Origin of the sequence: Burkholderia pyrrocinia (assembly GCF_003330765.1) — a bacterium.
In the GTDB taxonomy this organism is placed as follows: Bacteria; Pseudomonadota; Gammaproteobacteria; order Burkholderiales; family Burkholderiaceae; genus Burkholderia; species Burkholderia pyrrocinia_B.
In genome coordinates this window covers 2,339,106-2,394,361 of the sequence record NZ_CP024903.1, presented here as the reverse complement: position 1 = coordinate 2,394,361, position 55,256 = coordinate 2,339,106, and the positions used below count along the sequence as shown (strand labels likewise).

Here is a 55,256-nt window from a genome sequence, read left to right as displayed (position 1 = left end):
CTTATTGAATCGATCGACGGCGCGGCGTCGATCGGGGAAAGGGGTTAGCGTTCCGGCAGGTTGTGCGTGATCCGGAACAACTCGTCTCTGAGTCGGGCGGCCTGTTGCGACCCGAACCGCTGCTCGAACGCTTGCTGTGCGGCGAGCCAGTGTGCGTGCGCGTCGGCGATCTTCGTTTCGCCATGCGCGGTCAGCGCGAACGTCTGGCGGCGGTGCGGTGGCTCGATCCGGCCCGCCACCAGCGCCGCACCGACGAGCGGTTTGAGCGCGCGCAGCAGCGCGGTGCGTTCGATCACGAGCACGGCCGACAGCGTCGCCATCGTCAGGCCCGGCCGATCGCGCAGCAGCGCGAGGATGCTGTACTGCGACGCCGTCACGCCCGCCCGCGACAGGTAACGCTCGTAGAACTGCGAGATCCGGCGGGCGGCTTGCCGGACCGCGAAGCAATCGTCGTCGGTGAGCGTGGTCTTGTGCATGTACACATATTAAGTGGCACGACGGCGCGAAGCGATGGCCGGTGCCGGATCAGATTGGTGTCACGGCTGTACCAATCGAATTCAGGCCGCCGCCGGCACGATCCAGCCTTCGCGGTCGCAATAGGCGGCCGTGTAGTCGATGAACGCCTTGACCTTCGCGGGCAGCAGCGCGCGGTTCGCGTACGCGAGCTTGATCTCGACGAATGCGTCGACGAGATCGGCGCCTTCGAGCAACTGCACGAGCGCGCCCGATGCGAGTTCGGCTTCGACGAGCGTTTTCGGCACGACGCCGATGCCGAAGTCGTGCATCACCATTTCGCGGTTGAAGACGGGGCTGTTCGACGAGATGTCGAAACGGAACGGCACGGTCAGCAGGTCGCCGTCGACGCGGAACGACAGTGCGGGCCGGCGCAGCGACGGCGATATCGGCACGAACGCATGGTCGGCGAGGTCGGCCGGCGCGACGGGGCGCTGATGTGCGCGCAGATACGCGGGCGTCGCGACGATCACGACCGGAATGCGCTCGACCAGCCGCACGACAGTCGATTCGCTCGTCAGCATGTACGGCACGACGATGCCGAGGTCGTAGCCTTCGCCGACGAGATCGACCGGGCGCTCGGTCAGCGTGACGTCGAGGCGCACCTTCGGGTGCGCGGCCTTGAAGCCGGCGATCAGCGGCACGAGCCGGTTCAGCGCGGCCGTCGTATGCGCGACGAGGCGCAGCAGGCCTTCGGGCTCGCGCGTCTGCGTTTGCGCTTCCACTTCGAGCGCGTCGAGTTCGTCCAGCACGGCCGCGCAGCGCTCGTAAATGCGCTCGGCCGTCTCGGTCAGCGACACCTGGCGCGTGGTCCGATGCAGCAGCCGGCTGCCGAAGCGCGCCTCGAGATCCGCCACCGCGCGCGACACGACAGGGCGGGCGAGCCCGTGCATGTCGGCGGCGCGCGTGAAGCTGCGCATTTCCACCACCGACCGGAAAATCCGCAGCTTGTCGATGTAGTCCATGTCGGTCTCCTTGGCGCGATGGCGGGGTGCCGGACGCGCTCGGCCGGCCACCGGCCTCGTTACGGCGGAGTGTACATTGACTTTATGCATATGCACATATAAATTGCGGAGCATGGACGACACTCACATTGCCAATGCATGCAATTGCCTCGCGCTTCGACAGGCGACGCGATTCGTCACGCAACTTTACGAACGCCATCTGGCCCCGGTCGGCGTCACGCCCGCGCAGTTCTCGATCATGGCGATGCTGACGCGCCGGCCCGGCACGCTGATGAGCGAACTCGCCGATTGCCTCGTGATGGACCGCACGACGCTGCTGCGCGCGCTGAAGCCGCTGCAGCGGGACGGTTTCGTCGCGACGGCCGCGTCCGAGCACGATACGCGCGCGCATGCGCTGAGCCTCACGAAACTCGGCGAGCGCACGTTCGCGCAGGCGAAAGTCGCGTGGCAGGCCGCACAGGACGAATTCGAGACGCAGTTCGGCCAGGGGCGCGCGAAGGCGTTGCGCGATGAACTGTTCAGCCTCACCGCGCAACGTTAGGCGGGCGGGCGACCGCATCCGGGGTCACGCGTTGCGACGAACTGGAGCGGAATCCGATCCATCGGGCGCTTTGGCGGCTTCGAAGTGCGGATTCTCGATATTCACGAACGAAAATTGGTTTTTAAATTATCCGGATTGACAGTGATCTGGACAGTTTTTATTTCCAGTTGTAGAGTCCTCTGACGGATTTCACGGGCCGGCGCCGCCGGCACGCGTCACGAGGAGCAACCGATGCTGCAGTTGAGTGACCGCGACGACGCCATGTTGCGCGGGGATTTCGGCGACGGCGTCGCGCGCGCGATGCGGATCGTCGCGCGCACGGCGGAAGTGATGTCCGCGCCGCACCTGATCGACATTACGTCGGCGCATATCGACGGCTGTCTTTACCACGGCCAGACCAGTCTCGATTTCGTCGAGTATTTCGTCGACACGGGTGCGAAGGTCGCGGTGCCGACCACGTTGAACGTCGGGTCGCTCGACCTGATCCATCCCGAGCTGTACCACGGCGACCGCACGATCCAGCGCGATGCGCAGCGCCTGATGGACGCGCATCTGCAACTCGGCTGCGAATCGAGTTTTACCTGCGCGCCGTATCAGTTGAAAAACCGTCCGGCAAGGGGCGAGCAGATCGCGTGGGCCGAATCCAATGCGATCGTGTTCGCGAACTCGGTGCTCGGCGCGCGCACGAGCCGGTATGGCGATTTTCTCGATCTGGCCGCCGCGATCACCGGGCGCGCGCCGTATGCGGGGCTGCATGTCGAAGCGAACCGCGTCGCGCGGATCGTGTTCAACGCGCCGGACTTCAGCCGCCTGCCGTCGCGCGATATCTATTTCGCCGCGCTCGGGTTGCTGATCGGCAAGATCGCGGGCGCGGTCGTGCCGGCGATCGTCGGGCTGCCGGCGGACACCACTGAAGACGAACTCAAGGCGCTGGGCGCGGCCGCCGCATCGAGCGGGGCCGTCGCGCTGTTCCATGCGGTCGGCGTGACGCCCGAGGCGCCGACGCTCGACGCTGCATTGCACGGGCACGCGGCGCAACGGACGGTCGACGTCGCGATGGCCGATCTCGACGAGATTCGCCGCACGCTGAACCACGGCGCGGACGGCGACGCGCTCGTCGCGGTGGCGCTCGGCACGCCGCATTTCTCGCTGGCTGAATTCCGCACGCTCGACGCGTTGCTCGACGCATTCGACGGCAAGCCGGCGTGCGATTTCTACGTGAACACGAGCCGGTTCATTTTGTGGGAGCTGGAAGAATGCGGCCTGGCGAGCAAGTTCGCCGCGCGCGGCATCCAGATCGTGGTCGACACCTGCACGTACATCACGCCCGTGATGAAGCAACTGTCGGGGCTGGTGATGACCAACTCGGGGAAATGGGCGTCGTATGCGCCGGCGAACATTGGCGTCACGGTGGCGTACGGCAGCATGCGCGAATGCGTGCGGTCGGCATACGAAGGAAAGGTGCGATTCGATGGCTGAAACGGCGGGCAAGGGTTTGACGGGCGACACGCTTGTGCCGGGCAGCGCGTGCGCGCCCCCGTTCGTGCTCGACAAGCCGCTCAGTTTCTGGGGCGGCTACGACTCGGGCGCGGGCAAGATCGTCGATCGCGGGCATCCGCAAGCCGGCGCGAGTCTCGCCGGCAAGGTGATGGTGATGCCGCATGCGAAGGGCTCGAGTTCGAGCAGCAGCGTGCTCGCGGAAGCCGTACGCAACGGCACGGGGCCCGTCGGGATCGTGCTGAAGGAGCGCGACCTGATCATCTCGATCGGCGCGATCGTGGCCGCCGAGCTGTATGCGATCGCGGTGCCGGTGGTGTGCGTGACGGATGACGTCTACGACGCGATCGTCGCCGCAACCGGAGAGGTGCGGATCGAAGCGGGCGACGGGGACGGCGGCGCGCGGATTTATCTGGGCGACGATGCGCGTTCGGGCGGATCCGGTTTGACCTGAACGAACGGCGCGCGCTGACGGCGAGTCGAGCGGTGACCGCGGCGATGCGATCGGGGGCGTGCAGCCTCGTTCGCCGGCGCAGTGGCCGCGCGTGGCCCGGTCAGATGAAGCGCACGTGCCGGGTTTCTTCCTGCGTGAACGAGAGCGCTTTCGTTGCCGCGTTCATTTCGCGTTTGCCGCCCGGCTGCGCCAGTCTTCTGATTTCGGGCCACACGATCACGCCGAACAGGATGCGCAGGATCGCACTGAGCACGCACAAACCGATTGCACTCGCGCTGATCAGCGCAAACACGTCGAACATCGACTCCGTGCTGAGCGTCACCACGGATACGATCCCGCTGATCACGGCGGCGGCGACCACGCAGCTGAACATGACAACGAGGTCGGCCCGGGCGCTGGCGACTTTGGCGGGGCGCAGCAGATAAGCCGAACCGTCGGTCATGTTGCGGATGCCATAGACGATCGGGTGATCCTGGCCGTCTGCATAGGCGACATTCAATCGATCGCCGTCGGCGATGAACAGGCGCGTCGTCCGGTTGGTCCTGAACACGAGGGGGGACGCGAGCGAATCGAGCTGGAGCGTGATTTCCTCGATACTTTGCGTGGTCGCGCCCAGGTTGTTGCTCCAGACCTTCGTCTCGATCGATTGCTGGCCGATTGCCGTCACGCGGCCGGATGCGGTCTGCATGGCCTGGTTCGTCATGGGCTGCTCCGCTCCATGTCGAGGCCGGACGGTTCGCATGACCAGCTATCCTGGGCTTCGCGTCGCTGCGGCTGGAAGATCAGGTCGGACAAGCCGCCGATGGCGAGCAGGTTGCCCACCAGACTGATGATGGCCGCGACAGTGGACAGTGCCGAGACGAACGCCCAACCGGAATGAAGTGCCGCGGCAGCGATACCCAGGCTCAGCACGAGCAGGCACGACGCCCAGGCAAGAAGCGACAGGTTCCGCCGCTTTTGCGCGACCGCATCGTACGGCGCGACGGCAAGGTTGCCGCTCCTGATCCAGGCGATCCGGCGACGGCCGCGGTGCTCGAATATGCAGGCACGCGCCGACATGCCGGGCCTCAGTTGCCCGATCTGCTTGAACGCTTCCGCGTCGACGTCGCTGGCCGTGACGAAGTAGCAGACGTTCTGCATCGTCAAACGGTATGGCGGGGTGTTCCTGACATCGGCCTTGACTCGGATGAGGTTGGTATCGACGCGGTCGATCGTGGCCTCGATCAGGTTGGTGCGATTGGGCATGGGTCGGAGAGGGCGCCGGTTCGCGCGGCGTGGTTTTGATGTGGCACCGATCATACGCCAACGGTTTCGGCCGATCGTCCGGTATTGCCGGGTGACGGGTTGCCCGGCGCGCGACGCTGAAATCCGCGTGTAGCCGCAGCCGCACCCTGCCGCCGACGGCTCGGCGTTATTCGCGCACCGGTCCTCTGGTCGCCGCCGACACGATCACTCCGGCCGCCGCTTCCCGATACGCGCTCGGCGTCTGCCCGGCCCAGCGCCGGAACGCGCGCGTGAAATTCGCCGGGTCGGTGAATTGCAGCCGCTCGGCGATCGTTTTCAGGTCGAGATCCGACGCGGCGAGCAACTGCTTCGCATCGCGAAACCGCGCTTCGTCGAGCAATTGCCGATAGCTCGAACCGGCTTCCTCCAGCCGGCGCCGCAGCGTGCGCGTCGACACGAGCAGCGCGTCGGCGAGCGTGTCCGGCCCGGGGTAGTCGCCGGCCCGGCGCGCCAGCTCCGCGCGCACGCGTTCGACCAGATCGCCTTCTTCCTGACGCACCTGCGCATATTCGCGCTCGACCTGCACGAGCGCCTGCCGGTGCGCGACTTCGTCGGCGAGCGGCAGCGGCCAGTCGAGCGCGTCGCGCGCGATCCACAGCGCATTCGCCGCGCAGCCGAATTCGACGGGCGGCAACTGGTCGCGATACCGCGCGAAATAAGCAGGCTCCGGCCACGCGAACCGCAACGCGATCGGCGGCGCGTTGCGCCCGGACCACTGCGAGATGTTCTGCGCGAGCCCCGTCAGCACGAATTCGAACATCACGTGATGCTGCAGGATCGGGCTCGCCTGCACGCCATGCAGTTCGAGCGTCGCGCCGTGTTCGTCCTCCGCATACGTCAAGTGGTACTGGCGATTGCGCATCCGGAAGTAGCGATGGGTGACCTGCAGCGCTTCGCGGGTGTCCCGCGCGGTCAGCGTCGCGTAGCCGAGAAAGCCGTGCACGGTCGGCTTCAGCAGCAGCCCGAATGCGAGCCCGATGCCCGGATCGCCGCCGATCTCGATCGCATTGAGCACGAGCCGCCCCCATTGCGATGGCGCGACGCGTGCGTCCGGTTCGGCCAGCACCGCGTCGCGCAGGCCCGTGCCGGCGCGCACGGCGGCCAGGTCGACGCCGCGCGCGGCCAGCGCCTGCAGCAGCAGGCGCGTATAGGCGACCGGAATCGTCGGCCGGCGCAGCCCGAGGCGGTCCTTGGCGGGTGGAGAAGTCATGTCGTTTTGGCCGGAAATGACAAGCATTATGGCTGTTTGCCCCCTCACGTTCAAGGCGGCGTGCGGCCTACGATTCATGCATTGCTTATTGGCAGGCTCATCATGACGACCCCCTTTCCCCATCTGCTCGCGCCGCTCGATCTCGGCTTCACGACGCTGAAGAACCGCGTGCTGATGGGCTCGATGCACACGGGCCTCGAGGACAGCCGCAAGACGCTGCCGCGGCTCGCCGAATATTTCGCCGAACGCGCGCGCGGCGGCGTCGGCCTGATCGTGACGGGCGGCTTCGCGCCGAACGTGGCCGGCTGGACCAAGCCGTTCGGCGGCACGCTGATGACGTCGGCCGCCGCGCTGCGGCATCGCGAGATCACCGGCGCCGTGCATGCCGAGGACGGCAAGATCGCGCTGCAGATTCTGCACACCGGCCGCTATGGCTATCACCCGTTCGCGGTCGCGCCGTCGAAGATCAAGTCGCCGATCTCGCCGTTCGCGCCGCACGAACTGAGCGCGCGTGGCGTCGAGCGGCAGATCCGCGCGTTCGTCCGCTGCGCGCAGCTCGCGCGCGAAGCCGGCTACGACGGCGTCGAGATCATGGGCTCCGAGGGCTACCTGATCAATCAGTTCATCTCGATGCATACGAACAAGCGCGCCGACCAGTGGGGCGGCTCGTACGAGAACCGCATCCGGCTGCCGATCGAGATCATCGAGCGCACGCGCGAGGCGGTCGGCCGCGACTTCATCCTGATCTACCGGCTGTCGATGCTCGACCTGATTCCGGACGGCAGCGACTGGAGCGAGACCGTGCAGCTCGCGAAGGCCGTCGAGCGCGCGGGCGCGACGATCATCAACACGGGGATCGGCTGGCACGAGGCGCGCGTGCCGACGATCGCGACGTCGGTGCCGCGCGGCGCGTTCGCATGGGTGACGAAGAAGATGAAGGGCGAGGTCGGCATCCCGCTCGTGACGACCAACCGGATCAACCGGCCCGAGGTGGCCGAGCAGATTCTCGCGGATGGCTGCGCGGACATGGTGTCGATGGCGCGCCCGCTGCTCGCGGATGCCGAGTTCGTGGTCAAGGCCGCGCAGGGCCGCGCCGACGAGATCAACACCTGCATCGGCTGCAACCAGGCGTGTCTCGATCACGCGTTCAAGAACAAGATCGCGTCGTGCCTGCTGAATCCGCGCGCGTGCCACGAGACGGAACTGAAGTACGCGCCCGCGCAGCAGCCGAAGCGCATTGCGGTGGTCGGCGCCGGGCCGGCCGGGCTTGCGTGCTCGACCGTGCTCGCGCAGCGCGGCCATCACGTCGACCTGTTCGACGGGGCGTCGGAGATCGGCGGCCAGTTCAACATGGCGAAGCAGATTCCCGGCAAGGAAGAGTTTCATGAAGCGCTGCGCTACTTCGGCCGCCAGGTCGAGCTGACCGGCGTGAACCTGCACCTGAACCGGCGCGTCGACGCGAGCGACCTGATCGCGGGCGGCTACGACGAGATCGTGCTCGCGACCGGCGTGTCGCCGCGCAACCCGAAGATTCCCGGGCAGGACGGGCCGAACGTGCTCAGCTATATCGACGTGCTGGCGGGCAAGCGGCCGGTCGGCCAGCGTGTCGCGGTGGTGGGCGCGGGCGGGATCGGCTTCGACGTCGCGGAGTTTCTCGTGCAGGACGGCGTGTCGCCGGCGCTCGATCTGGACGAGTGGAAGGCCGAATGGGGCGTGACCGATCCGGCGGCGACGCGTGGCGGCGTGACGCGCGCGAAGGCCGCGCCGGCCGCGCGCGACGTGACGCTGCTGCAGCGCAAGGCCGCGCCGCTCGGCAAGGGGCTCGGCAAGACGACGGGCTGGATTCACCGCGCGACGCTGAAGATGAAGCAGGTGAAGATGGTCGGCGGCGTGAACTACGAGCTGATCGATGCGCGCGGGCTGCATGTGTCGTACGGCGAGCAGCGCACCGATCATGAGCTGATCGAAGCCGACACGATCGTGCTCTGCGCCGGGCAGGAGCCGCAGCGCGCGCTGGTCGAACCGCTGCAGGCGGCCGGCCGCTCCGTGCACCTGATCGGCGGCGCGGAACTGGCCGCCGAACTCGATGCGAAGCGCGCGATCGACCAGGGCGCGAGGCTCGCGGCGCGGCTTTGACGGGCGGATGCCTGGTGGTGCGATGGCGCGGCGGCGCGTGGCCGCGATGGCATGTGCGGCCCCCGGGAATCGGCGTTTGCACCGGCGCGGCCTGACCGGAAGGGAAGGCCGCGCCGGCCGGCATCACTCCATCTCGACGCGTTGCGTCTCGGTTTCTTCCGCTTCGAGCATCGCCTTGACGATCAGATAGACGGCGGGCAGATCGTCGTCGTCGCGTTTCCAGTCGACGGCTTCGTCGATGTCCGCCGCGACCATCCGGCTGTCGCGCAGCCGGATGAACGCATCGACGACGGTCGGGTCGTTGCGGTTCAGGAAACCGGCGTTCGAGAACGCCAGCTCCTCGACATTCAGCAGCGCCTGCCAGCTCATCGTGCGAACCGCCGCCGGATGGCTGCGCCGCCGCAGGCCGAGCGCCCGCTGCGCGGGGGCGCCGACGACGCGCTGAAGATCGACGACCGCCTGCCGCGCGGCGCGCTCGAAGTGGCTCGGGTTGAAGCCGGGTTGCTCGGGATCGAATGCGGATGACTGGAACATGGTCGCCTCACAAAAATCCGTCCGTCGATGGGTGACGGAATTCGGGTCAAATGGTGCAAAAGCACTGTAAATATATACAGTGTTCGAGGCGGTTTCAAGTCCTGAATGAAGAATCCTGCGGGAGGGCGGGGCAGCCATGGCGAAGCCGATCGAAGCCGGCACCCGGGCGCCGTCCGACACGCCCGTTTCTTGCCGCGCCAAATCCGGCCGCCAGATTCAGCCTACACCGCTGCCGCGATGGTCTCGCGCAGCCACCGGTGCGCCGGGTCGCGATGCACGCGCTCGTGCCACAGCATCGACATCTCGTAGCCGGGCACATCGACGGGCGCCTCGACGACCCGCAGCGCCGGCGTGTCGCGCACCAGCCGCTCGGGCAGCATCGCGACGAGATCCGTGCTGGCGACGGCCGACATCACGAACAGGAAATGCGGGACCGACAGCACGACGCGTCGCGTCGCGCCCGCTTGCGCGAGCGCCGCGTCCGTCACGCCGAAGAAGCCGCCGCCGTCGGGCGACACGATCACGTGTTCGAGCGCGCCGAACTGCGCGAGCGTGGGCTTTCGTTTCAGCTTCGGGTGCCCCGCGCGGCCGACGAGCACATAGCGTTCGACGAACAGCGGCAGGCGCCGCATCCCTTCCGGTGAGCCCTCCGTCGTGTGGAACGCCAGATCGATGCCGCTGCTTGCCGCATCGTGTTCGATGCGTGGCGGCACGAGTTCGACCACCGCGAGCCGCGTGCCGGGCGAGGCTGAGCGCAACGTGTGCAGCGCGGGCAGCACGATCGTCGTTTCGCCGTAGTCGGTCGCGGCCACGCGCCAGGTGTTCGTCGCGGTCGCGGGATCGAACGGCGTGGCCGGGAGCACCGCGCGCTCGACCGCGTCGAGCGCTTCCCGCAACGGCTCGCGCAGCGCTTCCGCGCGCGCCGTCGGACGCATGCCGCGCGGCCCGGGCAGCAGCAGCGGATCGCCGAACACGTCGCGCAGCTTCTGCAACTGCACGCTGACCGACGGCTGCGACATGTTCAGCTTCTCGGCCGCCCGCGTGACGTTGTGCTCGGCGAGCAGCACATCGAGCGTCACGAGCAGGTTCAGATCCAGTCGCCTGAGATTGTTCATCGATATACCTGGAATATCGGAAATTCATTTCCAATATACCTGCGGCAACGGCATCCTGCAGTCATTCAATTCAATCCACGGAGTACCGAACATGAATGTGCTGATCGTTTATGCCCATCCGGAACCGCGTTCGCTGAACGGCGCGCTGCGCGACTTCGCCGTCGAGCATCTCGAAGCGGCCGGCCATGCGGTGCAGGTCACCGATCTGTACGCGATGAACTGGAAGGCCGCGTTCGATGCGAACGATGTGACGGACCGCTCGCCCGACGCACGCTTCGATCCGGCGCTCGACTCGAAGCGCGCGTTCGCGGCGGGTACGCAAAGCGAAGATATCGCGCGCGAACAGGCCAAGCTGAAGTGGGCCGACGCAGTGATCCTGCAGTTTCCGCTGTGGTGGTTCTCGATGCCGGCGATCATGAAGGGCTGGGTCGAGCGCGTGTACGCATACGGTTTCGCCTACGGGGTCGGCGAGCATTCCGATACGCACTGGGGCGATCGCTATGGCGAAGGTTCGCTGGCGGGCAAGCGGGCGATGGTGATCGTCACGGCGGGCGGGTGGGCGTCGCACTACAGCGCGCGCGGCATCAACGGGCCGATCGACGACGTGCTGTTCCCGATTCAGCACGGGATCCTGTATTACCCGGGCTTCGACGTGCTGCCGCCGTTCGTGATCTACCGGACGGGAAAGATGAACGAAACGCGCTTCGAGGAAACGCGCGCGGCGCTCGGCCAGCGTCTCGACGATTTGTGGACGACGCAGCCGATTCCGTTCCGGCGGCAGAACACCGGCGATTACGAAATCCCGGCGTTGACGCTGAAGGCGGAGATCGCGCCGGAGCAGGCGGGGTTTGCGGCGCATCTGGCGGCGTGACGATTGCCCCGCATCCTGATGGCGGGCGACACCGTCAATCGCCGAATGCAAAACGACACGGGCGGCCTGCAAGAACTCGCCGGCCGCCCGCGTCATCCATCTCGCGGCCGCTGGTCACGGCCGCACTCGCCTTTGCTTACCGGTCGTCTTCCCGCACCGACGAAGGATGCCGGCACAGCGCCCGCACTTCGAGCTCCATATACGGAAACAGCGGCAGCTGACTCAGCAAGTCATGCAGTTGCTGCACGCTCTCGACATCGAAAATACTGACGTTCGCATACCGCCCGGCGATGCGCCACAGATGCCGCCAGATTCCTTCGTTCATCAGGCGCTGGCACATCGCCTTCTCGTCCGCCTTCAGCGTCGCCGCCTTGACCGGATCCATGTCCGTCGGCAGACGGACGGTCATTTCCACATGAAACAGCATCCTGCACTCCTTGCGTTGTCGGTTCGTCGAATGAGAGGCCCGCTCAGGCCTGCGCGCGCAGACGCTCGACTTCGCTCGCCGGCACGTCCTGCTTTTCCTTGAGCAGCGAGAAATCGAAATCGATCAGCGCGAACTGCCCGTCGACGCCATACGGCTTGCCTTCCGCGCCTTCGGCCTGCTTGACCGCCGGGATCAGCCCTTCGCGCGTCGCGAATGCGAAGTCGTCCCACAGATGCGGATCGCCTTCGATGTTGATCTGCGTCGTCAGCTTACGATAACCGTCCGCCGAAACGAAGAAGTGAATGTGCGCCGGACGATGGCCGTGGCGGCCGAGCTGGTCGAGCAGCTGTTCGGTCTTGCTGCCCGGCGGCACGCTGTAGCCGACCGGCAGCACGCTACGGAAGCTGTAGCGGCCTTCGGCGTCGGTGCGGATCGAGCGACGCAGGTTGAACGCGGGCTGCGATTGATCGAAGTACGAATAGTTGCCGAGATGGTTCGCATGCCACACCTCGACCAGCGCGTTCGCGATCGGCGCGCCGTCGTTGCCGAGCACCTGGCCGCGCATGATGAGCGTCTGGCCCGGATCGGTGCCGTCGTCGAGACGCGCATGGCCGGCCGATTCCGGTGCGCCGGCGACGTACAGCGGCCCTTCGATCGTGCGTGGCGTGCCGCCCTGGACGCCGGCCTTTTCCTCGGCCTCGTCCATCCGCACGTCGAGGAAGCGCTCGAGGCCGAGGCCCGCGGCGATCAGCCCGAATTCCCGGCCGGCTTCGTTCAGGTAGTTGAGCGCAGTCCAGAATTCGCTCGGCTGCACGTCGAAATCCTCGATCGTGTAGCAGATGTCCTTCACGATCCGGTTGACGATCGCGCGCACGCGCGGGTCGCCGGGTTTCTCGGCGGCGTCGTCGAAGGTTTTCAGCAGTGCGTCGATGGCTTGCTTGTTCATCTGTGTCTCCGGTTTCGGTTGTCGTGTGGGGATCAGCGGGCGTCGCGTCGCATCCGTTCGATGCGGGCCCAGTCGAAGGTGATGCCGAGGCCGGGCGTCGCCGGCAGGTGCAGCTTGAAATCCTGGTAACGCAGCGGCTCGACGAGGATTTCCTCGGTGAGTAGCAGCGGGCCAAACAGCTCGGTGCCCCATTTCAGCGAGTCGAACGTGCTGAACAGTTGCGCGGACGCCATCGTGCCGGCCGCGCCCTCGAGCATCGTGCCGCCGTACAGTTCGATGCCGGCCGCCGACGCGATCGACGCGACGCTCGCCGCGCCCTGCAGGCCGCCCGATTGCGCGATCTTCACCGCGAACACGTCGGCCGCGCGATCCTGCGCGAGCGCGAACGCATCGACGGGGCCGTGCAGCGCCTCGTCGGCCATGATCGGAACCTGCGCGAGCTGCGTGAGGCGTTTCAGTCCCGCGCGGTTGGTCGCGGCGATCGGCTGCTCGACGAGGCTCACGCCGGCGTCCGCAAGCCGCGCGCCGGCCCGGATCGCGTCGGTTTCGGTCCACGCCTGGTTGACGTCGACGCGCACGTCGCCGCGATCGCCGAGCGCGCGCTTGATCGCGATCACGTGCGCGACGTCGTCGTCGACCGCGTTCGAGCCGATCTTCAGCTTGAACGCGCGATGGCGACGCGCGTCGAGCATCGCCTCGGCTTCCGCGATGTCGCGCTGCGTGTCGCCGCTCGCGAGCGTCCATGCGACATCGACGGCATCGGTCCTGCGGCCGCCGAACAACTCGGACAACGGCACGCCGAGACGGCGCGCCTGCGCGTCGAACAGCGCGGTCTCGATCGCGCACTTCGCGAAGCGGTTGCCCTGGAACAGCTTGCGCGCGCGCGCCATCGCGGCGCCCGGGCGTGTCGCGTCCATGCCCTGCAGCAGCGGGGCGAAGTACGTGTCGATGTTGACCTTGATGCTTTCCGGGCTCTCCTCGCCGTACGCGAGGCCGCCGATGGTCGTCGCCTCGCCGACGCCTTCGATACCGTCCGTGCATCGAACACGGACCAGCACGAGGGTCTGGCAATTCATCGTGGCGACCGACAATTTGTGGGGCCTGATCGTCGGCACGTCGACCAGCAGCGTCTCGATGCGTTCGATGGTGGCGGCAGTTGCTATCATGCGATTCCTCCTGTTGGTGCACATGGTAGGAATTCCCGCCCCGCGTCGTCCAACACTCTTTCCGACTACTTCCATACCTTTGAGGCATGAAATGGAATTGCGTCAGCTCCGCTACTTCATCGCCGTCGCCGAGGAAATGAACATCACGCGGGCTGCCGAGCGGCTGCACATGACGCAGCCGCCGCTGAGCCGCCAGCTCCAGGCGATCGAGGACGAGATCGGGCTGCCGCTGTTCGAGCGCGGCGCGCGGCCGCTGAAGCTGACGGATGCGGGGCGCGTGTTCTATGCGCAGGCGAAGCGCCTCGTCGACCAGGCCGACGAGCTCGGCCCGCTGACGCGGCGGCTCGCGCAGTTGTCGGAGCGGATCGTGATCGGCTTCGTGCCGTCGACGCTGTACGGCGCGCTGCCGGATGTGATCCGTGCATTCCGCGAGCAGCAGCCGGCCGTCGAGCTGTCGTTGATCGAAATGTTCACGCTCGAACAGCTCGGTGCGCTGAAGGGCGGACGGATCGACGTGGGGTTCGGCCGCCTGCGTTTCGACGACGACCAGCTCGTGCGCGAGGCGCTGATCGAGGAAAAGCTGATCGCGGCACTGCCGGTCGGGCATCCGCTCGCCGATCCGGCCCGGCCGCTGACGCTCGCGGATATCGCGAACGAGACGTTGATCGTCTATCCAAGCACGCCGCGACCGAGCTTCGCGGACCAGCAGCTATCCGCACTGCGCGACGGCGCGCTCGTGCCGGCGGCCGTTCATGAGGTGCGCGAGCTGCAGACGGCGCTCGGGCTGGTCGCCGCCAAGGTTGGCGTATCGCTGGTGCCGGAGAGCGTGGAGGGCGTGCGCGTGAAGGGCGTCGTGTACCGGCCGTTGCCAGAGCCGGCCGCGACGTCGCCGATCATCATGAGCCGCCGGCTGCACGGCGAAAGCGCGGCCACGGCCGCGTTCTGCGCGATTGCGCGGGAGATGATCACGCCGCTGGCGTAACGGTTGGCGTTGATGCTCGAATCGCAACTAACGGTCTATTTCGGCGTGCCCGGGCGAATTCGGAGCGGGCGGCGCGATGCGATGCCGGTCCGACTCATGTCGCGGCCGGCCGGCACGCTGCGCGGTGCGCCGGCGTAGTCCGGCTAACGCTTCCCGTCGAGCGTCTCCGACGGCGACTCGCCAAACTTTTCCCGGTACGCCATCGCGAAGCGGCCGAGGTGCGCAAACCCGCAATCGAGCGCGACATCGGCGATCCGCCGGGCGGACGCCGTGCCGCGCAGCAGTTCGCGCGCATGGTCGAGCCGCGTCGCGCGCAGGTATTGCATCGGGCTCATCCCGCGGAACTGCAGGAATGCGTCGCGCAGCGTCCGTTCCGGCACGTTGGCAGCCTGGACGATATCGGCGAGCTGCAGCGGCTGCGCGTAGTACGCGTTCACGAACTCCTGCGCGCGCCGCACGAAGCCGGGTGCCGGGTCGTGGCGCGACGCGCTCAGCACGGACGGCGGATGGCCTTCGATCAGCAGATCGATCAGCAGGTGCTCGAGCTGCGACCCGACGCGCGGGTTCGCATACGCGCGTTCGAGCAGTTCGGGCGAGCGCGCAACGAGCATCAACTGCTGGCGCCACGCGGCGAGCGCGGCGTCGCTGATGTGCAGTACCGGGTCGAGCGTCGCGCGCGGATCGCCGGTCAGCGAGCCGACGGTCGCTGCGTCGATGCGCAGCACGAACTGCTCGCAGTCGGCGGACAGCACCGCGTCGAAGGGCTCGCCGGGCGCGCACAGCACGCCGGTCTGGCCGTCGACGCCGAGTCGCTGGCCCATCGCGCGCACCTCGGCCTGGCCGGACAGGCAGAACATCAGCAGGTAATAGCCGTCGACCGCGTCGACCTGCACGCGCATCGCGTCGCCGAACGCGATCGTGCCGATCCCGAGCCCGCCGAGCTTGACGAAATCCATGTGCGACGCACCGTGCACGCGCCCGTTCGGCAGCAGCGCATGGGGCTGCATCACGCGCGAGATCCGCTCGCGCGTCTCGTCGAGATCGCGGGATTCGAACAGCCGGTGCGCGCGCAGCGCGAGCGGCTCGAACGACGTTGGGGACATGGGCATCAGCCTTGTTGGGGGCGCGCGCTTCGATCCGACGAATGGGTCGCGATCAGGTGCGGCGTCGCATGTGCCGCCATGCTAGCGCAGAAATCCGCCGAAAGTGGATATTGCGCCGCCGCAATCGCACTTTCCGGATAGACGGCGAATTGTAGCGACTCAAAAATCCGCTCAAGCAGTCAATGAAACCGGATCGACCAGGAGTCCGACATGGAGCAGACAGAATCGCCCGTCGTATTCGCCGCGCGCGGCGACGCATCCGACGTGACCTTCCCGCACGACGACGGCTCGCGCGTGCCATACAAAGTGTTCAGCTCGCAAGCGGTCTACGATCGCGAGCAGGAACGCATCTTCCGCGGGCCGACGTGGAACTTCGTCGCGCTGGAAGCGGAAATCCCGAACGCCGGCGACTTCAAGAGCACGTTCGTCGGCGACACGCCGGTGGTCGTCACGCGCGCCGAGGACGGCACGCTTGCGGCCTGGGTGAACCGCTGCGCGCACCGCGGCGCGCAGGTGTGCCGCAAGTCGCGCGGCAACGCGAGCTCGCATACGTGCGTGTATCACCAGTGGAGTTTCGACAACACGGGCAACCTGCTCGGCGTGCCGTTCCGGCGCGGCCAGAAGGGGATGAGCGGGATGCCGGCCGATTTCGACCCGAAGCAGCACGGGCTGCGCAAGCTGCGCGTCGACAGCTATCACGGGCTCGTGTTCGCGACCTTCAGCGACGACGTGATGCCGCTGCCCGACTATCTCGGCGAGCAGATGCGCCCGTGGATCGACCGGATCTTCCACAAGCCGATCGAGTATCTCGGCTGCACGCGCCAGTATTCGAAGTCGAACTGGAAGCTGTACATGGAGAACGTGAAGGATCCGTATCACGCGAGCATGCTGCACCTGTTCCATACGACCTTCAACATCTTCCGCGTGGGGATGAAGGCGCGCTCGATTCCGGACGCGAACCACGGGCTGCACAGCATCATCACGGTCACGAAGACGAACGACGACACGTCGGCCGCCTACAAGCAGCAGAACATCCGTTCGTTCGACGAGGGTTTCCATCTGGAAGACGAATCGATCCTCGATCTCGTGTCGGAATACGACGAGGACTGCACGAACCATATCCAGCCGATCTTCCCGCAGCTCGTGATCCAGCAGATCCACAACACGCTGGTCGCGCGACAGATCCTGCCGAAGGGCCCCGACAACTTCGAGCTGATCTTCCATTTCTTCGGCTACGCGGACGACACACCCGAGCTGCGCTCACTGCGCATCAAGCAGGCGAACCTCGTCGGGCCGGCCGGCTATATCTCGATGGAGGATACGGAGGCGACCGAGCTGGTGCAGCGCGGCACGGTGCGCGACGGCGACGCGACGTCGGTGATCGAGATGTCGCGCGGCAATCCGGACCAGCAGGACACGGTGATCACCGAAAGCCTGATCCGCAAGTTCTGGGTCGGCTACCAGAAGCTGATGGGCTATTGAAGCGGGAGCGCGAAATGACGGAAGACATGAAGACGTGGTTCGAGATTTACATGCTGCAGAACCGCTATATCAGCCATCTCGACAACGACCGGATCGAGCAGTGGCCCGGGATGTTCACCGAGGACTGCCTGTACGAGATCGTACCGAAGGAAAACGCCGATCTCGGGCTGCCGGTCGGGATCGTGCACTGCACGAACCAGCGGATGCTGCGCGATCGCGTGGTGTCGCTGCGGCACGCGAACATCTTTGAAGAGCACACGTACCGGCACATGACGTCGGGTCTGACGATCGTCGGCGAACGCGACGGCGAGATCGACACCGAGAGCAACTACGTCGTGGTGCAGACGCGCAGCAACGGCGAGTCGAACGTGTACCAGGCCGGCAAGTACTACGACACGGTCGTGCGCACGCCCGACGGGTTGCGCTACAAGACCAAGCGGGTGATCTACGACACGTCGCGCGTGCAGACGCTGCTCGCGACCCCGATCTGACGAAGCAAGGAACCGACATGACCGAAGCAACGCTCGCCGAGTGGCATCCGCTCGGCGCTTACGACGAGTTCTCCGAAGACGAACCGGCGGCGCGCGTCGCCGGCCAGAAGCCGATCGCCGTGTTCCGGATCGGCGACGAACTGTTCGCGATGCACGACCTCTGCACGCACGGCCATGCGCGGCTGTCCGAAGGCTATGTTGAGGATGGCTGCGTCGAATGTCCGCTGCACCAGGGGCTGATCGACATTCGCACCGGCGCGCCGAAATGCGCGCCGATCACCGAGCCGGTGCGGACCTATCCGGTGCGGATCGTCGACGGGCAGGTGGAAGTCAATGTCGACTGACCCGTTCGTGATCGTCGGCGCCGGCCACGCGGCGCGGCGCACGGCCGAAGCGCTGCGCGAACGCGACGCCGCGGCGCGCATCGTGATGATCGGCGCGGAGCGCGAGCTGCCGTACGACCGGCCCGCGCTGTCGAAGGATGCGCTGCTGAGCGACGGCGGCGAGCAGCGTGCGTTCGTGCGCGATGCGGCGTGGTACGACACGCAGCGCATCGAACTGCGGCTCGGCACGCGCGTCGATGCGATCGAGCGCGATGCGCAGCGCGTGCGGCTCGATGACGGTACGACGCTGCCTTACGCGCGACTCGTGCTCGCGACCGGCTCGCGGGTGCGCACGTTCGGCGGGGCGGTCGACGAAGCCGTCGCGCCACACTACGTTCGCACGGTTGACGATGCGCGCAAGTTGCGCGCGCAACTTGTGCCGGGCTGTCGCGTGGCGGTGCTCGGTGGCGGTTTTATCGGCCTCGAGGTCGCGGCCGCGGCGCGCCAGCTCGGTTGCGACGTGACGGTGATCGATCCGGCTGCCCGATTGCTGCAGCGTGCGTTGCCGGCAGTCGTCGGCGCGTATGCGCGTCAGTTGCATGACGCGCGCGGCGTGGCCTTTCAGATGGCGACGCTGCCGCGCGCGATCCGTCGTGCGCCGGCCGGCGGAGCGATCGTCGAGACCGATCGTGGCGACGTGCAGGCCGACATCGTCGTGGTCGGTATCGGGGTGGTGCCCAACATCGAGCTTGCGCAGGCGGCCGGGCTCGACGTCGACAACGGAATACGCGTCGACGCGGGCTGCCGCACGGCCGATGCCGCGATCTTCGCGGCGGGCGAGGTGACGATGCACTTCAACCCGTTGCTCGGGCGTCATGTGCGGATCGAATCGTGGCAGGTTGCCGAAAACCAGCCGGCCGTCGCGGCGGCGAACGTGCTCGGCGCCGACGAGACCTATGCCGAGCTGCCCTGGTTGTGGTCCGATCAGTACGACTGCAACCTGCAGATGCTCGGGCTGTTCGGCAGCGAACGCACGATCGTCGTGCGGGGCGATCCGGCGAGCGGACCGTTCACGGTGTTCGGGTTGGGCGACGACGGCAAGATCGTCGCGGTAGCCGCGGCGAACCTGGGGCGCGACATCGGCGCATCGCGCCGGCTGATCGCGGCGGGGGCGGTGCCCGATCCGGTGAAACTTGGCGATCCGGCGGTGAACCTGAAGACGTTCCTCTGACGGCGCGACGCTGACGGCCGGTGGACGTCACGGCCGGCGGCGATGCGTGCCACACGGGCGGCGGCGGTATCCGGCTGACTCGTGCACGGGTTTGTCGCCGACTGGCGATCAGGGCATATTATCGGCATCGTTTGCCCGATCGCTTGCCCATGACACCAGACAAAGCCCTCGAACTGAAACGAAGCAAGCGCCGCGCGCTGTGGCTGCTGCTGGCCGCGGTCGCGGTGTTCGTCGCGACGATCCTGCTGCCGCGCGGCCCGTGGGTCGACGGCGTCAAGGCCGTGGCCGAGGCCGCGATGGTCGGTGCGCTCGCCGACTGGTTCGCGGTCGTCGCGCTGTTTCGCCGCGTGCCGATCCCGTTCGTGTCGCGCCATACCGAGATCATTCCGAAGAACAAGGACAAGATCGCCGACAACCTCGCGGTGTTCGTGCGCGAGAAGTTCCTCGGCCCCGACGCCCTCGCCGCGCAGATCCGCCAGCACGATCCCGCGCAGAAGCTCGGCGCGTGGCTCGGCGAGCCGGCGAATACCGACGCGCTCGGCGGCTATGTGACGAAGCTGATGAGCTTCGCGCTCGACATGACCGACGACGCGCGGATCCAGTCGTTCGTCCGCGACGCGTTCCGCGCGGTGATCGACCGGGTCGACCTGTCGCAATCGGCCGGCGCGATACTCGACACGCTGACCAAGGACGGCCGTCATCAGGTGCTGCTCGACGACGCGATCGAACAGGTGGTCGACGTGCTCGACCAGGAGGAGAACCGCGAGGTGATCGCGGGCTTCATCGTCGAATGGCTGAAGACGCAGTACCCGAAGGTCGAGAAGATCATGCCGACGCAGTGGTTCGGCGAGAACGGCGCGCGGATGCTCGCGAGCGCGGTGAGCCGCGTGCTGGAGGGCGTGGCGGCCGACCCCGAGCACGAATTGCGGCAGCGCTTCGACCGGACGGTCGTGCGGCTGACCGAGCGGCTGAAGCACGATCCCGTGTTTATCGGGAAGGGCGAGGAGATCAAGCGCTATATTCGCGACGGCGATGCGTTCAACGAGTATGTGCGCGACTTGTGGGACCAGTTGCGCGCGTGGCTGAAGGCCGATCTCGCGCGCCCCGATTCGGCGCTGCACCGGCAGGCCGCGACGCTCGGCGGCTGGCTCGGCGCGCGGCTCGCGGAGAGCCCGGCGCTGCGCGCGTCGCTGAACGAGCACGTCGAGAAAGCCGTGCACGAAATGGCGCCGGATTTCGCCGATTTCCTGATGCGTCATATTCGCGACACGGTGCGCAACTGGGATGCGCGCGAGATGTCGCGGCAGATCGAGCTGAACATCGGCAAGGATCTGCAGTACATCCGCATCAATGGCACGCTGGTCGGCGGGCTGATCGGGCTCGGCTTGTATCTGGTGTCGCTGGTGCCGCGCTGGGCGGCCGGGTGGCTGCATTGACGCGGCCACGGGCATCGCGCAGCGGGCACGATGGCGCGCGCCCGCACATTACGCGTGCGCTTTCGAGCCGTGCAGTTGCAGGCCGAGTGCCTTGATGACCTTCAGGATCGTGCCGAAGCTCGGGTTGCCGTCGTGCGACAGCGCCTTGTACAGCCCTTCGCGCGACAGTCCCGCATCGCGCGCGACCTGCGACATGCCGTGTGCGCGCGCGATCACGCCGAGCGCGTGCGCAATGAAGGCCGGATCGTCGCCGGCTTCCTGAAGGCACGCTTCGAAGTAGTCGGCCATGTCGTCTGCGGTTTTCAGGTGTTCGGCCGAATCCCACGGCCGGGTTTTGATCTTGTCCATCGGTTACTCCATGTCGAGATGCGCGAGCATCGCGTGCGCGGCGCGTATGTCGGCCTGTTGCGTCGATTTATCGCCGCCGCAGAGCAGGATGACCCAGATCGTTCCACGCCGGACGTAGTACACGCGATAGCCGGGGCCATGGTCGATACGCATTTCGACGACCGGTGAGCCAGCGGATTTCCAGTCGCCCGGATTGCCCATCGAGAGACGGTCGATGCGTGCCTGGATACGGCGCTTTGCGACGCGATCCGGCAGCGCGCCGAACCAGGCGTCGAACACGTCGGTGGTTCGGATGCTGAATGCTGGAGCACTGTATGTCATCGATAGCAGCTTGTCAACCATGGTTCACAGTCGTCGGTCGGTTTCCATGACGCTCACCATAAGGCCGCGCGCGCCATTTGTCGGCTCAATGGCCGTCAGGCCGATGTACGTGCGGCACGCGAGCCTGGGGGGCGATGAAAGTCGGCATTTCCCGAATCCGTCTACAATCAAAAACGTCTTTGCCGCCCGTGCGTGCTTACTGCGCGCGGGCGAGTCCGTTCGTCCTTCGGTATCCGGAGGCGCCGCCGCGCAGCGAGCATCGCGCGGCGGGTAGTGCCGTGGTTTGTGTCCAGTAGGTAAAGCGTCCGCGTGCCGTAGGCCGGCGCGCGTTCTGAACGCCGCGCGTCCGTAGGCCGGGCAGGCGGCATCAACCGAGAGTCCCCCATGAAAGCATCGGATCTGTTCGTGAAGGCGCTGGAAGCCGAAGGTGTCGAGTACGTGTTCGGCATTCCCGGCGAGGAAAACCTCGATCTGCTCGAATCGCTGCGGCGATCGAAGATCAAGCTCGTGCTGACCCGGCACGAGCAGGCGGCCGGGTTCATGGCCGCCACCTACGGCCGCCTGACGGGCCGCACCGGCGTGTGTCTCGCGACGCTCGGGCCCGGCGCCACGAACTTCGTGACGGCCGCCGCGTATGCGCAGCTCGGCGGGATGCCGATGCTGATGATCACCGGGCAGAAGCCGATCAAGTCCAGCAAGCAGGGCCACTTCCAGATCGTCGACGTGGTCGACATGATGCAGCCGCTCACGAAGTTCACGCGGCAGATCGTGTCGATCGGTAATATCCCGTCGGCCGTGCGCGAGGCGTTTCGCCGTGCGGAGGAAGAGCGCCCGGGCGCCGCGCACCTCGAACTGCCGGAAGATATCGCGCACGAGGAAGGCGACGGCAAGCCGATCCCGCGCAGCTTCAGCCGGCGGCCGGTGGCCGAGGAGAAGGCGGTTGCGCATGCGGTCGACGCGATCCAGGCCGCGCGCCATCCGCTCCTGATGATCGGCGCGGGCGGCAACCGCAAGACGACCCGCAAGATCCTCGTCGAATTCGTCGACAAGACGGGCATCCCGTTCTTCACGACGCAGATGGGCAAGGGCGTGATCGACGAGTCGCACCCGCTGTGGCTCGGCAACGCGACGCTGTCCGACGGCGACTTCGTGCACCGCGCGATCGAGCATGCGGACTGCATCATCAACGTCGGCCACGACGTGATCGAGAAGCCGCCGTTCTTCATGCGCGCGGACGACAAGACCGTGATCCACGTGAACTTCCTCGGCGCGCAGGTCGATCCCGTCTATTTTCCGCAGATCGAGGTAGTCGGCGACATCGCGAACGCGGTGTGGCAGATGAAGGAGGCGATCGCGCCGCAGCCGCACTGGGATTTCGTGCGTTTCGCGATGATCAAGGAGCATTTCGACGCCCATCTGGAGAAGGGCCAGCACGATCCGCGCTTCCCGATGTACCCGGTGCGGATCGTCAACGACCTGTACACCGCGCTGCCGACCGACGGGATCGTGTGTCTCGACAACGGGATGTACAAGATCTGGTTCGCGCGCTACTGGCGCGCGCACGAGCCGAACTCGCTGCTGCTCGACAACGCGCTCGCGTCGATGGGCGCGGGCCTGCCGTCGGCGATCGCGACGAAGATCGTGCATCCGCAGCGCAAGGTGATCGCCGTGTGCGGCGACGGCGGCTTCATGATGAACTCGCAGGAGCTCGAAACGGCCGTGCGGCTGAAGCTCGACCTCGTCGTGATGATCCTGCGCGACGACGCGTTCGGGATGATCCGCTGGAAGCAGGAGAACATGAACTTCCCCGATTTCGCGATGACGCTGCAGAACCCCGATTTCGTGTCGTATGCGCAAAGCTACGGCGCGCACGGGCATCGCGTCGAATCGGCCGACGATCTCGAGCCGCTGCTGCGCGAGTGCTTGTCGTCGCCGGGCGTGCACGTGATCGACGTGCCGATCGACTACTCGGACAACGAGCGCGTGCTGAACCGCGAGATCAAGCGCCTGTCGGCGCAACTTTGAATTCCCCGTTCACAGGAAGGAGTCGTTCCATGTTGAAGGAAACCTATCCGTACTACCTCGCCAACGAGGCGGTCTACGCGAACACCGATCTGGACGTGACGGACAAGTTCAGCGGCAAGGTCGCGACGCGCGTCGCGCTGGCGGACGCGAAGGCGATCGACGCGGCGATCGGTGCGGCGGTCGACGCCGCGAAGCCGATGCGCGAGCTGCCGGCCTACAAGCGGCAGGCCGTGCTCGACCATTGCGTCGCGCGCTTTCGCGAGCGCTTCGACGAGCTGGCCGAGGCGCTGTGCATCGAGGCCGGCAAGCCGATCAACGATTCGAAGGGCGAAGTGACGCGGCTGATCGACACGTTCCGTGTCGCATCCGAGGAATCGGTGCGCATCGACGGCGAGATCATCAACCTCGAGATCTCCGCGCGTGCGCAGGGCTATACGGGCTATACGAAGCGCGTGCCGGTCGGCCCGTGCTCGTTCATCTCGCCGTTCAACTTCCCGCTCAATCTCGCCGCGCACAAGGTCGCGCCCGCGCTCGCGGCCGGCTGTCCGTTCGTGCTGAAGCCCGCGAGCCGCACGCCGATCGGCGCGTTGATCATCGGCGAGGTGCTCGCGGAAACCGACCTGCCGAAGGGCGCGTTTTCGGTGCTGCCCGCGCATCGCGACGGCGCCGATCTGTTCACGACCGACGAGCGTTTCAAGCTGCTGTCGTTCACGGGCTCGCCGGCGGTCGGCTGGGCGCTGAAGGAGAAGGCCGGCAAGAAGAAAGTCGTGCTGGAACTCGGCGGCAACGCGGCCGCGATCGTCGATGCGGACCAGCGCGACCGGCTCGACTACGTGGTCGAGCGGCTCGCGTTCGGCGCGTACTATCAGTCGGGCCAGAGCTGCATCGGCGTGCAGCGGATCCTCGTGCATGCCAATCTTTACGACGCGCTGCGCGAGAAACTGATCGCGAAGACGCGTTCGCTGAAGATGGGCGATCCGAAGGATCCGTCGACCTTTGTCGGGCCGATGATCTCCGAATCCGAATCGCGCCGGCTGTCGGGCTGGATGGATGCGGCCGTCGCGGCGGGCGCGAAGATCGTCGCGGGCGGCAAGGTCGACGGCGCGATGTTCGAGGCGACGCTGCTGGAAAACGTCGGGCACGAGCAGGACCTGTACCGGAAGGAGGCGTTCGGCCCCGTGGCGATCCTCGAGAAGTTCGACCGGTTCGACGACGCGCTCGCGCGCGTGAACGACAGCGACTTCGGGCTGCAGGCCGGCGTGTTCACCGATTCGCTCACGCATGCGCAGCGCGCGTGGGACGAGCTGGAGGTCGGCGGCGTCGTGATCAACGACGTGCCGTCGTTCCGCGTCGACAACATGCCGTACGGCGGCGTGAAGGATTCGGGTCTCGGCCGCGAAGGGATCCGCTACGCGATCGAGGACATGACCGAGCCGCGGCTGATGGTCGTGCGGCGCCGGTAGCGCGCGGCAGGCAGCGCGTTGCCGCGACGGCACGCGGGCGGGCGATCGTGCCGGCCCGCGTGCCGTTTTTCATGCCGGCGGGCGCCGGCGCGGCCGACGCGAAACCCGGCGGCCGCGTTGCACACGTTCGCCGCGCGCGCGGATGACGGGGCCGCGCGCCGAACCGCTCGACTGTCCGCATCGCCTCGTGATGTAATCGCGCCAAACTGCCGACCGGGGTACGACACCGGAAAGCGCGAATTCATTCTTCACGAGGTCGATTCATGTCCCCCGTCTCGGCATTCAAGCTGGTTTTGTTGTCACTCCTGGCGATCGTCGCGCTCGAATACGTCGCCAAACGGCTGCGATTGCCGCCCGCGGCCGCGCTGCTGGTCGGCGGCATCGGCATCGCGTTCATCCCCGGCCTGCCGCCGATCAACCTCGATCCCGATCTCGTGCTCGTCGTGTTCCTGCCGCCGCTGCTGATGGACGGCGCGTATTTCTCCGTGTGGGAGGAGTTCAAGCGCAACGTCGGCGGCATCCTGCTGCTCGCGATCGGCGCGGTCGTGTTCACGACCTTCGCGGTCGGCTTCGCGGTGCACTGGGCCGTGCCGTCGCTGCCGTGGGCCGCGTGCTTCGCGCTCGGCGCGATCGTGTCGCCGCCGGACGCGGTCGCCGCGAAGGCCGTGCTCGAACGCGTCGCGCTGCCGCGCCGGCTGATGGTGCTGCTCGAAGGGGAGAGCCTGCTGAACGACGCGGCCGGCCTCGTGCTGTTCCGCTTCGCGGTCGTCGCCGCGTTGTCGGGCACCTTCAGCCTGGGCCACGCGGTCGTGGGCTTCGCGGAGCTCGGGCTCGGCGGCGTGGTGGTCGGCTTCGTGGTCGGCAAGCTCGTCGTGTGGTTCCTGAAGCTGCTCGACGACGACTACCTGGTGATCACCGTCGCGGTAATCGCCGGCTGGATCGCGTATATCGCGGGCGAAATGGTCGAAGTGTCGGGCGTGATCGCGACCGTGACGGCCGGCATGATCATCGGCTGGCACCAGCACGAGGTGTTCTCGGCGGCCGTGCGCACGCGTGGCACCGCGTTCTGGCAGGTCATCGTGTTCCTGCTCGAAGCGCTGGTGTTCGTGCTGATCGGGCTGTCGCTGCGCGGCGCGATGCAGCGCCTCGGCGGCGTCGAGCAGGTGCTCGCCACGATGCTGCCGCCGGTGTTCGCGGTGCTGGCGGCGGTGATCCTGTCGCGCTTCGTGTGGATTTACGCGGTCGAGGCGCTGAAATGGCCGGTGCACGGGATCGTGCGGCGCGGCGACGCGCCCGACTGGAAGGCCGCGACGATCATGAGCTGGGCCGGGATGCGCGGCGTCGTGACGCTGGCGATCGCGCTGTCGTTGCCCGACGCGATGCCCGGCCGCGACCTGATCCTGGTCGCGTCGTTCGCGGTGATCCTCGTCACCGTGCTGCTGCAGGGCACGACCATCGGGCCGCTGATCCGGCTGCTGCGCCTGCCGCAGCGCGAAGCGCGCGCTGCGCATCACCTGACCGAGCCGCAGACGTGGGCGTACATCGAGGCCGCGCAACTCGCGGCGATCCAGCCGCTGGTGCGCGACGAGAACGGAGCCGTGATCCATCCGCGCCTGCTCGAGCAATACACGTATCGCGCGGAACTGACCGAGCGGGCGAAGAACGAACCCGCGTATCCGGCGGAAGTGCGCATGGCGCATTACGACGTGGTGTTGGCCGCGATCCGGGCCGGGCGCGCGGAATTGTTGCGCCTGCACCGTTCGAACCGCATCCACGACGAGATGCTGCACATGCTCGAACGCGACCTCGACCTGCAGGAAGTGTCCGCGCAGCACGCGCGCGGGTAAGCGGCCACGCGCCTTCATCACGCGGGCCGGCTACCTGCCGGCCCGATGCGCGCGCGATTCGATCCTTGCCCGGCGCGCTTTTTCTCTTCGTCCCGCCCGTCGATCCGGCGCATTTCCATCCTGCCCCCAATGCGACAGGCCGCCAGCCTTGCAGCGCATGCAAACCTGATGGCGCCGGTCGAGCAAACGTTATCGTCCTTCGAATCCGGAAATGATCTGATTTATCTGATTCCGGCTCTTTCTGCATATTTGGCAAAACTAAACCGGAAGGAGATAGATGCTGTGTTCTAATTTCATTTAGAATCAGCCGGTTATGTTTATTGAGAGAAAGAATGCGGAGGTAATGCGGCCGTCGACGGGGGAAAATCGGCGTCCGAAGCCCTGCATGGCAGTGCCGACAGGCCAAATCGGCAGAATCAGGCGGGGTTTTCAACCGCCAAATTAAGATAGCGTCCAAGTCGGATAAACAACTCCTATGAAAGAATCGATTGGAGATTCGGCGTTTGAAACTGTATTTATGAAAGAATCGAGCGGTGATAATGCCTTGGATTGTCTTGAATCGGGGTTATCGGTCCTTCTCGTCGACGATCAACCGTTCGTCGGCGAGGTGATCCGCCGCGCGCTGCGCAGCGAGCACGACATCGACCTGCACGTGTGCACCGATGCGCACCGGGCGATGGCGGCCGCGCGCGACGTGAAGCCGACGGTCATCCTGCAGGATCTCGTGATGCCGGAGATCGACGGCCTCGATCTCGTCCGCGCTTGGCGCGCGGACGCCGGCACCGCACGCGTGCCGATCATCGTGCTGTCCGCGAAGGAGGAGCCGATCGTCAAGCGCGAGGCCTTCATCGCCGGTGCGAACGACTATCTCGTGAAGCTCCCCGACGCGATGGAGCTGACCGCGCGCATCCGCTATCACTCGAATTCGTATCTCATGTCGCGGCAGCGCGACGAGGCGCTCGATTTCCTGTCGCACGACATGCGTTCGCCGCAGACGTCGATCCTCGCGCTGCTCGATGTCTACCGGACCGAACATGGCGACTTGCCGGCGATCATGGAACGCATTGCCGGCCATGCGCGGCGCGCGCTCGCGCTCGCCGACGGCTTCATCCACCTGACCCGCGCGCAGTCCGAGCGCCGCGCGCACGAGGTCGTGAGTCTCAACGAGATCGTGCTCGACGCCGTCGACCAGCTTTGGGAGAAGGCGGCCGGGCTCGGCAGCCGGGTCGTCGCGCACGTGCCCGATACCGAGTGCGTGACGATGGGCGACCGCATGATGCTCACGCGCGCGGTCGCGAACCTGATCGACAACGGGCTGAAGTACGGCCCGGCCGGCACGGACGTGCACTGCACGCTGAGCGGCGACGACGGCGCATGGCTGATCGGCGTCGAGGATACCGGCGCCGGCATCGCGCCGGCGCAGCGCACGGCCGCGACCGAGTCGTTCGTGCAGCTCGAATCCGCGCACGGCGCGGCGCGCAGCGGCTTCGGCCTCGGGCTCGCGTTCGTTCGCGCGACGGCGGCGCGGCATCGCGGCCAGATCCTGATGCGCAATACGACGCGCGGCTTCATGGTCGCGCTTCGGCTGCAGGCGCAAGCGGAGCGGTGATTTCGCGGCGCGGCCTGCCGGCGCCGCGCCGTCCGCATCCGACCCCGATGCGCTCGTGGCGCGCCGTCCGGCGCGCAGGCGAGCGCGGATTTTTTCAACGCTGATTTTAGAAAGCCCATAACGAACATGGCCACCGTGACGCCCCGCGCGACCAATGAAAGCCTGCATCCAACGATCGGCGCTGCCCGGCTGACGCTCGGCAATCGCATCCTGCTCAGCTTCGGCGTGCTGTTCGTACTGATGCTGGTGACAGCCGGCGTGTCGTACGAGCGACTGCGCGCGATCAACAGCGAAGCCGTCAGCATCGAGCGCGACTCGCTGCCCGGCGTCTACATCGCGTCGTCGCTGCGCGGGTCGGTCAACGAATCGTTCACGCTGCTGCAGCAGGCGACCTTCGTCGACACCGAGCCCGAATCCGAGCAACGCGATCTCGCGAAGATCTCCGACGTGCTGAAGGACATCGAGTCGCTGTCGGTCGACTACCAGAGCACGACGTTTCGCGACGACGACCGGCAGCGCTTCGCGGCGTTCCGCGGCGCCTACGATCGCTACGTGCCGCTGTTGAACGAAGCCGTGCAGAAGAACCGCGTGTCGCGTGAAGAGGCCGTCGCCGCGTACGCGAAAACGCTGCCGGCGTGGACCGAGGTCGTACGCAACGCGAACACGCTGGTGCAGGAGAACCGCAAGTTCGCCGAGCAGTCCGCGAAGCTGATCCGCGAATCCGTGCAGGACACCGAGGTCGTGCTCGCGACCGCGCTGGCGTTCGTGCTGCTGTCCGCGCTCGGGCTCGGCTTCGGGCTGTACCGTTCGGTCACCAAACCGATGGCGCGGCTCGTCGAGGTGCACGACGTGATGCGTACCGGCAACCTGACGCGCCGCCTCGACCTGCGCCGCCGCGACGAATTCGGCACGCTCGAGACGGGCTTCAACCGGATGGCCGACGAGCTGACCGAACTCGTCGCGCGCGCGCAGCAGTCGTCGCTGCAGGTGACGACGTCGGTCGCCGAGATCGCGGCGACGTCGCGCGAGCAGCAGGCGACCGCGAACGAAACCGCGGCGACGACGACCGAGATCGGCGCGACCTCGCGCGAGATCTTCGCGACGTCGCGCGACCTGCTGCGCACGATGAACGAGGTGGCCGGCGTGGCCGAGCAGTCGGCGACGCTCGCGGGCGTGAGCCAGGGCGGCATCACGCGGATGGGCGAGACGATGCGCAGCGTGATGGACGCGGCCGGCTCGGTGAACGCGAAGCTCGCGATCCTCAACGAGAAGGCGCTGAACATCAACCAGGTGGTCGCGACCATCACCAAGGTGGCCGACCAGACCAACCTGCTGTCGCTGAATGCGGCGATCGAGGCTGAGAAGGCCGGCGAGTACGGCCGCGGCTTCGCGGTCGTCGCGACCGAGATCCGCCGCCTCGCCGACCAGACGGCCGTGGCGACCTACGACATCGAGCAGACGGTGAAGGAAATCCAGTCGGCCGTGTCGGCGGGCGTGATGGGGATGGACAAGTTCTCCGAGGAAGTGCGCCGCGGGATGCTCGACGTGCAGCAGGTCGGCGGGCAACTGTCGCAGATCATCTCCGAGGTGCAGACGCTGTCGCCGCGATTCCAGATGGTCAACGAGGGGATGCAGACGCAGGCGAACGGCGCCGAGCAGATCACGCAGGCGCTGTCGCAGCTGTCGGAAGCCGCGCAGCAGACGGCCGAGTCGCTGCGCCAGTCGTCGCAGGCGATCGACGACCTGACGCTCGTCGCGAATCAGTTGCGCACCAGCGTGTCGCGCTTCAAGGTCGACGCGTGACGCGCGCCGACACGCAGAACGGCGCACACGCGCTGTTCCTGATGTTCGAGCTCGACGGCGAGCGCTATGCGCTCGATGCGGCCGGCATCGAAGAAGTGCTGCCGCTCGCGATCACGAAGGCGGTGCCGGGCGCACCCGAATGGATTGCCGGGCTGCTGATGCGCGGCGGCCAGCCGGTGCCGGTGATCGACGTACCGATGATGGCGCTCGGGCGGCGCGCGCAGGCGCTGCGCTCGACGCGGCTCGTGATGGTCCGCTACCGCACGGGCCAGGCCGACGTCGAGCGCGTGATCGGCCTGATCGTCGAGCGCGCGACGCAGACGATGCGGATCGACCGCGCGGCGTTCCGCGCGAGCGGCATCTCGACCGCGCGCACGCGCTGGCTCGGGCTCGTCGCGAACACGCCCGACGGCGTGGTGCAGCAGGTGTCGGTGTCCGACCTGATCGACGACGTTGCGCGCCTGTATCTGTTCGACGGCCAGCCGGGCCACGGGGGGGAGTCCGCATGAAAGAATCCGAAGCACGATTTCGCGGCTGGCTGCTGCGCGAGACCGGCATCGACCCCGATTCGCTCGGCAACGATTTTATGACCCGTGCGCTGACGGAGCGCGTGCATGCGCTGCAGGCGGACGGCGAGCGCCTGCCGTCGGCAGCGCGGCCGCCCGTGACGCAGGAAGCGCTCGACGCGTACTGGCAGCAGCTCAATGCGTCGGCCGACGAGCGGCGCGCGCTGATCGAGCTGTTCGTCGTGCCCGAGACGTGGTTCTTCCGCGATCGCGAGGCATTCGCGACGCTCGCGCGGCTCGCGGCCGAACGGGTCGCCGCGATGCCCGGCCGCGTGATCCGCGTGCTGAGCGCGCCGTGTTCGACGGGCGAGGAGCCGTATTCGGCGGCGATGGCGCTGCTCGACGCGGGGCTCGAACCGGCCAGCTTCACGATCGACGCGATCGATCTCAGCGCGCGCGCAATCGAGTTGGCCCGGCTGGGCTGTTACGGGCGCAACGCGTTCCGCGGCACCGCGACGGAGTTTCGCGTGCGGCACTTCACGCCGGCCAGCGACGGCTGGCTGCTCGACGAGCGCGTGCGTGCGCGCGTGCAGTTCCGGCACGCGAACCTCGTCGAACCGATCGCGGATCCGGGCATTCGCTACGATTTCGTGTTCTGCCGCAACGTGCTGATCTACTTCGACCGCGACGTGCAGGATCGCGTGATCCGCTCGCTCGACGAGCGTCTCGCCGACGACGGCATGCTGTTCGTCGGGCCGGCCGAAACGGGCGTCGCGATGCGGCACGGGATGCGCTCGGCGCGCGTGCCGCTGGCGTTCGCGTTTCATCGCGAGCCTGCCGGCGCGGTGGCCGACGCAAGCGCGGCTTGGCCGGCTGCGTCGCTGTCAGCTGCAGCGCCGTACCGGCGCACCGAGCGCATCACGGTCGCGCCGCTCGCGGCGACGCGCCCGGTGCTGGCCGTCGCGGCGCCGGCCTGGCCCGGTGACGGGCTGCAACCGTTCGCGGCGACGCCGCCCGCCGTGCACCCGGCCGCGTTCCACGCACGGGCCGACCGGTCGGTGGCGACGGCCGATGCGGCCGCGCCGGTCGCCGAAGGCATCGCGCCGACGCTCGAGGATGCGCAGGCGCTCGCGAACGCGGGTGCGTTCGACGAGGCCGAGCACGTGCTCGCGCAGTTCTCGGCGCGCGTCGGCCCGCATGCCGATGCGTTCTACCTGAACGGACTGATCGCGGATGCGCGCGGGCGCGCCGCAGAAGCGGGCGACTTCTACCGGAAGGCGCTGTACCTGCGGCCCACGCACCATGAGGCGCTGACGCACCTCGCGACGCTGCTCGACGTCGGCGGCGATCGCGCGGGCGCGCAATGGCTGCTGGAGCGCGCACGGCGCTCGGCGGGCTGAAACGAATACGGGTTGGGGACCGACACCGCGATGACCAGAGGAACGAATGAACCGCGACGCCGCTGCCACTGACGACACGACGATCGACGTCGACGATTGCTGGAACCGGATCGGCACGCACGGCGACCGCTCGTGCGAGCGGCTGGCCGACTGCCTGCGCTGCCTGAACTGCCCGGTCTACGCGTCTCACGCGGCGAAGCTGCTCGAGCGTCCGCTCGGCGACGCCGAGATGGCCGACGCCACGCGCCGGATCAGCGCGTTCGGCGCGACGCACGGGCGCGACGACGACGGCGATACGCACCAGGCGGCGCTGGCGTTCCGCGTGGCCGACGAATGGCTCGCGCTGCCGATCGGCGTGCTGCGCGAGATCGCCGGCACGCGCCCGATCCATTCGCTGCCGCATCGCCGCAATTCGGCCGTGCGCGGCGTGGTCAACATCCGCGGCACGCTGCGCATCGCGATCTCGATCGGCGCGCTGCTCGGCCTCGATGCAGGCAAGGGCGGCAACGGTGGCGGCGACGGCCGTTTCACGCGGCTGCTGGTCGCCGCGCATCAGGGCGACCCGGTCGTGTTTCCGGTCGACGAAGTCGAAGGCGTGCTGCGCTTCGGTGCTTCCGACTGGGTGCCCGTGCCGGCGACGGTCGGGCGCGCGAGCGCCGGCCTGTCACGCGGCGTGCTGTCGTGGCGCGGCAAGTCGGTGGGCCTGCTCGACGACGATCGCCTGTTCGACGCCGTGACACGGAGCATGCGATGAGCGGCGATGACGATCTGAGCCACCTGTCGCTGCTCGAGCTGTATCGCGAGGAGACGCGCACGCAGACTCAGGCGCTGTCCGAGCGGCTGCTCGCGCTCGAATCGGGCGAGCCCGATTCCGTCGCGCTCGAAGCGTGCATGCGCGCCGCGCATTCGCTGAAGGGCGCCGCGCGCATCGTCGGCGTGCCGCTCGGCGTCGACATCGCGGGGCGGATGGAAGAATGCTTCGTCGCCGCGCAGGCCGGCACGATCGCGCTGACGGCCACGCACGTCGACGTGCTGCTCGCCGGCGTCGATCTGCTGGTGCGCGTCGGCGATCCGCAGGGGCCGCCCGTGACGCCGACCGAGATCGACGTGTTCGCGGCGGCGCTGACGGGCGCCGACGGTGCGCGGACGATGCAGGCGCCGGCCGTCGTGCCGCCGCCGGTCGTGCCTTATCGCGAGCGCGACGGCGCCGCGAACGAGCCCGTCGGGGCCAGCGCCACGGTGCCGCCGCTCGCCGTGTCGGGCACGGTGCCCGATCCGGCCCAGGCCGGCCGCGTGGCCGGCGCCGGCGCGATGCGCCGCGTGCGCGCCGATACGCTGAACCGCCTGCTGAGCCTGTCCGGCGAATCGCTCGTCGAATCGCGCTGGCTCAAGCCGTTCGCCGAATCGATGCTGCGCGTGAAGCGCGCACAGCGCGACGCGGCCCGTTCGCTCGATTTGATGTACGAACAATTCGCCGACGATCTCGACGCGGGCATGCTCGCGTCGATGAACGAAGTGCGGCACATGCTCAACGACCTGCAGCGTTCGCTTGCCGAGCGCATGGACGAGTTCGACCGCTTCGAGCGGCGCAGCACGCATATCGCGGAGCAGTTATACGACGAGGCGCTGCAATGCCGGATGCGGCCGTTCGGCGACGCGACGCGCGCGTATCCGCGCATCGTCCGCGATCTCGCGCGCTCGCTCGGCAAGCAGGTGCGCTTCTCGATCGTCGGCGAGGGCACGCAGGTCGACCGCGACATCCTCGACCTGCTCGACGCGCCGCTCGGCCACCTGCTGCGCAACGCGCTCGACCACGGCGTCGAATCGCCCGACGCGCGGCGCGCGCGCGGCAAGCATGCCGAGGCGAGCGTGACGCTGGAGGCGCGCCACAGCGCCGGCTCGCTGCTCGTCAGCGTGATCGACGACGGGCCGGGCGTCGACATGGACGCGCTGCGCGCGGCCGTCGTGCGCCAGCGCCTGACCGACGACGAGACGGCCGCGCGGCTGTCCGATCCCGAGCTGCTCGAATTCCTGCTGCTGCCGGGCTTCTCGATGCGCGAGGCGGTGACCGACGTGTCGGGTCGCGGCGTCGGCCTCGACGCGGTGCAGGAGATGGTGCGCGGCGTGCGCGGCGCGGTGCGGATCTTCAACGAGCCGGGCGCCGGCATGCGCTTCGTGCTGCAGTTGCCGCTCACGCTGTCGGTGATCCGCAGCCTGCTCGTCGAGGTCGGCGGCGAGGCGTATGCGTTCCCGCTCGCGCATGTGCGCCGCACGCTCGAGCTCGCGCACGACGATATCGACGTGCTCGAAGGGCAGCCGCATTTTCCGTTCGACGGACGGCGCGCGGGCCTCGTCGCCGCGCACCAGTTGCTCGATGCGGGCGAGCCCGACGTCGCGCGCGCGAGCACCGCGGTCGTGGTCGTCGGCGCCGAGCCCGAGCTGTATGGCGTCGCGGTCGACCGCTTCCTCGGCGAGCGGATGCTCGTCGTGCAGCCGCTCGACAGCCGCCTGAACAAGATCCAGAACATCGCAGCCGGCGCGCTGCTCGAGAACGGCGATCCCGTGCTGATCGTCGACGTCGAGGACCTGATCCGCTCGGTCGACAAGCTCGTGCGCGGCGGGCAGCTCGCGCGACTCACGCGCGACCCGCAGCTCGCGCTCGCCGACCGGCGCCGCCGCGTGCTCGTCGTCGACGATTCGCTGACGGTGCGCGAGCTCGAACGCAAGCTGCTGGAAAAGCGCGGCTACGACGTGACGGTCGCGGTCGACGGGATGGAAGGCTGGAACGCAGTGCGCAGCGACGCGTTCGACCTCGTCGTCACCGACGTCGACATGCCGCGCATGGACGGCATCGAACTCGTCACGCTGATCAAGAACGATCCGATGCTCAAGCGCTTGCCGGTGATGATCGTGTCGTACAAGGATCGCGACGAGGATCGCCGCCGCGGGCTCGATGCCGGCGCCGACTACTACCTCGCGAAGAGCAGCTTCCACGACGAGGCGTTGCTCGATGCCGTGCACGACCTGATCGGGGGCGCGCACGGATGAACATCGGCATCGTCAACGACCTGCCGCTGGCCGTCGAGGCGCTGCGCCGCGTGATCGCGCTGCGCACCGACCACCGCGTGCTGTGGGTCGCGACCGACGGCGACGAGGCGGTGGATTTCTGCATCGCCCATCCGCCCGACCTCGTGCTGATGGATCTCGTGATGCCGAAGGTCGACGGCGTGGCGGCGACGCGGCAGATCATGGCGCGTGCGCCGTGCGCGATCCTGATCGTGACGGTCAGCGTCAGCGCGAACACGTCGTCGGTCTACGAGGCGATGGGCGCCGGCGCGCTCGACGCGGTCGACACGCCGACGCTCGCGCTCGGGCTGCCGACGGATCATTCGCCGCAGCAACTGCTCGCGAAGATCGACCAGATCGGCCGGCTGCTCGAGAGCCGCACCGTGACGCTCGTGCCGCCGGGGCCGGCGCCCGATCGCGGCCAGCCGACGCTCGTCGCGATCGGTGCGTCGGCGGGCGGGCCGACCGCGCTCACCGCGCTGCTGCGCGCGCTGCCGGCCGATTTTCCGGCCGCGATCGTGATCGTCCAGCATGTCGACCAGGCGTTCGCGGTCGGGATGGCGGAATGGCTCGACGGCTACACGCGGCTGCCAGTGCGCGTCGCGCGGCAGGGCAGCGTGCCGCAGGCAGGCGAGGTGCTGCTCGCGGCGACCAACGATCACCTGGCCCTGTCGCCGCGCGGCGTGCTCGGCTATACGCGGCATCCGGTCGAGACGCCGTACCGGCCATCGATCGACGTGTTCTTCAACAGCGTCGCCGACGGCTGGCAGGGCGACGCGTTCGGCGTGCTGCTGACGGGAATGGGGCGCGATGGCGCGCTCGGCCTGCAGGCGATGCGCGCGAAGGGCTGCTACACGATCGCGCAGGACGAGGCGACCAGCGCCGTCTACGGGATGCCGAAGGCGGCCGCGGCGATCGGCGCGGCGTCGGCGATCCTGCCGCTCGAGCGGATTGCGCCCCAGCTGATCTCGCGCATCACGCGCCCGCTGCGGGACTGACGGCGCGCCGGCGTCCGCATGGTGTGCGATGCGCGGCGTCGCGTACAATTGCGGCCTGCGGAGATGGCATGCCTCCCTGCGGTCGTTCCCGGCGCGTTGCGCGCGGCGCGGCCCTCAACCGCCGGTTTGCCCGGCTGATGATGCCTGCGTGTTCCTGGGTTGTCAGGAGGTCGCAGGCCGTCCATGCGGTATTCTGCCGCCCAGGTTTTGATGTTCCGTCGAATCTGGAAATCATGTTTTTCACGACTTCTGCCGATCTTCTCGCGACCGTGCGCTACGTATGCCGCTGGCTCGCGCTCTCGGCCCTGCTCGGCGCGCTGGCCGGCACGGCTTCCGCGCTGTTCCTGATCGCACTCGACTGGGCGACCGGCACGCGCGTGGCGCATCCGTGGCTGCTGTGGGGGCTGCCGGCCGCCGGTTTCGCGACCGGGTGGATCTACCATCGTTTCGGCCAGCCGGTCGCGCGCGGCAACAACCTGCTGATCGACGAGATTCACGACCCGAAGGCGCTCGTGCCGAAGCGGATGGCGCCGCTCGTGCTCGTCGCGACTGTCGTCACGCACCTGTTCGGCGGCTCGGCCGGCCGCGAGGGGACGGCCGTCCAGATGGGCGGCGCGCTCGCCGATCGCGTCACGCAGGTGTTCCGCCTCGATCGCGAGTATCGGCGCGTGCTGCTGATGGGCGGCATCGCGGCCGGGTTCGCGTCGGTGTTCGGCACGCCGCTCGCGGGCGCCGTGTTCGGGCTCGAGGTGCTCGCGATCGGGCGCGTGCGCTACGACGCGCTGCTGACCTGCGTCGCGTCGGCGATCGTCGCGGACGTCGTGTGCCGCGCGTGGGGCGTGCATCACACGGCCTATGCGATTCCGTTCGTGCCGGCCGTGTCGGCGACGGGGCTGGCCGTGACGGTCGTCGCGGGCATCGCGTTCGGCGTCGTCGGGCGACTGTTCGCGTATGCGACGCATGCGCTGACCGCGTGGTTCCGCCGGGTCGTCCGCTATGCGCCGCTGCAGCCGATGCTCGGCGGCGTGCTGGTCGCCGTGGCAGCCACCGTGCTGAACGTGCCGCAGTATCTCGGCCTCGGCATCCCGACGATCGAGGCTGCGTTTCACGGCCCGCTGCCGCTCTACGATTTCGCGGGCAAGTTCGCGTTCACCGTCGTCACGCTCGCGTCGGGGTTCAAGGGCGGCGAAGTGACGCCGCTGTTCTACATTGGCGCGACGCTTGGCAACGCGCTCGGCCAGGTGCTGGCGCTACCGGTGCCGGTTCTCGCGGGGCTCGGCTTCGTCGCGGTATTCGCGGGCGCGGCCAACACGCCGATCGCATCGACGATCATGGCGATCGAACTGTTCGGCGCGGATATCGGCGTGTATGCGATCGTCGCGTGTGTCGTCGCGTATCTGTTTTCGGGGCACGCGGGGATTTATCGCGCGCAGCGCGTGGCGGTGGGGAAGGGCGCGCAGGCTGAAGCGGATTGAGGCGGGCGCGGGCGGATGGCATGCGCTGGCCCGACGACGACGGGGACGAACTGATCGGCCTCGATCTCGTACTCTGGACGCTTGAGGAATCGGAACCGTGGGTCGAGGTGTTTTCCGACGGGAGCCGATACTCGGTGATCCAGCGGATCACCTGGCATGCCGGCATCCGTTACTTCTTCGGCAGTCGCGCGACGTTGCGGGCCAGCAGTTCCTCGATATCGATGCCCTTTTCCGCCAGCAACGTCGTGACGACGCCGGTCAATTCGCCGAGCGTTTCCTTGACCGCTTCCCGGATCGTATCCACGACGACCTGGGTGCTGCGCTCGATCTCGATGTTGACCTTGTCGTTGACGCCCTTTGCATCGAAGGTGGTTGCGCGTCGCGTTTCCGGAATCAGCCAGATTTCAAACCAGCCTTCGTCGCGATTGACGTCCGAAACGGTGAGGCTGCAGCCGTTGATCGCGATATAGCCCTTCGCGAACACATATCGTTTGAAATCGGCAGGCACGCCGATGCGAATCATCCGGTTGTGTTCGGACGACGCGATGTGCAGGATGGTCCCCGGGAAGTCGACATGGCCGGACAGCGGATGCCCGCCGATTTCCGCGCCGTCCTTCGCGGCCCGCTCCACGTTGATCCGCGCGCCTGTCGCCAGGTCGGCCAGCGTGGTGATCTTCAGGCTCGGCAACATCACGTCGAAGTCGATCAGCTCCGGCGAATGGATGGTCGTCACCGTCAGACATACGCCGTCGACCGAGACGCTGGCGCCGATCTCGATGTCGTCGGTAAAGCGCTCGGGGAATTCGACGCTGAAGGTTCTCAGCTCCCCGTGATCCTTGATGGTCTTGATGACGCCAACACCCTGGACAATTCCTGTAAACATGGTCGATCCCTCGTCGCTAATTTCCTGGCCGACATGATAAGTGATCCCGGCAGAGGCGACGCCGCGGCGCGCGACTTCAGGGTGGCCGGCGCGATGCACGGAAGCAAAAAAAGGCCGTGCACCCGGCACGGCCACGATCCGAACCCGATTGTCGATGCGGCCCGGCGGTCGTGACCGCACCGCGGGGCCGCATCGCAACGCGTTGGCGTCATGCCTCGGCCGGCTCGCCGAGCGGCCCGGCGTCATCGTCCGCGGTGCGCCGCGGCGAATCGGCGAGCCCCTTCGCGAGCTCCAGCGCCTGCCGCTCGAACAGCCGGCGGTAGATGCCGCCGTCGATGCGGATCAGTGCGTCGTGGCTGCCTTCCTCGATCACCTTGCCGCGATCGAGCACGAGCAGCCGATCGAGCGCGCGCACGGTCGACAGCCGGTGCGCGACCACGAGCGTCGTGCGGCCGACCATCAGCCGCTCCATCGCCTGCTGGATCAGCAGCTCGCTTTCGCTGTCGAGGCTCGACGTCGCTTCGTCGAGGATCAGGATCGGCGCATCGGCGAGGAACGCGCGCGCAATTGCGACACGCTGGCGCTCGCCGCCCGACAGCTTGATCCCGCGTTCGCCGACGAGCGTGTCATAGCCGTCCGGCAGCGCGACGATGAAGTCGTGCGCGCTGGCGAGACGCGCGGCGCGCTCGATGTCCGCGCGGCTCGCGTCGGGGCGCGCATACGCGATGTTTTCCGCGAGCGTGCGGTGGAACAGCACGGGCTCCTGCTGGACGATCGCGATCTGGCTGCGCAGCGACTCCTGCTGCACGCGTGCGATGTCCTGGCCGTCGATCGTGATGCGGCCACCCGACACGTCGTACAGGCGCTGGATCAGCTTGATGAACGTCGTCTTGCCCGACCCCGAGTGGCCGACCAGGCCCACACGCTCGCCGGGCGCGATACGCATCGAGAAGTCGTCGTACAGCGGCACCGGATGGTTGCCGTAGCGGAACGTCACGTGCTCGAAGCGGATCTCGCCTTGCCCGATCCGGATGGCCGGCGCGTCGGGATGGTCGTCGATGCCGAGCGGCTGGCGTTCGAGCGCGACGAGTTCTTCCATGTCGTTCACCGAGCGCTGCAGGTTGCGGATGTGCATGCCGACGTCGCGCAGGTAACCCTGCAGCATGAAGAACATCGTCAGCGCGAACGCGATGTCGCCGACGCTTGCCTCGTCGTTCGCCCACAGCCGCAGCGCGACGCCGATCATCGCGGCTTGCATCGCGACGAGCATCGCGCCCTGCAGCCCGCCGTTGAACGTGCCGCGCACCCACGTGCGACGCGTGCGCTGCCGCCACTTGCCGATCACGCGCGCGAGCCGCGCTTCCTCGCGCGTTTCCGCGCCGAACGCCTTGACGACCGCGTTGCAGCTCACGGCATCGGCGAGCGCGCCGCCCATGCGCGTATCCCACAGGTTGCCGAGCCGTGCGGCCGGCGCGACGATGCCGAGCGATACGGCGACCGTCACCGCGATGTACAGCAGCGAGCCCGCGCCGACGACGAGCCCCATCACGGGCCAGTGCGAGCCGAGCAGCGCGGTTGCGCCGACCAGCATCGTGACCGACGGCAGCAGCGCGATCAGCACGGTGTCGTTCAGCAGGTCGAGCGCCCAGATCCCGCGCGTGATCTTGCGCACGGTCGAGCCCGCGAAGCTGTTCGCGTGCCAGTCGGTCGAGAAGCGCTGCACGCGATGGAACGACGCGGCGGCGATCTCGCTCATCATCTTCAGCGTGAGCGTGATGATGTTCAGGTAGACGCCTTGCCGCAGCACCGTCGCGCCGATGCCGAGCGCGGCGAGCGTGCCGAATGCGACGATGGCCGAATGCCACGCGGCGGCGCGGTCGGTCAGGCCGGTCGACAGCGCATCGACGAGGCGGCCGGCGAACAGCGGCGTGAGCACGTCGGCGAGCGCGGCGAGCAGCGCGAAGGCTGCGACCGTGGCGATGCGGGCCGGCTGCTTGCGCCAGTAGCGGAAGGTGAAGCCGAAGACGGCCTGGAATGCGTGGCCGCCCGGACGGGAGGTTTTTTGGGTCATGTATCGTTGCCCGGCGCATCGCGCGACGGGACTTTCCGGTTCGGAGAACGACGAAAACGCAACAGCCGGCGCCGCGCGGAAAACGCGGGCGGAACGACACGGGCTGTCGGGAAAAGCGCGGCTGACGGGTTAGCGGAAAACTCGGGAGCCTGCGCGGACGGCGGGCTGGATCAGCAGCGCCGTGGGACCACGTTCGGGAAGGTGGCTGGCATTCGGAACATCTGCACCTCCCCTGAAGTGAACGGTTGAAAGGACGCCGAAAAGACGTGTAAAGATTCTATCAGCAGTGTCCGGCGCGCTGCAACGTCTGACGAATGCGGCGTTGCAGCGTCGATACGGTTAGTATTCAGGGTTTCGGCCCTTCTTTCGCGGGCGTTCCGCAAAGCGGCGGCGCGTGGGCCGGCGAGCGCGTCGATTACACTTCGGCGTCCGCGGCACGCGACGGCGCGCGCGTCCCGGCGCGGCCCTCACAGATTCACCCCGAACCATTCCTGAGGAAACGATGAGCGACGTTCAGCAAGGCATTCTGGCTCCGATCGACACGGCGGCCCGATACCTCACTTTCACGATTTCGAATGACGGCAATGTAGCGGCGGCGCTGGCCGCGCTGCGCGAGATCGTCGACGGGCGCGACACGGTCGTCGGTTTCGGACATGCACTGGCGGCGCACCTCGGGCACCCGGTTCCGGGCCTGACCGATTACCCGGCGTTCGCGGTGAAGGACCGCACGCTGCCGGCGACGCCGGCCGACGTGTGGGTCTGGCTGCGCGCCGACGACCGCGGCGAGATCGTGCTGCGCGCGCGCGCGATCGAGCGCGCGCTGGCGCCGGCGTTCGCGCTGCAGGACGCCGTCGACGGCTTCCGCTATTCGAACGATCGCGACCTGTCCGGCTACGAGGACGGCACCGAGAACCCGACCGGCGGCGACGCGGTCGACGCGGCGATCGTGACGGGGCAGGGCGCGGGGCTCGACGGTTCGAGCTTCGTCGCGGTCCAGCAATGGCTGCACGACTTCGACCAGATGGAGCGCATTCCGTCGGGCGACATGGACAACATCATCGGGCGCCGCCGCTCGGACAACGAAGAGCTCGACGATGCGCCCGAGTTCGCGCACGTGAAGCGCACCGCGCAGGAAAGCTTCGAGCCCGAGGCGTTCATGCTGCGCCGTTCGTCGCCGTGGTCGGACGCGCGCCGCGCGGGCCTCTATTTCGTCGCGTTCGGCTGCTCGTTCCGCGCGTTCGACGTGCAGATGCGCCGGATGAGCGGCGCGGACGACGGGATCGTCGACGGCCTGTTCCGCTTCACGCGGCCGCTGACGGGCGCGTATTTCTGGTGCCCGCCGATGAAGGACGGCAAGCTGGACCTGTCCGCGCTCGGACTGTAAGCGCCGGGCTGGTTCGATGGACGGGCGGGCCGCGCATCATGCGCGGCCCGCCCGTTCTGCTTTTCAGGCGGCGATTTTATGCGCGCTCGCCGCTCTCGTCATTTCAACGTCGTTTCGATTCGCGTGCCGCGCTTGATGAACTGCGTCACCGGCGTCTTCTCGCAGATCTCCGCGAGGCGCTGGCGTTGCGCGTCGTCGAGCGGGCCGTCGAGCGTCACGACGCGGCGCACGTATTGCGCGCCTTCGCGATCCGCATGCAGCTCGGTGCGCACGTCGATGCGCGCGGCCGGCCACGACTTGCGCTGCATGTACATACGCAGCGTCGCGGCCGTGCATTGTGCGAGACCGGCAAGCACGAACTCGTACGGCGCCGGCCCGCGATCCTGGCCGCCTTCGCGTGGCGCTTCGTCGCCGGTCAGCGCGTGCGTGCCGGCCTGCAGCTGGACGACGTAGTCGGGCGCCTCGGCGTCGAGGACGGCGGCGGCATGGATGAGCGACATGGCAAGTCTCCGGTAAGCGGGAAGAAGGAAGCGTGCGCCGCGTGGCGGCGTGAAGCCGTCAGCATACCGTCCCGATCGCACCGGCGTGCGCCGCGCGGCTACGCGTCGGCGACGCCGGCGCTGCTGCGCACGAGCGCGGCGATGCGTTCGCGCACCCACTGGTGCGCGCGATCGGCGTCGCGCGATTCGTGCCAGTACGCGAGGAGCGGGAACGGCTTGAGCCGCAACGGCAGCGGCCGCACGACGATCGGCAGCATCGCGGCCATCCGCAGCGCATAGGTGTGCGGCAGCGTGACCAGCAGGTCGCCGGTCGCGGCGATCTGGCACGCGGCGAAATAGTGCTGGCAGGTGAGCCGGATATCGCGGATGCGTCCGTCGTTGCCGAGCAGCACGTCGAGCGATTGCGGTTCGCCGAACGACGACACCGCGATATGCTGCGCCGCGAAATAGTCGCCGCGCCGCAGCGGGTCGCGCGCCAGCGGATGATCGCGGCGCAGCGCGATGACGAGCGAATCGTCGAGCAGGTGTTCGGTGGCGATGCGCGGGCCCGTCGGCACGCGACGATCGACGACAAGATCGAGATTGCCCGATGCGAGCTCGCGCTCGATGTCGGGCACCGCGATGCGGCGGCTCACGAGCCGCAGGCCCGGCGCTTCGTCGGCGAACGCGGCGACGATCCTTGGCAGCGCGATCGATTCGAGCACGTCGCGAATGCCCACCGCGATGCTCAAATCGAGCGTTGCGGGATCGAATGCCGACGGGTCGCGCGCGGTGCCTTGCAGGCCCTTCAGGTGCAACTGCACGTCCGCGATGATCGAACGCGTGCGTTCGGTCGGCACGACGCGGTTGCCCTGGCGCACGAACAGCGGATCGTCGAAATGCGCGCGCAGCCGGTTGAGCGCATGCGTGACGGCCGGCTGCGTGAGATGCAGCGCGCGGGCGGCCGCGCCGATGCCGCCGTGCACGTAGACGGCGTCGAGCACGCGAAACAGGTTCAGGTCGAGGCGGTGATCGGCGGGCACGGAGCGCGGACGGCGTGGTGAAGGATGGATCGATTCTAAAGGATGCGCAGGCAACGGATGCGCGGGTTGTCGTGCGCGGCGATCGATGGCGTTCGGTGCATGTCGATGCCGTTCGAACCGATATGCGACCACGGCTTGGTCCGATGCGCGGCGCAACAAAACGCACGCGCCGCGATGCATGACGGCCGCAACAATCGGCTGCATCGAGCGCACGATTCCGTGCCGGCATACCCGCGGCTCGTGACAGCCTGTAGTAATCCGCCATCATGCTGTCCACGTCGGCCATTTCGCGCCAAAGGCGCTACCCGTTCGGCTAAGATGCCGTCGCTTCATATTTCGGGATAGCCGTCCTGTCGCACGCATTCAAACCAAATATAAGCCTGACAGTTCGACGGTATTAGAAGAAGTCGAAACGAGTCGGGGGCTTGGCCAGTGAATGCAGCAGATCAGAGGTGGGTCGTTATCTATTTGAGTACGGGGTTTTCCTTGGCCCAGGCCGCGCGTCTCGGCGAGGCCTTCAATCTGGCGAATCGCCTGCATGCGTTCAGTGCGGATTACCAGTTGAAGTACGTATCCGAAAGCGGGGGACTGTTGCAGTCGTCGTCCGGCGTGAGAATCGCGGCCGATCCGTTCGGCGACGAGCACGGCCGCCGTGCGCTCGCGTTCTTTCATCTTCACGGCGACCGCGCGGCCGTCAACTGGGACGACGCATTGCAGCGGCGCCTGACCGACATTCGCCATCATGCGCGCTGGATCGTCGACGCGATGAACCTGCCCGCGCTCGCGGCCGCGCAGCGGCCGTCGGCGACAATCGGCGTGCGGCCCGGCAGGGCCGGGCGCCGTGCCGCCACGACGGTCGAACTGCAGGCCGGCGAGACCGACGTGTTTGCCGCCGCGCTCGACATGTTCCGCGACGATCTCGGTGACAGCGCCGCGCAGGAGATCGCCAGCAACATGCTGCGGCCGTTCGAGCAACGCTATGCGCAATCGATGTGGGCGTTTCGCGAACTGAGCGCGAGCCCGTCGATCCGGATGTCGGCGCAGCGGCTGCGCGCGCAGAGCGTGAACCGCATCTCGATCGCGAACGCCGCGCAGGCCGCCGCGATGAGCGAGCGCAATTTCCTGCGGCGCTTCAAGAAGGAGATCGGCGTGACGCCGACCGAGTTCGTCCAGCACGTGCGGCTCGAGCGCGCATGCCACATGCTGATCCATACGACGCTGCCGGCCGACAAGGTCGCGCGCCGCACGGGGTTCGGCAGCGGCGAGCGGCTCGCGAAGCTGTTTCGCCAGCGCCTGCTGATGTCGCCGACCGAATTTCGCGTCGCCGAGCGGGAAAAGATCCTCACCCGCGGCGTCGCGTCGCCCGATGCGGACGACGGGCCCGCATCCGCGTTTTGCGATGGCGATGGGGCAGTTTGCGGCGCGTGCGCCGACGCGCGGGAGAAAACGGGGCGGATACCCGTAAAATCGTCCTGTCGCGATCTCGATCCCCGGTTTCCATGCCCTTCCTCCCCACTACCGCTACCGCCCCTTTCTGCCCGTCGGAAGTAAAGGGCAGCATCACGATCGACGCCGGCGCGCCGCGCTGGCAGAAGCTCAAGCGTTTCTTCGGCCCCGGCCTGCTCGTCGCGATCGGCTACATGGATCCCGGCAACTGGGCGACCGATATCCAGGCCGGCTCGCAGTTCGGCTATTCGCTGCTGTGGGTCGTTGCGTTCTCGAGCCTCGCGGCGATCTTCCTGCAGATGCTCGCGGCGCGGCTCGGCCTCGTCGCGGGCAAGGATCTCGCGCAGGCCAGCTACGACCGCTACGGCCGGTTCGGCCGCATCGTGCAATGGGTGACCGCCGAAGTGTCGATCATCGCGTGCGACATCGCGGAAGTCCTCGGCTGCGCGCTCGCGTTCAAGCTGCTGCTCGGCGTGCCGCTCGCGTGGGGGATCGTGCTGACCGCGCTCGACACGGTGATCGTGCTCGGCCTGCAGGGCAAGGGGGTCCGGCAGATCGAGGCGATCGTGCTCGGGCTGATCGCGACGATGGCGTTCTGCTTCGTCGCGCAGGTCGCGATCACGCCGCCCGACTGGCACGCGGTGGTCGGCGGGCTCGTGCCCGGCGATCCGGGCCACGACCGCAAGGACGCGATCGTGCTCGCGCTCGGCATCGTCGGTGCGACGATCATGCCGCACAACCTGTATCTGCATTCGTCGGTCGTGCAGACGCGGCATGTCGTCGGCGGCGCGCGCGGCCTGGTCCGCGACACGCTCGCACTCGTGCGCATCGATACCTGCGTGTCGCTGTTCGTCGCGATGCTCGTCAATGCGGCGATCCTGGTCGTCGCGGGCGCGGCGTTCCATGCGACGGGCCAGCACAACGTGACCGACATCGAGCAGGCCTACAAGCTGATCACGCCGATCGCCGGCGGCGCGGCCGCGCTGCTGTTCGGCATCGCGCTGCTCGCGTCGGGGCAAAGCTCGACGCTGACCGGCACGATCGCCGGCCAGGTGATCATGGACGGCTTCCTGCATACGAAGATCCCGTGCTACCAGCGCCGGCTGATCACGCGCGGGCTCGCGCTCGTGCCGGCGCTGATCGGTGTGCTGTGGCTCGGCGACGGGTCGGTCGGGCAGTTGCTCGTCTGGAGCCAGGTGCTGTTGAGCCTGCAACTACCGTTCGCGATGTGGCCGCTGATCCGGTCGGTCAGCGATCGCAACACGATGGGCGAGCACACGATCGGCCGCGGGATGCAGGTTGCCGCGTGGGCGCTGTTCGTCGTCATCACCGGCACGAACCTGCTGCTGATTACCGGTGTCGCGGGCTGATACAGCCTGAAACAGGCTGAAACAGAGGCGTCGCGGGCGTGCGGTAAACTGCGGCCTTTCAGCCCCCTTTTGAAGTGCGTCATGTGGAGTGAAATCAGCAACATCGGCGATGCCGCGCTGACCTTGCCGATCGCGGTGACCTGCGCGGCGTGGCTCGCGCTGACCGACTGGCGCCTCGCCGTCCGTTGGGGCGTGCTGCTCGCCGCCGGCATGGGCCTGGTCGGCGCAACGAAGATCCTGTATGCCGGGTGCGGCATCGAGATCCCGCAATTCGATTTCCGCGTGATCAGCGGCCATACGATGCTGTCGACGTCCGTGTGGACGGTCGCGCTGTCGATGCTGTGGCAGGCGTTCCGGCCGGGGAAGGCGCCCGGCATCGTGGCCGGGCTGGCCGTCGGGGCGGTCACGGCGGTTGCGCGCGTATTCGATCACTCGCACACCATGCCGGAAGTCGTCGTCGGCTGGATGCTCGGCGCACTGGTCGCGCTGGTGTTCCTGCGCGGCTACGACGGCGCGCGGCAGCGCGCGTTCTCGCCACGCGTCGCGGCGGTCTGCCTGTTGCTCGTGTCGGGCATCGCGTACGGCCACCGTGCGCCGTTCCAGCAGATGATCGACACGCATTCGCCGCAACTCTGCGCGTTCGTGCGCGCACCGTCGGGCGACGGATTCTGACGATTGTTCATGGCGGCGCTCCCGCGCCCTGTGTCGCCGCCGGCGATCGCCCGGCGGCTGCCCGATTCTTCTTCCCGATCGCTTCCTGCCCGCCTCGGAACGCAACGCCCGTCATTCCCCCAAGTCAACGAACCTGCCTGCCCACGGGATCGGCCGCGCTGGTTTGCGCATTGGTGCAGGTACGCGAAGGTCATGAACGAAATCTATGACCGGGCATAACGAATATTCATTTCATCGATTGGCGGCATTCGCGTACGCTGGCTGTCGTTCAACCGGGCCGGCTGCCCGGCGCGCGTCACGTTCATCTCGATATACTCGCGGAAACCGTCCGGCATCCCGTCACGTCGAGGCGCCGCCAACCGGCATGCGTCGGCCGGGATAGGCACGGACAACCCGTCGCAGCAGCGTTCCGCGACGACGATTCACGACAGGAGCCGTTCACATGACAGCCGTTTCTTCGCGCCTCGCCGGCAAGTGCGCATACATCACGGGCGCCGCGGGCGGCCTCGGCCGCGCGATCGCGCGCCGGATGGTCGAACAGGGTGCGCGCGTGTTCGTCACCGACATCGCCGAAACGGCGGTGCTCGACGCCTTCGCGCAGGAACTCAACGCGGGCCACGCGACGCCGGTCGCGTTCGCCGCGACGCAGGACGTGCGCGACGAAGCGCGCTGGCAGGCGCTGCTCGCGCAGGCGAACGATGCGATGGGCGGGCTGTCGGTGCTCGTCAACAACGCGGGCGTCGGCTCGATCGGCTCGCCCGCGCAAATCGAGCTCGACGAATGGCGGCGCGTGATGGCGATCAACGTCGAAAGCATCGTGCTCGGCTGCAAGCATGCGCTGTCGTACCTGGGGGCGAGCCGTCCCGCCTCGATCATCAACATTTCGTCGGTGGCCGCGTTCAAGGTCGAGCCGGATTTCACCGCGTACAACGCGTCGAAGGCGGCGGTCGCGTCGCTGACGAAGTCGGTCGCGATCGACTGCGCGCGCCGCGAGCTCGACGTGCGCTGCAACTCGATTCACCCGGCGTTCATCCGCACGGGGATCGTCGAGCCGCTGTTCCAGACGCTCGGCGAACGCGACGCGACGCGCAAGCTCGCGCGCGGCATTCCGCTGCGCCGGCTCGGCGAGCCGGACGACGTCGCGCATGCGGCCGTGTATCTCGCGTCCGACGAGAGCCGCTTCGTGACGGCCGCCGAACTCGTGATCGACGGCGGCATGTGCGCGGTCTGACGCACACCCTGCATAACAACTACCGGAGGAGAGCATTGTGTCGACACCCGTGAACCGCCAGTTGCTGTTGAAGACGCGCCCGGAAGGGCGGGTCGGCCGCGAACATTTTTCGCTCGTCGAGGCGCCGGTGCCGGCGCTCGCGGACGGCGAGGTGCTCGTGCGCGTGCTGTACCTGTCGATGGACCCGACCAACCGCGTGTGGATGAGCGATGTGCCGCAGTACCTGCCGCCCGTCGCGATCGGCGAGGTGATGCGCGCGCTCGGCATCGGGCGTGTGGTCGCGTCGCGCCATGCGGGTTTCGCGGAAGGCGATCTCGTGCAGGGGCTTGTCGGCTGGCAGGATTACGCGGTCGTGCCGGCCGACCAGGCCGCGCAGATCGTGAAGCTGCCCGCGCAGTCGGGCCTGCCGCTGCCGACGCTGCTCGGCGCGTGCGGCATGAGCGGGCTGACCGCGTACTACGGGCTGACCGACATCGCGCCGGTGCAGCCCGGCGAAACGCTCGTCGTGTCGGCGGCGGCCGGATCGGTCGGCTCGATCGCCGGGCAGATCGGCAAGATCCAGGGCGCACGCGTGGTCGGGATCGCGGGCGGGGCGGACAAGTGCCGCTACCTGACCGAGACGCTCGGCTTCGATGCGGCCGTCGACTACAAGGCCGACGATTTCCGTCAGCAACTGAAGGCGGCGACGCCGGACGGCGTGCACGTGAACTTCGAGAACGTCGGCGGCGAGGTGATGCGCGCGGTGTTGTCGCGGATGGTGATCGGCGGGCGCGTCGCGCTGTGCGGCGTGATCTCGAACTACAACAGCGGACGCGCGGCCGACGACGTCGGCGTGCTGATCTCGAAGCGGCTCACGATGCGCGGCTTCCTGATCCTCGACTACCGCAAGAGCCGCGAAGCCGTGCAGACGCTCGCGGGCTGGCTGCGCGACGGCCGCCTCAAGGCCGACGAGACCGTGGCCGACGGCCTCGAAAATGCGCCCGACGTGCTGAATCGCCTGTTCGACGGCGACCATCGCGGCAAGCTCGTGCTGCGCGTCGATCCGGACGCGTGACCGGTTTGCGATGCCGGCCGCAGGTGGCCGCGAGGGGTGGTCGAATGCGGTGAGTTCGATCAACCGGGCCTCAATTTAGGACTTGTCCCATATATTGTCCCGGCCTCTCTCCCTAAAGTGATTGCCAGCAGACAGGCGGCGTGACCGACGCGTCACGCCGCCTTTTTTTCTGGTCACGCGGCAGAGGAGAGGGAACATGCAGAACGACGCGAAGCGGGTGGCATCGGCATCGGCAGCGATGCGCAATCGAACGGTGTGGCGCGCCGACGCGGTGCGGATGATGGCGATCGGGCTGGGCGTTGCGTTCGCGATGTCGAATGCGATGGCGGCCGGGCAGGCTGCGACGGACGGCATCGTGCGGTTCACCGGCGCGCTCGTCGATCTCTACGACGTGACGTTCGACGCACCGTCAGGCGCGGTTGTCGAAGGATGGGAGGCCACGGGCAGCGGGGCGGCGGCGACGCTCCGGTTCGATGCGCATGGCCGGCGTTTGCCGGGTGCGCATGTGGCGCTGGTCGGGCCCGACGGTACGCCGTTCGCGCCGGCGGCCGGTGCGGGCGTGCGCGCAACGTGGCGCGATGCGCACGACGATCGAAGCGTGCCGCTGGTGTCGGGCCGCGCTTATCGCGTGGGCCCGTATGGCGGCGTGATGACCGTTGCGGCGGATGACGCGACGGGCGCCGCGGCGCCCGTCGTGATCCGCATTCGTCATCCGTGACCGAGGGTTTCGGCAGGTGTGCCGATCACCGGCCGTCGGACGCATGGCACGTGGCCGCGCGCCGCGTCATTCGGCCTGTTCGGCGCGTGCGTAGATGTCCCAGCTCGCCATGAACAGCGCGGCGACGAGCGGCCCGATCACGAAGCCGTTGATGCCGAACAGCGCCATCCCGCCGAGCGTCGAGATCAGCACGACCCAGTCGGGCATCTTCGTGTCCTTGCCGACGAGGATCGGGCGCAGCAGGTTGTCGACGAGGCCGATCACGCCGACGCAGAACGCGACGAGGATCACGCATTTCCAGATCTCGCCGGTCGCCAGGAAGTAGAGCGCGGCCGGTATCCACACGAGGCTCGCGCCGATCGCGGGCAGCAGCGACAGGAACGCCATCAGCGCGCCCCACAGCACGACGCCCTGGATGCCGAGGATCCAGAAGATCAGGCCGCCGAGCGCGCCCTGCACGAGCGCGACTGCGATGTTGCCTTTCACGGTCGCACGCACGACCGTCGTGAATTTCGCCAGCAGCAGGATCTTGTGTTCTTCGTCGAGCGGCAGCGCGCGGCGCACGCGGCGGCCGATCTCGCCGCCGTCGCGCAGCAGGAAGAACACCATGTACAGCATCACGCCGAAGCTCACGACGAACTGGAACGTGTTCTGGCCGATGCTGAGCGCCTGGGTCGCCGCGAACTGGCTGATCTGCGCGGCGCCGTCGGTCAGCTTCTTCTGGATGCCGGGGATGTTGGTCAGCCCGTATTTCTGCAGCAGGTGCTGGATCGACGACGGCAGCGCGTGGATGATGTCCTGGAAGTATTGCGAATAGTTCGGCTGCGCGGTCTTGATTTCCTGGTACACGTACGCGATTTCCTGCACGAGCGTTGCGGCGACGAACACGAGCGGCAGGATCACGATCAGGATGATCAGCGACATCGTCACGAGCGCGGCCAGGTTGCGCCGCTTGCCGAAGCGCGCGGCGAGCCAGCGCTGCACGGGCTGGAACAGGATCGCGAGAATGGTGCCCCAGAACACGGCGCCGGAGAACGGCGCGAGAATCCCGCACATGCCGACGGTGACCGCGAACAGCAGGAAATAGAAGAATTTTTGGTGATCGTGGTGTCCGCTATCCATGGGTGGCATTCGCGCAGATTGATGCTTGGTTTGACTGAATTTGGTTGCTCCGGCCGCGATCGGTTCGCGAACGTTGCGGGTTCGCGGTGAAACGCGCTGCGGGGCGGCCATCCGCCGGGCGGCGCATCCGGAGTATGCCCGCAAAGGTGCCGCCATCATAGCCGCTGCGTGCGACACATGCGAAAACGCCGCGGCCGGGGCCGCGGCGCTGCCGGGAGGCGGGCACGGCGAAGGCCGCGCGCCGCATCGTCAGATATGGAGCTTCGTGACCTTGGTGCCGTTCACCGACAGGTCGCCCATCAGGCCCGCGTTGGTCAGGACCAGCACCTCGACCGGCGCGGTGGCCGTGGTGGTGTCGACCGCGCCGTTCGCGCCGACCTTCACGACCGCGACCGATGCGTCGGCGCCGGCTGCCCAGCCTTCGGACTTGCGGAACGAGTCGAGCGCATCCTGCGTCATGAACAGGAACACGATCGCCTTCGACTGCGCGCCGGCCTGCAGGCCGACCGACAGCGACGACGTGTTGTAGTAGCCGACCGTGCTGCCGCCGACGCGCAGCGAGCCGTTGCCGGACTGGCCGCCGACGATGAAGCCGGCCTGCAGCACGTTCGGGAACACGAGCACGCCGCGCGATTTCGCGACGAGTTCACGCGAACCCGGCACGGTCGAATAGAGGCGCGACAGCGTCGCGTTGACGCTGGCGTCGATCGACTGGCGCTTCGACGCGCTGGTCGACGCGTTTTCGGGTTTGTCGGGCGTGGTGGTGCAGCCGGCGAGCGCGAGGCTGCCGAGCATGACGGCGGCGGCGGCTTTCATGGCGAGGGACTTCTGCATGGCGGTTCTCCTTCGTTGTCTGATTGAGGACGGACGGTGCGGGCAGCGGTGCGGGCAGCCCCGTTCAACGGCGGGCAAGGAGCAGGCCCGCAACGAACGCGAGGCCCGCGACGACGCCGGCGGTTTGCCACGGGTTGTCGTGCACGGCCTGCGACACGCGTTCGGCCGAATCGCGCAGCCGGGCGGCCGCGCTGCCCGACGCGTAGTCGAGCGCGCTGCGTGCTTCATCGAGTCTGGATTGCACGCGCTTGCGCAGCGCGGCGATATCGCCGTCGCCATCGTTTTTCAGCAGGTCTTCCAGTTCGTCGACCAGCCCGCGCAGATCGTCGGTCACGTCGGCATGCAGGTCACGGGCGGCCGAGCGCGTCGTGCGTCCCACGCGCCGGCCGGTGCGACGGATTTCGGACAGACCGCGGTCCAGCTTGTGTTCGATCGAGTCGGTGAGCGCCATGATGTTTATCCTCCTTCGATTCAAGGCCAATTTGAAGATAAGACGAATCCCAGCAATCAATGTGATTCACTTGCCCCAATTGAGTTTCGAGACAATTTTTCAATTCGTTGGCAGGATCGCCGCGGAGCCCCGTCGCGCGGGGCGGTGCGGCGGTTGAAAAAATTTCGCGCTGCGGGCGAAGCAGCGTATCGGGCAGCGGTACGAAGTGATGGCCCGGTAAATATGGCGTCGCCAGGGTCGCCAGGTAAATAGTGCCGTTGCACGCGTTGTGCTGATGCAAATGCACTAGTCCACGCTGTGTCGACGAGCAGGGTTTGTGCCCGGGGCCGGTAATGTGCCGCTATCGTCAAGCGCGATGTCGATCACGACGGGATCGTGGTCCGACGAGCGGTATGCGTCGGGTGCGTAATAAGACGACCGTTGCGCGGACGTTTTGTAATCGGGCACGGGTTGCAGTGCAAACGGTTCATCGGCGTTGATGTGCCATATGTGCACGCCCTTCACGCGCGCGGCGAGCGTCGAGGTGGCGAGCGCGTGGTCGAGGGCGCCGGCTTCGCCGCGAAATACGTAGCTGTACGCAGCATCGCCGACGAAGCGGGCAACCAGGTTCGCATAGCCGCGCGCTTCGAGTGCGCGGACCGGATCTTCCTTCGCATAGCTGTTCAGGTCGCCGATCAGCAGCACGCCGTCGGCCGCGGCGCCCGTCGGCGACGCGGCGAGCCAGTCGGCGATGCGCGTGGCCGCCCGCGTGCGGGCCGCGTTCCAGCAGCCCTGGCCGTCCGACTGGTCGAGGTCGGCGCCGGTCGCGTCCGGGCAGTTCTTCGACTTCAGGTGATTGACCGAGACCGTGAACGCGCGCGTGCCGCCGATGCGCCGGAAGGTCTGCGCGAGCGGCGGACGGTGCCGGCCGCCGAGCGCGATGGTTGCGGCGCGCCCGACCGGCTCGACCGTGCGGCTGTCGTACAGCAGCGCGACCATGATCGCATCGCGGCCGAGCCGCGCGGTGCCCGGATCGACCGCGCGCCAGCCATCGCCAAGTTGCGCGGCGAGACGTCGCACGGCGCTCGCGTCGCCGTGGCCGTTGTTCGCGATTTCCATCAGCCCGATCACGTCGGCGCGCTGCGCACGCAAGGCCGCGACGATCTTCGCTTCCTGCCGCGCGAACACGGCGCGTGTTTTCGCGCCGCGGCCAGCCGGAGCGTCGAATCCGCCGCCATGGCCGTCACCGTTGAAATAGTTGAATACGTTGAACGACACGATGCGCACGTCGGCGTCGGGATGCCGGGCCGGCGCATCGGCACGGGGATTCGCGGCGGCGTCGAACCTTGGCGCCGCGCCGGCGGTCGGTTGCAGCCGCCACGTGCCGTAGCGCAGTTCGAGCACGCCTTCGACGCCGCGCACCGTGTAGCCCGCGCGCAGCGTGTTGGCGGCGCTCAGCGCGGGCGGCGGATAGCGGACGGTCGCGGGGTCGCGGCGGTTCGAGCCGTCGTCGAGCACGATGCGGTTGCGCGCGTTGGCCGCCGCGTGCGCGGCGGCTTCGGGCGGCGCCGCGACGTGGGTCGGGATGCGCAGCCGGCCGTTGCTGAGGACGACGCTGCCGTAGCGGCCGAGTTCGTGCGTGTCGCTGACCGTCAGCGTTTGCGGCAGGCGCACCAGCATGCCTTCGTGCGCGGCCAGCACGGCCGGCGTGTCGACCGGCAGCGTGAGCGTCGCCGGTGTGACCGTCTGCCCGTGTGCGCAGACGGCAATGTTGCCCGACAGCGTGAACTGCGTCCGGCCGTATTGATCGTCGACCCTGCCCGTGAGATGCACGAGATCGCCGGCTTTCGCGCGCGCGTCCGGCGCGTACACGAACACGCCTTCCGGCACGCCCGGCCTGCGCTGCCGCTGCGCGTCGGCCTGCTGGACGAAGAAGCCGCCGAAGCCGTCGGCGCCGCCGAACGCCGCGGTGACGACCGCTTCGATCGATGTGGTTTGCCCGGCCAGCGGCGACGGGCCGCCGGCGCTGCGGAGGTCGGCAATCGACGTGGTTGCGTTGCCGCAGCCGGCGCTGACCGGCGGCGTGGCCGGCCGGACGGAGAGGGTGGCGAGGGCGGCGAGGGCGAGCGACAGCGCAACGGCAAGCGACGGAAGCAGGCGTGACATGGGGTGGTCCACAGGAAGAAAATCCGAAAGTTCGGGAAGGCATCTTGACGGCAAAATGTCAGGAAGCGGCCGAAATGGCCGTTCGGCCAGTGCCGGTCAGCCAACGATGCAGGCAGGCCGCTCCGCGGCTGTTACGCTTTCGCACCGGGCGCCGCATCCCGTTCCCACAGGAGAAGTCCATGTCTTACATGCTGTTGATTGTCGAACCGACCGACCAGCGCGCCGAGCGCACGCTCGACGAAGGTCAGGCGCTTTACGCACGGATGGTCGATTTCGCCGGGACGCTGAAGGCGCGCGGCGTGCTGCGCGGCGTCGAATCGCTGGAGCGCTCCGAGCGCGGTACGCGCGTGCAGGTTCGCGACGGCGAGACGCGCCTGCTCGACGGCCCGTTCGCTGAGGCGAAGGAGATGGTCGGCGGCTTCTTCCTCGTCGACGTCGACACGCGCGAAGATCGAGATCGCGCGCCAGTGTCCGGCCGCGCAATGGTGCACGGTCGAGGTGCGCGCAGTCGGCCCGTGCTTCCTGTGAATGCCGCGACTCGGTATTTACCCTGATTTGTCGTGGCGCGCGTCGATCCGGCCGGGTCCCGCCCGTCGTCCGGATAAGGCGCCGATGAACGGGCGCCTCTTTCCATCGACGACAAGGAGTGAACGATGCGATTCATGATCATGATCCGGGCGAACGCCGTCAGCGAATCCGATGCGTTGCCGGACAACCGGCTGGTCGAGGCCATGACCGTCTATCACGAGGAACTGGCCAACGCAGGCGTGCTGCTCGACGCGAAC

51 protein-coding genes, 1 pseudogene and 1 riboswitch (1 of these 53 only partly in view) are annotated in these 55,256 nt (G+C 67.7%); of the genes and pseudogenes, 31 read left to right on the top strand and 21 right to left on the bottom strand.

All coding sequences use genetic code 11. From position 1 onward, the window contains the following. Positions 1-44: 44 nt before the first annotated feature. Entirely contained in the window at positions 45-476 is a 432-nt protein-coding gene (locus CUJ89_RS28465; protein WP_114180630.1) for a MarR family winged helix-turn-helix transcriptional regulator, read from the bottom strand. An 81-nt stretch (positions 477-557) separates the two neighbouring features. Continuing rightward, positions 558-1,478, bottom strand: coding sequence for a LysR family transcriptional regulator (locus CUJ89_RS28460; protein WP_114180629.1), 921 nt, complete (start codon positions 1,476-1,478; stop codon positions 558-560). A 112-nt stretch (positions 1,479-1,590) separates the two neighbouring features. Here CUJ89_RS28460 and CUJ89_RS28455 point away from each other — a divergent pair, with 112 nt between their 5' ends. From CUJ89_RS28455 to CUJ89_RS28445, 3 genes are all read left to right on the top strand, one after another. Further along, positions 1,591-2,019, top strand: a complete 429-nt coding sequence (locus CUJ89_RS28455) for a MarR family winged helix-turn-helix transcriptional regulator (RefSeq protein WP_114180628.1) — start codon at positions 1,591-1,593, stop codon at positions 2,017-2,019. A gap of 231 nt (positions 2,020-2,250) precedes the next feature. Then, complete coding sequence (locus CUJ89_RS28450; protein WP_114180627.1) at positions 2,251-3,498, top strand: aconitase X; 1,248 nt, start codon at positions 2,251-2,253, stop codon at positions 3,496-3,498. Next, on the top strand, positions 3,491-3,970 hold the full coding sequence (locus CUJ89_RS28445) for an aconitase X swivel domain-containing protein (protein WP_114180626.1): 480 nt from the start codon (positions 3,491-3,493) through the stop codon (positions 3,968-3,970). The genes CUJ89_RS28450 and CUJ89_RS28445 overlap by 8 nt, the downstream gene beginning before the upstream one ends. A 100-nt stretch (positions 3,971-4,070) precedes the next feature. Here CUJ89_RS28445 and CUJ89_RS28440 read toward each other — a convergent pair whose 3' ends face one another. The 3 genes from CUJ89_RS28440 to CUJ89_RS28430 form a co-directional block, all read right to left on the bottom strand. Continuing rightward, on the bottom strand, positions 4,071-4,673 hold the full coding sequence (locus tag CUJ89_RS28440; protein ID WP_114180625.1) for a hypothetical protein: 603 nt from the start codon (positions 4,671-4,673) through the stop codon (positions 4,071-4,073). Next, positions 4,670-5,215 (bottom strand): hypothetical protein, encoded by a 546-nt coding sequence (locus CUJ89_RS28435; protein ID WP_236654981.1) that lies wholly within the window; start codon positions 5,213-5,215, stop codon positions 4,670-4,672. Before CUJ89_RS28435 ends, CUJ89_RS28440 begins: the two co-directional genes overlap by 4 nt. A gap of 166 nt (positions 5,216-5,381) precedes the next feature. Next, positions 5,382-6,491, bottom strand: a complete 1,110-nt coding sequence (locus CUJ89_RS28430; RefSeq protein ID WP_114180623.1) for an AraC family transcriptional regulator — start codon at positions 6,489-6,491, stop codon at positions 5,382-5,384. A 75-nt stretch (positions 6,492-6,566) separates the two neighbouring features. Between CUJ89_RS28430 and CUJ89_RS28425 the strand changes: the two genes are divergently transcribed. Beyond that, positions 6,567-8,600, top strand: coding sequence for an NADPH-dependent 2,4-dienoyl-CoA reductase (locus CUJ89_RS28425; RefSeq protein WP_114180622.1), 2,034 nt, complete (start codon positions 6,567-6,569; stop codon positions 8,598-8,600). A 123-nt stretch (positions 8,601-8,723) separates the two neighbouring features. On the opposite strand, the gene CUJ89_RS28420 is transcribed toward CUJ89_RS28425, so the two are convergent. Next, a complete protein-coding gene (locus tag CUJ89_RS28420) occupies positions 8,724-9,134 on the bottom strand; it encodes a DUF2471 family protein (protein ID WP_114180621.1) in 411 nt (136 codons plus the stop codon). Positions 9,135-9,355: 221 nt separating this feature from the next. After that, positions 9,356-10,249: a LysR family transcriptional regulator gene (locus CUJ89_RS28415; RefSeq protein WP_114180620.1), complete on the bottom strand. Its 894-nt coding sequence runs from the start codon at positions 10,247-10,249 to the stop codon at positions 9,356-9,358. A gap of 91 nt (positions 10,250-10,340) precedes the next feature. Here CUJ89_RS28415 and CUJ89_RS28410 point away from each other — a divergent pair, with 91 nt between their 5' ends. Then, positions 10,341-11,120: an NAD(P)H-dependent oxidoreductase gene (locus tag CUJ89_RS28410; protein WP_114180619.1), complete on the top strand. Its 780-nt coding sequence runs from the start codon at positions 10,341-10,343 to the stop codon at positions 11,118-11,120. A 136-nt stretch (positions 11,121-11,256) separates the two neighbouring features. On the opposite strand, the gene catC is transcribed toward CUJ89_RS28410, so the two are convergent. Genes catC through CUJ89_RS28395 form a run of 3 tightly spaced genes read right to left on the bottom strand, consistent with a single transcriptional unit; the run spans position 11,257 to position 13,659 of the window. Next, the gene (catC, locus tag CUJ89_RS28405; RefSeq protein WP_114180618.1) at positions 11,257-11,547 is read right to left on the bottom strand and encodes a muconolactone Delta-isomerase; all 291 of its coding nucleotides are present in this window, start codon (positions 11,545-11,547) and stop codon (positions 11,257-11,259) included. Between the two features lie 43 nt (positions 11,548-11,590). Then, positions 11,591-12,493 (bottom strand): catechol 1,2-dioxygenase, encoded by a 903-nt coding sequence (catA, locus tag CUJ89_RS28400; RefSeq protein WP_114180617.1) that lies wholly within the window; start codon positions 12,491-12,493, stop codon positions 11,591-11,593. A gap of 32 nt (positions 12,494-12,525) precedes the next feature. Beyond that, positions 12,526-13,659, bottom strand: coding sequence for a muconate/chloromuconate family cycloisomerase (locus CUJ89_RS28395; RefSeq protein ID WP_114180616.1), 1,134 nt, complete (start codon positions 13,657-13,659; stop codon positions 12,526-12,528). Between the two features lie 91 nt (positions 13,660-13,750). On the opposite strand from CUJ89_RS28395, the gene CUJ89_RS28390 reads away from it, so the two are divergent. Next, positions 13,751-14,641 carry a LysR family transcriptional regulator gene (locus tag CUJ89_RS28390; protein WP_114180615.1) on the top strand — a complete coding sequence of 297 codons (891 nt, stop codon included), beginning with the start codon at positions 13,751-13,753 and terminating at the stop codon, positions 14,639-14,641. Between the two features lie 143 nt (positions 14,642-14,784). Here the strand turns inward: CUJ89_RS28390 and andR are convergent, their stop codons facing one another. Beyond that, positions 14,785-15,744, bottom strand: coding sequence for an anthranilate 1,2-dioxygenase regulatory protein AndR (gene andR, locus CUJ89_RS28385; protein ID WP_114181608.1), 960 nt, complete (start codon positions 15,742-15,744; stop codon positions 14,785-14,787). Positions 15,745-15,954: 210 nt separating this feature from the next. On the opposite strand from andR, the gene andAc reads away from it, so the two are divergent. From andAc to CUJ89_RS28360, 5 genes are all read left to right on the top strand, one after another. Further along, a complete protein-coding gene (gene andAc, locus CUJ89_RS28380) occupies positions 15,955-17,226 on the top strand; it encodes an anthranilate 1,2-dioxygenase large subunit AndAc (protein ID WP_114180614.1) in 1,272 nt (423 codons plus the stop codon). 14 nt (positions 17,227-17,240) lie between these two features. Continuing rightward, entirely contained in the window at positions 17,241-17,717 is a 477-nt protein-coding gene (gene andAd, locus CUJ89_RS28375; protein WP_114180613.1) for an anthranilate 1,2-dioxygenase small subunit AndAd, read from the top strand. A gap of 17 nt (positions 17,718-17,734) precedes the next feature. After that, the gene (gene andAb, locus CUJ89_RS28370; RefSeq protein ID WP_114180612.1) at positions 17,735-18,061 is read left to right on the top strand and encodes an anthranilate 1,2-dioxygenase ferredoxin subunit AndAb; all 327 of its coding nucleotides are present in this window, start codon (positions 17,735-17,737) and stop codon (positions 18,059-18,061) included. Continuing rightward, the gene (gene andAa, locus CUJ89_RS28365) at positions 18,051-19,271 is read left to right on the top strand and encodes an anthranilate 1,2-dioxygenase system ferredoxin--NAD(+) reductase (RefSeq protein ID WP_114180611.1); all 1,221 of its coding nucleotides are present in this window, start codon (positions 18,051-18,053) and stop codon (positions 19,269-19,271) included. The genes andAb and andAa overlap by 11 nt, the downstream gene beginning before the upstream one ends. Positions 19,272-19,420: 149 nt before the next feature. Continuing rightward, a complete protein-coding gene (locus CUJ89_RS28360; RefSeq protein WP_114180610.1) occupies positions 19,421-20,707 on the top strand; it encodes a DUF445 domain-containing protein in 1,287 nt (428 codons plus the stop codon). 48 nt (positions 20,708-20,755) lie between these two features. On the opposite strand, the gene CUJ89_RS28355 is transcribed toward CUJ89_RS28360, so the two are convergent. Both CUJ89_RS28355 and CUJ89_RS28350 read right to left on the bottom strand, forming a co-directional pair. Next, on the bottom strand, positions 20,756-21,055 hold the full coding sequence (locus CUJ89_RS28355) for an addiction module antidote protein (RefSeq protein ID WP_114180609.1): 300 nt from the start codon (positions 21,053-21,055) through the stop codon (positions 20,756-20,758). Between the two features lie 3 nt (positions 21,056-21,058). Next, positions 21,059-21,376, bottom strand: a complete 318-nt coding sequence (locus CUJ89_RS28350; RefSeq protein WP_321970390.1) for a type II toxin-antitoxin system RelE/ParE family toxin — start codon at positions 21,374-21,376, stop codon at positions 21,059-21,061. A 384-nt stretch (positions 21,377-21,760) separates the two neighbouring features. On the opposite strand from CUJ89_RS28350, the gene CUJ89_RS28340 reads away from it, so the two are divergent. The 11 genes from CUJ89_RS28340 to CUJ89_RS28285 all read left to right on the top strand — a co-directional run bounded on the left by CUJ89_RS28340 (position 21,761) and on the right by CUJ89_RS28285 (position 37,568). Beyond that, positions 21,761-23,401: an acetolactate synthase large subunit gene (locus CUJ89_RS28340; protein WP_114180607.1), complete on the top strand. Its 1,641-nt coding sequence runs from the start codon at positions 21,761-21,763 to the stop codon at positions 23,399-23,401. Between the two features lie 29 nt (positions 23,402-23,430). Further along, a complete protein-coding gene (locus CUJ89_RS28335; protein ID WP_114180606.1) occupies positions 23,431-24,864 on the top strand; it encodes an aldehyde dehydrogenase family protein in 1,434 nt (477 codons plus the stop codon). A 263-nt stretch (positions 24,865-25,127) separates the two neighbouring features. Continuing rightward, the gene (locus CUJ89_RS28330) at positions 25,128-26,711 is read left to right on the top strand and encodes a Na+/H+ antiporter (protein WP_114180605.1); all 1,584 of its coding nucleotides are present in this window, start codon (positions 25,128-25,130) and stop codon (positions 26,709-26,711) included. Between the two features lie 475 nt (positions 26,712-27,186). After that, positions 27,187-28,320, top strand: coding sequence for a hybrid sensor histidine kinase/response regulator (locus tag CUJ89_RS28325; protein WP_114180604.1), 1,134 nt, complete (start codon positions 27,187-27,189; stop codon positions 28,318-28,320). Positions 28,321-28,446: 126 nt separating this feature from the next. Beyond that, positions 28,447-30,123: a methyl-accepting chemotaxis protein gene (locus CUJ89_RS28315; RefSeq protein ID WP_114180603.1), complete on the top strand. Its 1,677-nt coding sequence runs from the start codon at positions 28,447-28,449 to the stop codon at positions 30,121-30,123. Next, entirely contained in the window at positions 30,120-30,632 is a 513-nt protein-coding gene (locus tag CUJ89_RS28310) for a chemotaxis protein CheW (RefSeq protein ID WP_114180602.1), read from the top strand. The genes CUJ89_RS28315 and CUJ89_RS28310 overlap by 4 nt, the downstream gene beginning before the upstream one ends. Beyond that, positions 30,629-32,029 carry a CheR family methyltransferase gene (locus CUJ89_RS28305; RefSeq protein ID WP_114180601.1) on the top strand — a complete coding sequence of 467 codons (1,401 nt, stop codon included), beginning with the start codon at positions 30,629-30,631 and terminating at the stop codon, positions 32,027-32,029. Before CUJ89_RS28310 ends, CUJ89_RS28305 begins: the two co-directional genes overlap by 4 nt. A 46-nt stretch (positions 32,030-32,075) precedes the next feature. Continuing rightward, complete coding sequence (locus CUJ89_RS28300) at positions 32,076-32,783, top strand: chemotaxis protein CheW (protein WP_114180600.1); 708 nt, start codon at positions 32,076-32,078, stop codon at positions 32,781-32,783. Continuing rightward, on the top strand, positions 32,780-35,077 hold the full coding sequence (locus CUJ89_RS28295; RefSeq protein WP_114180599.1) for a hybrid sensor histidine kinase/response regulator: 2,298 nt from the start codon (positions 32,780-32,782) through the stop codon (positions 35,075-35,077). The genes CUJ89_RS28300 and CUJ89_RS28295 overlap by 4 nt, the downstream gene beginning before the upstream one ends. After that, positions 35,074-36,093: a chemotaxis response regulator protein-glutamate methylesterase gene (locus CUJ89_RS28290; protein ID WP_114180598.1), complete on the top strand. Its 1,020-nt coding sequence runs from the start codon at positions 35,074-35,076 to the stop codon at positions 36,091-36,093. The genes CUJ89_RS28295 and CUJ89_RS28290 overlap by 4 nt, the downstream gene beginning before the upstream one ends. 50 nt (positions 36,094-36,143) lie before the next feature. Beyond that, positions 36,144-36,247, top strand: a riboswitch (Fluoride riboswitch). A 79-nt stretch (positions 36,248-36,326) separates the two neighbouring features. Continuing rightward, positions 36,327-37,568 (top strand): voltage-gated chloride channel family protein, encoded by a 1,242-nt coding sequence (locus tag CUJ89_RS28285; protein WP_114180597.1) that lies wholly within the window; start codon positions 36,327-36,329, stop codon positions 37,566-37,568. A gap of 169 nt (positions 37,569-37,737) precedes the next feature. On the opposite strand, the gene CUJ89_RS28280 is transcribed toward CUJ89_RS28285, so the two are convergent. Together CUJ89_RS28280 and CUJ89_RS28275 are read right to left on the bottom strand one after the other, a co-directional pair. Continuing rightward, a complete protein-coding gene (locus tag CUJ89_RS28280; RefSeq protein ID WP_114180596.1) occupies positions 37,738-38,451 on the bottom strand; it encodes a riboflavin synthase subunit alpha in 714 nt (237 codons plus the stop codon). A 208-nt stretch (positions 38,452-38,659) separates the two neighbouring features. Further along, positions 38,660-40,522: an ABC transporter ATP-binding protein gene (locus CUJ89_RS28275; RefSeq protein WP_114180595.1), complete on the bottom strand. Its 1,863-nt coding sequence runs from the start codon at positions 40,520-40,522 to the stop codon at positions 38,660-38,662. A gap of 502 nt (positions 40,523-41,024) precedes the next feature. Between CUJ89_RS28275 and CUJ89_RS28265 the strand changes: the two genes are divergently transcribed. Then, positions 41,025-41,906: a Dyp-type peroxidase gene (locus tag CUJ89_RS28265; protein ID WP_114180594.1), complete on the top strand. Its 882-nt coding sequence runs from the start codon at positions 41,025-41,027 to the stop codon at positions 41,904-41,906. Between the two features lie 98 nt (positions 41,907-42,004). Here the strand turns inward: CUJ89_RS28265 and CUJ89_RS28260 are convergent, their stop codons facing one another. Further along, positions 42,005-42,406 carry an OsmC family protein gene (locus tag CUJ89_RS28260; RefSeq protein ID WP_114180593.1) on the bottom strand — a complete coding sequence of 134 codons (402 nt, stop codon included), beginning with the start codon at positions 42,404-42,406 and terminating at the stop codon, positions 42,005-42,007. Positions 42,407-42,504: 98 nt separating this feature from the next. After that, the gene (locus tag CUJ89_RS28255) at positions 42,505-43,428 is read right to left on the bottom strand and encodes a LysR family transcriptional regulator (protein ID WP_114180592.1); all 924 of its coding nucleotides are present in this window, start codon (positions 43,426-43,428) and stop codon (positions 42,505-42,507) included. Positions 43,429-43,914: 486 nt separating this feature from the next. On the opposite strand from CUJ89_RS28255, the gene CUJ89_RS28250 reads away from it, so the two are divergent. The 6 genes from CUJ89_RS28250 (at position 43,915) to CUJ89_RS28225 (ending at position 49,919) form a co-directional block, all read left to right on the top strand. Then, complete coding sequence (locus CUJ89_RS28250; protein ID WP_114180591.1) at positions 43,915-44,979, top strand: helix-turn-helix domain-containing protein; 1,065 nt, start codon at positions 43,915-43,917, stop codon at positions 44,977-44,979. Continuing rightward, complete coding sequence (locus CUJ89_RS28245; RefSeq protein ID WP_114180590.1) at positions 44,928-46,244, top strand: Nramp family divalent metal transporter; 1,317 nt, start codon at positions 44,928-44,930, stop codon at positions 46,242-46,244. The genes CUJ89_RS28250 and CUJ89_RS28245 overlap by 52 nt, the downstream gene beginning before the upstream one ends. A gap of 81 nt (positions 46,245-46,325) precedes the next feature. Then, positions 46,326-46,916 carry a phosphatase PAP2 family protein gene (locus CUJ89_RS28240; RefSeq protein WP_114180589.1) on the top strand — a complete coding sequence of 197 codons (591 nt, stop codon included), beginning with the start codon at positions 46,326-46,328 and terminating at the stop codon, positions 46,914-46,916. 442 nt (positions 46,917-47,358) lie between these two features. Further along, a complete protein-coding gene (locus tag CUJ89_RS28235) occupies positions 47,359-48,147 on the top strand; it encodes an SDR family oxidoreductase (RefSeq protein ID WP_114180588.1) in 789 nt (262 codons plus the stop codon). A 37-nt stretch (positions 48,148-48,184) separates the two neighbouring features. Further along, positions 48,185-49,201 carry an NADP-dependent oxidoreductase gene (locus CUJ89_RS28230; RefSeq protein WP_114180587.1) on the top strand — a complete coding sequence of 339 codons (1,017 nt, stop codon included), beginning with the start codon at positions 48,185-48,187 and terminating at the stop codon, positions 49,199-49,201. A 196-nt stretch (positions 49,202-49,397) separates the two neighbouring features. Next, complete coding sequence (locus CUJ89_RS28225; protein WP_114180586.1) at positions 49,398-49,919, top strand: thioesterase; 522 nt, start codon at positions 49,398-49,400, stop codon at positions 49,917-49,919. Positions 49,920-49,985: 66 nt separating this feature from the next. Here CUJ89_RS28225 and CUJ89_RS28220 read toward each other — a convergent pair whose 3' ends face one another. The 4 genes from CUJ89_RS28220 to CUJ89_RS28205 form a co-directional block, all read right to left on the bottom strand. Beyond that, on the bottom strand, positions 49,986-51,041 hold the full coding sequence (locus tag CUJ89_RS28220) for an AI-2E family transporter (protein WP_114180585.1): 1,056 nt from the start codon (positions 51,039-51,041) through the stop codon (positions 49,986-49,988). A 249-nt stretch (positions 51,042-51,290) separates the two neighbouring features. Further along, complete coding sequence (locus CUJ89_RS28215; protein ID WP_114180584.1) at positions 51,291-51,875, bottom strand: YSC84-related protein; 585 nt, start codon at positions 51,873-51,875, stop codon at positions 51,291-51,293. Positions 51,876-51,939: 64 nt separating this feature from the next. Further along, positions 51,940-52,326, bottom strand: coding sequence for a DUF883 family protein (locus tag CUJ89_RS28210; protein ID WP_114180583.1), 387 nt, complete (start codon positions 52,324-52,326; stop codon positions 51,940-51,942). A gap of 285 nt (positions 52,327-52,611) precedes the next feature. After that, the gene (locus CUJ89_RS28205; RefSeq protein WP_114180582.1) at positions 52,612-54,471 is read right to left on the bottom strand and encodes an ExeM/NucH family extracellular endonuclease; all 1,860 of its coding nucleotides are present in this window, start codon (positions 54,469-54,471) and stop codon (positions 52,612-52,614) included. Positions 54,472-54,650: 179 nt separating this feature from the next. Between CUJ89_RS28205 and CUJ89_RS28200 the strand changes: the two are divergent. Both CUJ89_RS28200 and CUJ89_RS28195 read left to right on the top strand, forming a co-directional pair. After that, positions 54,651-54,999, top strand: a pseudogene (locus CUJ89_RS28200) (YciI family protein). 125 nt (positions 55,000-55,124) lie between these two features. After that, a protein-coding gene (locus CUJ89_RS28195) for a YciI family protein (protein WP_114180581.1) crosses the window boundary here: on the top strand, positions 55,125-55,256 show its 5' end (the start). 291 nt of this gene lie beyond the right edge of the window; the window shows 132 of its 423 coding nt (coding positions 1-132); its start codon is at positions 55,125-55,127; its stop codon lies off the right edge, out of view.

What these genes read in the sequence shown, in the direction of transcription:
- CUJ89_RS28360 (WP_114180610.1), top strand. Translation starts at nt 19,421, where the DNA reads ATGACACCAGACAAAGCCCTCGAACTGAAACGAAGCAAGCGCCGCGCG.
- CUJ89_RS28285 (WP_114180597.1), top strand. Translation starts at nt 36,327, where the DNA reads ATGTTTTTCACGACTTCTGCCGATCTTCTCGCGACCGTGCGCTACGTA.
- CUJ89_RS28430 (WP_114180623.1), bottom strand. Translation starts at nt 6,491, where the DNA reads ATGCTTGTCATTTCCGGCCAAAACGACATGACTTCTCCACCCGCCAAG.
- CUJ89_RS28325 (WP_114180604.1), top strand. Translation starts at nt 27,187, where the DNA reads ATGAAAGAATCGATTGGAGATTCGGCGTTTGAAACTGTATTTATGAAA.
- CUJ89_RS28355 (WP_114180609.1), bottom strand. Translation starts at nt 21,055, where the DNA reads ATGGACAAGATCAAAACCCGGCCGTGGGATTCGGCCGAACACCTGAAA.
- CUJ89_RS28215 (WP_114180584.1), bottom strand. Translation starts at nt 51,875, where the DNA reads ATGCAGAAGTCCCTCGCCATGAAAGCCGCCGCCGCCGTCATGCTCGGC.
- CUJ89_RS28290 (WP_114180598.1), top strand. Translation starts at nt 35,074, where the DNA reads ATGAACATCGGCATCGTCAACGACCTGCCGCTGGCCGTCGAGGCGCTG.
- CUJ89_RS28225 (WP_114180586.1), top strand. Translation starts at nt 49,398, where the DNA reads ATGCAGAACGACGCGAAGCGGGTGGCATCGGCATCGGCAGCGATGCGC.
- andAa (WP_114180611.1), top strand. Translation starts at nt 18,051, where the DNA reads ATGTCGACTGACCCGTTCGTGATCGTCGGCGCCGGCCACGCGGCGCGG.
- CUJ89_RS28260 (WP_114180593.1), bottom strand. Translation starts at nt 42,406, where the DNA reads ATGTCGCTCATCCATGCCGCCGCCGTCCTCGACGCCGAGGCGCCCGAC.
- CUJ89_RS28330 (WP_114180605.1), top strand. Translation starts at nt 25,128, where the DNA reads ATGTCCCCCGTCTCGGCATTCAAGCTGGTTTTGTTGTCACTCCTGGCG.
- CUJ89_RS28445 (WP_114180626.1), top strand. Translation starts at nt 3,491, where the DNA reads ATGGCTGAAACGGCGGGCAAGGGTTTGACGGGCGACACGCTTGTGCCG.
- andAb (WP_114180612.1), top strand. Translation starts at nt 17,735, where the DNA reads ATGACCGAAGCAACGCTCGCCGAGTGGCATCCGCTCGGCGCTTACGAC.
- CUJ89_RS28410 (WP_114180619.1), top strand. Translation starts at nt 10,341, where the DNA reads ATGAATGTGCTGATCGTTTATGCCCATCCGGAACCGCGTTCGCTGAAC.
- CUJ89_RS28300 (WP_114180600.1), top strand. Translation starts at nt 32,076, where the DNA reads ATGAACCGCGACGCCGCTGCCACTGACGACACGACGATCGACGTCGAC.
- CUJ89_RS28245 (WP_114180590.1), top strand. Translation starts at nt 44,928, where the DNA reads ATGCCCTTCCTCCCCACTACCGCTACCGCCCCTTTCTGCCCGTCGGAA.
- CUJ89_RS28220 (WP_114180585.1), bottom strand. Translation starts at nt 51,041, where the DNA reads ATGGATAGCGGACACCACGATCACCAAAAATTCTTCTATTTCCTGCTG.
- CUJ89_RS28440 (WP_114180625.1), bottom strand. Translation starts at nt 4,673, where the DNA reads ATGACGAACCAGGCCATGCAGACCGCATCCGGCCGCGTGACGGCAATC.
- CUJ89_RS28425 (WP_114180622.1), top strand. Translation starts at nt 6,567, where the DNA reads ATGACGACCCCCTTTCCCCATCTGCTCGCGCCGCTCGATCTCGGCTTC.
- CUJ89_RS28210 (WP_114180583.1), bottom strand. Translation starts at nt 52,326, where the DNA reads ATGGCGCTCACCGACTCGATCGAACACAAGCTGGACCGCGGTCTGTCC.
- CUJ89_RS28205 (WP_114180582.1), bottom strand. Translation starts at nt 54,471, where the DNA reads ATGTCACGCCTGCTTCCGTCGCTTGCCGTTGCGCTGTCGCTCGCCCTC.
- CUJ89_RS28415 (WP_114180620.1), bottom strand. Translation starts at nt 10,249, where the DNA reads ATGAACAATCTCAGGCGACTGGATCTGAACCTGCTCGTGACGCTCGAT.
- CUJ89_RS28265 (WP_114180594.1), top strand. Translation starts at nt 41,025, where the DNA reads ATGAGCGACGTTCAGCAAGGCATTCTGGCTCCGATCGACACGGCGGCC.
- CUJ89_RS28240 (WP_114180589.1), top strand. Translation starts at nt 46,326, where the DNA reads ATGTGGAGTGAAATCAGCAACATCGGCGATGCCGCGCTGACCTTGCCG.
- catA (WP_114180617.1), bottom strand. Translation starts at nt 12,493, where the DNA reads ATGAACAAGCAAGCCATCGACGCACTGCTGAAAACCTTCGACGACGCC.
- CUJ89_RS28450 (WP_114180627.1), top strand. Translation starts at nt 2,251, where the DNA reads ATGCTGCAGTTGAGTGACCGCGACGACGCCATGTTGCGCGGGGATTTC.
- CUJ89_RS28350 (WP_321970390.1), bottom strand. Translation starts at nt 21,376, where the DNA reads ATGACATACAGTGCTCCAGCATTCAGCATCCGAACCACCGACGTGTTC.
- CUJ89_RS28305 (WP_114180601.1), top strand. Translation starts at nt 30,629, where the DNA reads ATGAAAGAATCCGAAGCACGATTTCGCGGCTGGCTGCTGCGCGAGACC.
- CUJ89_RS28295 (WP_114180599.1), top strand. Translation starts at nt 32,780, where the DNA reads ATGAGCGGCGATGACGATCTGAGCCACCTGTCGCTGCTCGAGCTGTAT.
- CUJ89_RS28340 (WP_114180607.1), top strand. Translation starts at nt 21,761, where the DNA reads ATGAAAGCATCGGATCTGTTCGTGAAGGCGCTGGAAGCCGAAGGTGTC.
- CUJ89_RS28335 (WP_114180606.1), top strand. Translation starts at nt 23,431, where the DNA reads ATGTTGAAGGAAACCTATCCGTACTACCTCGCCAACGAGGCGGTCTAC.
- CUJ89_RS28455 (WP_114180628.1), top strand. Translation starts at nt 1,591, where the DNA reads ATGGACGACACTCACATTGCCAATGCATGCAATTGCCTCGCGCTTCGA.
- CUJ89_RS28420 (WP_114180621.1), bottom strand. Translation starts at nt 9,134, where the DNA reads ATGTTCCAGTCATCCGCATTCGATCCCGAGCAACCCGGCTTCAACCCG.
- andR (WP_114181608.1), bottom strand. Translation starts at nt 15,744, where the DNA reads ATGTCCCCAACGTCGTTCGAGCCGCTCGCGCTGCGCGCGCACCGGCTG.
- CUJ89_RS28315 (WP_114180603.1), top strand. Translation starts at nt 28,447, where the DNA reads ATGGCCACCGTGACGCCCCGCGCGACCAATGAAAGCCTGCATCCAACG.
- CUJ89_RS28390 (WP_114180615.1), top strand. Translation starts at nt 13,751, where the DNA reads ATGGAATTGCGTCAGCTCCGCTACTTCATCGCCGTCGCCGAGGAAATG.
- CUJ89_RS28395 (WP_114180616.1), bottom strand. Translation starts at nt 13,659, where the DNA reads ATGATAGCAACTGCCGCCACCATCGAACGCATCGAGACGCTGCTGGTC.
- CUJ89_RS28275 (WP_114180595.1), bottom strand. Translation starts at nt 40,522, where the DNA reads ATGACCCAAAAAACCTCCCGTCCGGGCGGCCACGCATTCCAGGCCGTC.
- CUJ89_RS28235 (WP_114180588.1), top strand. Translation starts at nt 47,359, where the DNA reads ATGACAGCCGTTTCTTCGCGCCTCGCCGGCAAGTGCGCATACATCACG.
- andAc (WP_114180614.1), top strand. Translation starts at nt 15,955, where the DNA reads ATGGAGCAGACAGAATCGCCCGTCGTATTCGCCGCGCGCGGCGACGCA.
- CUJ89_RS28460 (WP_114180629.1), bottom strand. Translation starts at nt 1,478, where the DNA reads ATGGACTACATCGACAAGCTGCGGATTTTCCGGTCGGTGGTGGAAATG.
- catC (WP_114180618.1), bottom strand. Translation starts at nt 11,547, where the DNA reads ATGCTGTTTCATGTGGAAATGACCGTCCGTCTGCCGACGGACATGGAT.
- andAd (WP_114180613.1), top strand. Translation starts at nt 17,241, where the DNA reads ATGACGGAAGACATGAAGACGTGGTTCGAGATTTACATGCTGCAGAAC.
- CUJ89_RS28465 (WP_114180630.1), bottom strand. Translation starts at nt 476, where the DNA reads ATGCACAAGACCACGCTCACCGACGACGATTGCTTCGCGGTCCGGCAA.
- CUJ89_RS28280 (WP_114180596.1), bottom strand. Translation starts at nt 38,451, where the DNA reads ATGTTTACAGGAATTGTCCAGGGTGTTGGCGTCATCAAGACCATCAAG.
- CUJ89_RS28435 (WP_236654981.1), bottom strand. Translation starts at nt 5,215, where the DNA reads ATGCCCAATCGCACCAACCTGATCGAGGCCACGATCGACCGCGTCGAT.